Origin of the sequence: Kluyvera sp. CHPC 1.2972 (assembly GCF_036759925.1) — a bacterium.
Taxonomy (GTDB): Bacteria; Pseudomonadota; Gammaproteobacteria; order Enterobacterales; family Enterobacteriaceae; genus Kluyvera.
The window spans coordinates 57,672-114,102 of sequence record NZ_JAPKIB010000002.1 but is presented as its reverse complement, the minus strand read 5'-3'; the positions used below and the strand labels follow the sequence as shown (position 1 = coordinate 114,102).

Annotated in this window: 54 protein-coding genes and 1 pseudogene (2 of these 55 only partly in view); 17 read left to right on the top strand and 38 right to left on the bottom strand. The window is 56.9% G+C overall.

What is annotated here, in order from left to right; translation table 11 throughout:
- Together V6944_RS04055 and galB are read right to left on the bottom strand one after the other, a co-directional pair.
- Window positions 1-622, bottom strand: the 5' portion of a protein-coding gene (locus tag V6944_RS04055) for a 4-carboxy-4-hydroxy-2-oxoadipate aldolase/oxaloacetate decarboxylase (protein ID WP_333497988.1). 92 nt of this gene lie to the left of the window's left edge; only the first 622 of its 714 coding nucleotides appear in the window; it begins with the start codon at window positions 620-622; its stop codon lies off the left edge, out of view.
- Entirely contained in the window at window positions 619-1,359 is a 741-nt protein-coding gene (gene galB, locus V6944_RS04050) for a 4-oxalmesaconate hydratase (protein ID WP_333497987.1), read from the bottom strand. Before galB ends, V6944_RS04055 begins: the two co-directional genes overlap by 4 nt.
- Window positions 1,360-1,489: 130 nt before the next feature.
- Between galB and V6944_RS04045 the strand changes: the two genes are divergently transcribed.
- Window positions 1,490-2,716, top strand: a complete 1,227-nt coding sequence (locus tag V6944_RS04045) for a LysR family transcriptional regulator (protein ID WP_333497986.1) — start codon at window positions 1,490-1,492, stop codon at window positions 2,714-2,716.
- Here V6944_RS04045 and V6944_RS04040 read toward each other — a convergent pair.
- Together V6944_RS04040 and V6944_RS04035 are read right to left on the bottom strand one after the other, a co-directional pair.
- The gene (locus V6944_RS04040) at window positions 2,713-3,984 is read right to left on the bottom strand and encodes a gallate dioxygenase (protein ID WP_333497985.1); all 1,272 of its coding nucleotides are present in this window, start codon (window positions 3,982-3,984) and stop codon (window positions 2,713-2,715) included. The two genes, V6944_RS04045 and V6944_RS04040, sit on opposite strands and share 4 nt — an antisense overlap.
- A gap of 13 nt (window positions 3,985-3,997) precedes the next feature.
- Window positions 3,998-5,374, bottom strand: a complete 1,377-nt coding sequence (locus V6944_RS04035; protein ID WP_333497984.1) for an MFS transporter — start codon at window positions 5,372-5,374, stop codon at window positions 3,998-4,000.
- Between the two features lie 772 nt (window positions 5,375-6,146).
- Here V6944_RS04035 and V6944_RS04030 point away from each other — a divergent pair.
- Together V6944_RS04030 and V6944_RS04025 are read left to right on the top strand one after the other, a co-directional pair.
- Entirely contained in the window at window positions 6,147-6,449 is a 303-nt protein-coding gene (locus V6944_RS04030) for a PTS lactose/cellobiose transporter subunit IIA (protein WP_185668108.1), read from the top strand.
- A 162-nt stretch (window positions 6,450-6,611) separates the two neighbouring features.
- Window positions 6,612-8,000 (top strand): carbohydrate porin, encoded by a 1,389-nt coding sequence (locus V6944_RS04025; RefSeq protein WP_333497983.1) that lies wholly within the window; start codon window positions 6,612-6,614, stop codon window positions 7,998-8,000.
- 141 nt (window positions 8,001-8,141) lie between these two features.
- Here the strand turns inward: V6944_RS04025 and phnV are convergent, their stop codons facing one another.
- The 5 genes from phnV to phnR form a co-directional block, all read right to left on the bottom strand.
- Window positions 8,142-8,939: a 2-aminoethylphosphonate ABC transport system, membrane component PhnV gene (gene phnV, locus V6944_RS04020; protein WP_333497982.1), complete on the bottom strand. Its 798-nt coding sequence runs from the start codon at window positions 8,937-8,939 to the stop codon at window positions 8,142-8,144.
- 2 nt (window positions 8,940-8,941) lie between these two features.
- Window positions 8,942-9,802, bottom strand: a complete 861-nt coding sequence (gene phnU, locus V6944_RS04015; RefSeq protein ID WP_333497981.1) for a 2-aminoethylphosphonate ABC transporter permease subunit — start codon at window positions 9,800-9,802, stop codon at window positions 8,942-8,944.
- Between the two features lie 2 nt (window positions 9,803-9,804).
- The gene (gene phnT / locus V6944_RS04010; RefSeq protein WP_333497980.1) at window positions 9,805-10,914 is read right to left on the bottom strand and encodes a 2-aminoethylphosphonate ABC transport system ATP-binding subunit PhnT; all 1,110 of its coding nucleotides are present in this window, start codon (window positions 10,912-10,914) and stop codon (window positions 9,805-9,807) included.
- Between the two features lie 5 nt (window positions 10,915-10,919).
- The gene (gene phnS / locus V6944_RS04005; RefSeq protein ID WP_333497979.1) at window positions 10,920-11,933 is read right to left on the bottom strand and encodes a 2-aminoethylphosphonate ABC transporter substrate-binding protein; all 1,014 of its coding nucleotides are present in this window, start codon (window positions 11,931-11,933) and stop codon (window positions 10,920-10,922) included.
- A 111-nt stretch (window positions 11,934-12,044) separates the two neighbouring features.
- Window positions 12,045-12,764 carry a phosphonate utilization transcriptional regulator PhnR gene (gene phnR / locus V6944_RS04000; protein ID WP_333497978.1) on the bottom strand — a complete coding sequence of 240 codons (720 nt, stop codon included), beginning with the start codon at window positions 12,762-12,764 and terminating at the stop codon, window positions 12,045-12,047.
- Between the two features lie 141 nt (window positions 12,765-12,905).
- Here phnR and phnW point away from each other — a divergent pair, with 141 nt between their 5' ends.
- Together phnW and phnX are read left to right on the top strand one after the other, a co-directional pair.
- Window positions 12,906-14,009 (top strand): 2-aminoethylphosphonate--pyruvate transaminase, encoded by a 1,104-nt coding sequence (phnW, locus tag V6944_RS03995; RefSeq protein WP_333497977.1) that lies wholly within the window; start codon window positions 12,906-12,908, stop codon window positions 14,007-14,009.
- A 9-nt stretch (window positions 14,010-14,018) separates the two neighbouring features.
- On the top strand, window positions 14,019-14,828 hold the full coding sequence (phnX, locus tag V6944_RS03990; RefSeq protein ID WP_333497976.1) for a phosphonoacetaldehyde hydrolase: 810 nt from the start codon (window positions 14,019-14,021) through the stop codon (window positions 14,826-14,828).
- 70 nt (window positions 14,829-14,898) lie between these two features.
- On the opposite strand, the gene nepI is transcribed toward phnX, so the two are convergent.
- The gene (gene nepI / locus V6944_RS03985) at window positions 14,899-16,083 is read right to left on the bottom strand and encodes a purine ribonucleoside efflux pump NepI (RefSeq protein ID WP_333497975.1); all 1,185 of its coding nucleotides are present in this window, start codon (window positions 16,081-16,083) and stop codon (window positions 14,899-14,901) included.
- A 217-nt stretch (window positions 16,084-16,300) separates the two neighbouring features.
- On the opposite strand from nepI, the gene V6944_RS03980 reads away from it, so the two are divergent.
- Both V6944_RS03980 and V6944_RS03975 read left to right on the top strand, forming a co-directional pair.
- Window positions 16,301-16,660, top strand: a complete 360-nt coding sequence (locus V6944_RS03980; protein ID WP_123650993.1) for a type II toxin-antitoxin system RelE/ParE family toxin — start codon at window positions 16,301-16,303, stop codon at window positions 16,658-16,660.
- Window positions 16,644-16,967, top strand: a complete 324-nt coding sequence (locus V6944_RS03975) for a helix-turn-helix domain-containing protein (protein ID WP_333497974.1) — start codon at window positions 16,644-16,646, stop codon at window positions 16,965-16,967. Before V6944_RS03980 ends, V6944_RS03975 begins: the two co-directional genes overlap by 17 nt.
- 45 nt (window positions 16,968-17,012) lie before the next feature.
- Here the strand turns inward: V6944_RS03975 and V6944_RS03970 are convergent, their stop codons facing one another.
- Both V6944_RS03970 and V6944_RS03965 read right to left on the bottom strand, forming a co-directional pair.
- A complete protein-coding gene (locus tag V6944_RS03970) occupies window positions 17,013-17,525 on the bottom strand; it encodes an SRPBCC domain-containing protein (RefSeq protein ID WP_333498243.1) in 513 nt (170 codons plus the stop codon).
- Window positions 17,526-17,639: 114 nt separating this feature from the next.
- Window positions 17,640-18,092, bottom strand: a complete 453-nt coding sequence (locus V6944_RS03965; RefSeq protein ID WP_185668119.1) for a DUF1198 family protein — start codon at window positions 18,090-18,092, stop codon at window positions 17,640-17,642.
- A gap of 105 nt (window positions 18,093-18,197) precedes the next feature.
- Between V6944_RS03965 and V6944_RS03960 the strand changes: the two genes are divergently transcribed.
- The gene (locus V6944_RS03960; RefSeq protein ID WP_333497973.1) at window positions 18,198-19,100 is read left to right on the top strand and encodes a LysR family transcriptional regulator; all 903 of its coding nucleotides are present in this window, start codon (window positions 18,198-18,200) and stop codon (window positions 19,098-19,100) included.
- 43 nt (window positions 19,101-19,143) lie between these two features.
- Here V6944_RS03960 and uhpT read toward each other — a convergent pair whose 3' ends face one another.
- The 7 genes from uhpT to ivbL form a co-directional block, all read right to left on the bottom strand.
- On the bottom strand, window positions 19,144-20,535 hold the full coding sequence (gene uhpT / locus V6944_RS03955; protein WP_333497972.1) for a hexose-6-phosphate:phosphate antiporter: 1,392 nt from the start codon (window positions 20,533-20,535) through the stop codon (window positions 19,144-19,146).
- A gap of 143 nt (window positions 20,536-20,678) precedes the next feature.
- Window positions 20,679-21,998 (bottom strand): MFS transporter, encoded by a 1,320-nt coding sequence (locus V6944_RS03950; RefSeq protein ID WP_106924829.1) that lies wholly within the window; start codon window positions 21,996-21,998, stop codon window positions 20,679-20,681.
- Window positions 21,999-22,007: 9 nt separating this feature from the next.
- Complete coding sequence (gene uhpB / locus V6944_RS03945) at window positions 22,008-23,510, bottom strand: signal transduction histidine-protein kinase/phosphatase UhpB (RefSeq protein WP_333497971.1); 1,503 nt, start codon at window positions 23,508-23,510, stop codon at window positions 22,008-22,010.
- Window positions 23,510-24,100, bottom strand: coding sequence for a transcriptional regulator UhpA (uhpA, locus tag V6944_RS03940; RefSeq protein WP_185668124.1), 591 nt, complete (start codon window positions 24,098-24,100; stop codon window positions 23,510-23,512). Before uhpA ends, uhpB begins: the two co-directional genes overlap by 1 nt.
- 75 nt (window positions 24,101-24,175) lie before the next feature.
- On the bottom strand, window positions 24,176-24,466 hold the full coding sequence (gene ilvN / locus V6944_RS03935; RefSeq protein WP_333497970.1) for an acetolactate synthase small subunit: 291 nt from the start codon (window positions 24,464-24,466) through the stop codon (window positions 24,176-24,178).
- Between the two features lie 3 nt (window positions 24,467-24,469).
- Complete coding sequence (gene ilvB, locus V6944_RS03930; RefSeq protein ID WP_333497969.1) at window positions 24,470-26,158, bottom strand: acetolactate synthase large subunit; 1,689 nt, start codon at window positions 26,156-26,158, stop codon at window positions 24,470-24,472.
- A gap of 105 nt (window positions 26,159-26,263) precedes the next feature.
- Complete coding sequence (gene ivbL / locus V6944_RS03925; RefSeq protein ID WP_072011409.1) at window positions 26,264-26,362, bottom strand: ilvB operon leader peptide IvbL; 99 nt, start codon at window positions 26,360-26,362, stop codon at window positions 26,264-26,266.
- Between the two features lie 220 nt (window positions 26,363-26,582).
- On the opposite strand from ivbL, the gene V6944_RS03920 reads away from it, so the two are divergent.
- On the top strand, window positions 26,583-27,416 hold the full coding sequence (locus V6944_RS03920) for a DMT family transporter (protein ID WP_333497968.1): 834 nt from the start codon (window positions 26,583-26,585) through the stop codon (window positions 27,414-27,416).
- Window positions 27,417-27,591: 175 nt separating this feature from the next.
- Complete coding sequence (gene emrD, locus V6944_RS03915; protein ID WP_333497967.1) at window positions 27,592-28,776, top strand: multidrug efflux MFS transporter EmrD; 1,185 nt, start codon at window positions 27,592-27,594, stop codon at window positions 28,774-28,776.
- A gap of 107 nt (window positions 28,777-28,883) precedes the next feature.
- Here emrD and dsdC read toward each other — a convergent pair whose 3' ends face one another.
- The gene (gene dsdC / locus V6944_RS03910; protein ID WP_333498242.1) at window positions 28,884-29,810 is read right to left on the bottom strand and encodes a DNA-binding transcriptional regulator DsdC; all 927 of its coding nucleotides are present in this window, start codon (window positions 29,808-29,810) and stop codon (window positions 28,884-28,886) included.
- Between the two features lie 230 nt (window positions 29,811-30,040).
- Between dsdC and dsdX the strand changes: the two genes are divergently transcribed.
- The 4 genes from dsdX to V6944_RS03890 all read left to right on the top strand — a co-directional run bounded on the left by dsdX (window position 30,041) and on the right by V6944_RS03890 (window position 35,485).
- Window positions 30,041-31,378, top strand: a complete 1,338-nt coding sequence (gene dsdX, locus V6944_RS03905; protein ID WP_333497966.1) for a D-serine transporter DsdX — start codon at window positions 30,041-30,043, stop codon at window positions 31,376-31,378.
- Window positions 31,379-31,395: 17 nt separating this feature from the next.
- The gene (dsdA, locus tag V6944_RS03900) at window positions 31,396-32,718 is read left to right on the top strand and encodes a D-serine ammonia-lyase (RefSeq protein WP_333497965.1); all 1,323 of its coding nucleotides are present in this window, start codon (window positions 31,396-31,398) and stop codon (window positions 32,716-32,718) included.
- Between the two features lie 200 nt (window positions 32,719-32,918).
- Complete coding sequence (locus tag V6944_RS03895; RefSeq protein WP_333497964.1) at window positions 32,919-34,190, top strand: MFS transporter; 1,272 nt, start codon at window positions 32,919-32,921, stop codon at window positions 34,188-34,190.
- A complete protein-coding gene (locus V6944_RS03890) occupies window positions 34,190-35,485 on the top strand; it encodes a BNR repeat-containing protein (RefSeq protein WP_333497963.1) in 1,296 nt (431 codons plus the stop codon). The genes V6944_RS03895 and V6944_RS03890 overlap by 1 nt, the downstream gene beginning before the upstream one ends.
- A 14-nt stretch (window positions 35,486-35,499) precedes the next feature.
- Here the strand turns inward: V6944_RS03890 and V6944_RS03885 are convergent, their stop codons facing one another.
- From V6944_RS03885 to V6944_RS03860, 6 genes are all read right to left on the bottom strand, one after another.
- Window positions 35,500-36,312, bottom strand: coding sequence for a helix-turn-helix domain-containing protein (locus tag V6944_RS03885; RefSeq protein ID WP_333497962.1), 813 nt, complete (start codon window positions 36,310-36,312; stop codon window positions 35,500-35,502).
- A gap of 109 nt (window positions 36,313-36,421) precedes the next feature.
- Window positions 36,422-36,982 carry a radical SAM protein gene (locus V6944_RS03880; RefSeq protein WP_333497961.1) on the bottom strand — a complete coding sequence of 187 codons (561 nt, stop codon included), beginning with the start codon at window positions 36,980-36,982 and terminating at the stop codon, window positions 36,422-36,424.
- Window positions 36,979-37,341, bottom strand: a complete 363-nt coding sequence (locus tag V6944_RS03875; RefSeq protein ID WP_333497960.1) for a DUF202 domain-containing protein — start codon at window positions 37,339-37,341, stop codon at window positions 36,979-36,981. Before V6944_RS03875 ends, V6944_RS03880 begins: the two co-directional genes overlap by 4 nt.
- On the bottom strand, window positions 37,331-37,678 hold the full coding sequence (locus tag V6944_RS03870) for a YidH family protein (protein ID WP_123650977.1): 348 nt from the start codon (window positions 37,676-37,678) through the stop codon (window positions 37,331-37,333). The genes V6944_RS03875 and V6944_RS03870 overlap by 11 nt, the downstream gene beginning before the upstream one ends.
- A 159-nt stretch (window positions 37,679-37,837) precedes the next feature.
- Window positions 37,838-39,160 carry a 6-phospho-alpha-glucosidase gene (locus tag V6944_RS03865; protein ID WP_333497959.1) on the bottom strand — a complete coding sequence of 441 codons (1,323 nt, stop codon included), beginning with the start codon at window positions 39,158-39,160 and terminating at the stop codon, window positions 37,838-37,840.
- A complete protein-coding gene (locus V6944_RS03860; RefSeq protein ID WP_333497958.1) occupies window positions 39,157-40,779 on the bottom strand; it encodes an alpha-glucoside-specific PTS transporter subunit IIBC in 1,623 nt (540 codons plus the stop codon). The genes V6944_RS03865 and V6944_RS03860 overlap by 4 nt, the downstream gene beginning before the upstream one ends.
- 298 nt (window positions 40,780-41,077) lie before the next feature.
- Here V6944_RS03860 and V6944_RS03855 point away from each other — a divergent pair, with 298 nt between their 5' ends.
- Entirely contained in the window at window positions 41,078-41,827 is a 750-nt protein-coding gene (locus tag V6944_RS03855; RefSeq protein ID WP_333495360.1) for a GntR family transcriptional regulator, read from the top strand.
- On the opposite strand, the gene V6944_RS03850 is transcribed toward V6944_RS03855, so the two are convergent.
- The 4 genes and pseudogenes from V6944_RS03850 to ibpA all read right to left on the bottom strand — a co-directional run bounded on the left by V6944_RS03850 (window position 41,784) and on the right by ibpA (window position 45,085).
- Window positions 41,784-43,445 carry a putative transporter gene (locus tag V6944_RS03850; RefSeq protein WP_333495359.1) on the bottom strand — a complete coding sequence of 554 codons (1,662 nt, stop codon included), beginning with the start codon at window positions 43,443-43,445 and terminating at the stop codon, window positions 41,784-41,786. The genes V6944_RS03855 and V6944_RS03850 overlap by 44 nt on opposite strands.
- 100 nt (window positions 43,446-43,545) lie before the next feature.
- A pseudogene (locus tag V6944_RS03845) lies at window positions 43,546-44,031 on the bottom strand (DNA damage-inducible protein D); the annotation flags it as partial.
- 110 nt (window positions 44,032-44,141) lie between these two features.
- Window positions 44,142-44,570 carry a small heat shock chaperone IbpB gene (gene ibpB, locus V6944_RS03840; protein ID WP_185668145.1) on the bottom strand — a complete coding sequence of 143 codons (429 nt, stop codon included), beginning with the start codon at window positions 44,568-44,570 and terminating at the stop codon, window positions 44,142-44,144.
- 101 nt (window positions 44,571-44,671) lie between these two features.
- On the bottom strand, window positions 44,672-45,085 hold the full coding sequence (ibpA, locus tag V6944_RS03835; RefSeq protein WP_035896433.1) for a small heat shock chaperone IbpA: 414 nt from the start codon (window positions 45,083-45,085) through the stop codon (window positions 44,672-44,674).
- A 311-nt stretch (window positions 45,086-45,396) separates the two neighbouring features.
- Between ibpA and V6944_RS03830 the strand changes: the two genes are divergently transcribed.
- Window positions 45,397-45,714 carry a YceK/YidQ family lipoprotein gene (locus V6944_RS03830; protein WP_333497957.1) on the top strand — a complete coding sequence of 106 codons (318 nt, stop codon included), beginning with the start codon at window positions 45,397-45,399 and terminating at the stop codon, window positions 45,712-45,714.
- Window position 45,715: 1 nt separating this feature from the next.
- Here the strand turns inward: V6944_RS03830 and V6944_RS03825 are convergent, their stop codons facing one another.
- Window positions 45,716-46,942 carry a DUF3748 domain-containing protein gene (locus V6944_RS03825; protein WP_333497956.1) on the bottom strand — a complete coding sequence of 409 codons (1,227 nt, stop codon included), beginning with the start codon at window positions 46,940-46,942 and terminating at the stop codon, window positions 45,716-45,718.
- Window positions 46,943-47,043: 101 nt separating this feature from the next.
- Here V6944_RS03825 and V6944_RS03820 point away from each other — a divergent pair, with 101 nt between their 5' ends.
- Window positions 47,044-48,105, top strand: a complete 1,062-nt coding sequence (locus tag V6944_RS03820; protein ID WP_333497955.1) for an FAD-binding protein — start codon at window positions 47,044-47,046, stop codon at window positions 48,103-48,105.
- Window position 48,106: 1 nt separating this feature from the next.
- On the opposite strand, the gene V6944_RS03815 is transcribed toward V6944_RS03820, so the two are convergent.
- From V6944_RS03815 to recF, 7 genes are all read right to left on the bottom strand, one after another.
- Window positions 48,107-49,234 (bottom strand): DUF4056 domain-containing protein, encoded by a 1,128-nt coding sequence (locus V6944_RS03815; RefSeq protein ID WP_442910718.1) that lies wholly within the window; start codon window positions 49,232-49,234, stop codon window positions 48,107-48,109.
- Window positions 49,231-50,361, bottom strand: coding sequence for a BamA/TamA family outer membrane protein (locus V6944_RS03810; RefSeq protein ID WP_442910717.1), 1,131 nt, complete (start codon window positions 50,359-50,361; stop codon window positions 49,231-49,233). Before V6944_RS03810 ends, V6944_RS03815 begins: the two co-directional genes overlap by 4 nt.
- Complete coding sequence (locus V6944_RS03805; protein ID WP_442910716.1) at window positions 50,358-51,389, bottom strand: hypothetical protein; 1,032 nt, start codon at window positions 51,387-51,389, stop codon at window positions 50,358-50,360. The genes V6944_RS03810 and V6944_RS03805 overlap by 4 nt, the downstream gene beginning before the upstream one ends.
- 171 nt (window positions 51,390-51,560) lie before the next feature.
- Entirely contained in the window at window positions 51,561-52,373 is an 813-nt protein-coding gene (gene yidA / locus V6944_RS03800) for a sugar-phosphatase (RefSeq protein ID WP_333497954.1), read from the bottom strand.
- Between the two features lie 121 nt (window positions 52,374-52,494).
- Window positions 52,495-52,896, bottom strand: coding sequence for a YidB family protein (locus V6944_RS03795; RefSeq protein WP_333497953.1), 402 nt, complete (start codon window positions 52,894-52,896; stop codon window positions 52,495-52,497).
- 136 nt (window positions 52,897-53,032) lie between these two features.
- Entirely contained in the window at window positions 53,033-55,447 is a 2,415-nt protein-coding gene (gene gyrB / locus V6944_RS03790) for a DNA topoisomerase (ATP-hydrolyzing) subunit B (protein WP_333497952.1), read from the bottom strand.
- A gap of 28 nt (window positions 55,448-55,475) precedes the next feature.
- Window positions 55,476-56,431 carry the 3' portion of a DNA replication/repair protein RecF gene (gene recF, locus V6944_RS03785; RefSeq protein WP_333497951.1) on the bottom strand. 118 nt of this gene lie beyond the right edge of the window, so 956 of the gene's 1,074 nt are visible here — the last part of the coding sequence; its start codon lies off the right edge, out of view — the gene reads right to left on this strand; it ends in the stop codon at window positions 55,476-55,478.

The following is a 56,431-nucleotide window of genomic DNA, read 5'->3' as shown; positions in this document are numbered from 1 at the left end:
CGTGGCTCATCCGCTCGCGCTTCGCCGTTTCGTTGGCGATACGGCTCTGCGCTTTTGCCAGCACCGTATCGGCAAGGGCGTGAGGTACCACGACCACACCGTCATCGTCCGCCACCACCACGTCGCCCGGCACCACCAGTTGCCCGCCGCAGGTCAGCGGCACGTTAACCGAACCGAGCGTCTCTTTGACGGTGCCCTGGGCGTAAACCTGCCGCGACCACACCGCAAAACCCATTTCACGCAGGGTTTGCGAGTCGCGAATACCAATGTCGCCCACCAGACCAATGACTCCACGGGCCTGCAGCGAGGTGGCCAGCAGGTCGCCGAAGAAGCCATCACCGCAGGGAGAGGTCGGCGCGACCACCAGAATATCCCCCGGCTGGCATAGCTCGACGGCCACGTGGAACATCCAGTTGTCGCCCGGCGTCACCAGCACCGTCACCGCGTTGCCCGCGCGGCTAACGCCTCGCTGAATAGGGCGAATATCTGGATTCATCAGCCCCTGACGGTCATGGGATTCATGGATAGTTGCCACCCCAGCAGCGGCGAACAGCCGCAACGTGTCACCGCCAGAGCGAGGAATATGGCGCACGGCGATGCCTTTTTTGTTGAGTAAATTCATGCCAGATCCCCCGTGACGCGCGGGAAGATGCTCTGGAAACCTTCCGCATGGCTGATATCGCGAGCGGCAGTAATACCGATATTGCGCTTCGCCTGCACGCCGCGCTGCAAGGCCACGCGGGTGTAGTATTCCCACAGGTGCTCCTGCCCTTGCATGCATTGAATGGCGCGGTACTTTTTTTCCCACACGGGGGTGATATCCAGCAGCACATCCGGCTTCCAGTTGCACTGTTCCGGCTGATGCGGCTCAAAGCAGTATACCGGCGGGGCCGCCACAACCGACTCGCCGGGGCGATAGCCTTCGGCCTGGGCAATAATGCGGGCTTCCTGCGCCAGATTGGAGGCCAACGGGTGATCGTAGTTGTACGGGTCGTGCATCGAGTGGGTCAGCACAAAGTGCGGCTGCACGCGGCGATAAACGTCCGCCAGGCGGAATAGCGTCTCTTTGTCGGCCCGCAGCGGATAGTCGCCGATATCAAAAAATTCGACGCTGGCACCGAGGATCTCCGCCGCCGCCTGCGCCTCCTGCTGGCGATGCTGCTTCACCGTCGCTTCGGTCATATTGCCCTTGCGCCACAGTTTGGCAGACTCGCCGCGCTCGCCGTACGACAGGCAGACGATATGCACCTGGTAGCCTTGCTCAACGTGCAGTGCAATAGCGCCGCCCGCGCGCCAGACGAAATCCGCCGAGTGAGCACTGACGACAAGGGCGCTTTTGGGGGTAATCAGAGTAGACATGTGGGCTTCCTTCTTGGTTTTTTTTCAGCTTGTCATGTCCAGCTCACAGCGGGTAATTCGTTAACTTGCGAAGGCTATGATTTTTATTTATGTTGAGTAAAAATCACCCTCCCAAAAGGCGAGTCACGACATGTGGCAGACGAAGCACGAGAAAGGCATCAACATCATGCAGTTGCGATTCTTCTGCCAGGTCGCCAGCCGCGGCAGCGTCTCCCGCGCCGCCGACGACTTATTCCGCACCCAATCCGCCATAACCCGCGCGATTCGCGATCTGGAAGCAGAGCTGGACGTGACGCTGTTTGAGCGTCACTACAGCGGCATGGTGCTGACGGAATACGGTAAGTGTATTTTGCCGCGCGCACTGCGGGCTATTGGGGATTTGCAGGCCATTCCGGCGCTGATGCACAAGCTCAAAGCGCACACGGGGTCGCACAAAGCGACGCCGGATCCCGGCTGGCTGTTCAATACCCGGCGGCTGGAGATTTTTATTCAGCTGTACCACATCAACCATAGCCAGACCGTGGCTAGCCAGCTCGGCGTGACGCAACCGGCGATTAGCGCCGCGCTGAAAATTCTGGAGAAAGGGGCGGGGTCACCGCTGTTTCGCCGCACGCCGGAGGGGGTACGCCCGACTTCTGCCGCCGATATGCTCTATCCGAACATCAGCCGCGCGCTGAACGAACTGGCGCACATCTGGGGTGATTTAGCCGCAATATGCGGCGTTCTGGAGGGCAATGTACGTATTGGTGCACTGCCGCTGAGCCGTACGCAGCTTTTGCCTGCCGCCATTAACGCCTTTCTGACGCAGCATCCGGGTATTCGCGTGGTCACCAACGAAAGCCCGTATGAGTCCCTGGTGTCGGACATGCGGGCCGGAAATATCGATTTTATTATTGGCGCTTTACGCCAGCACGATGATCTGCCGGAGCTCACCTGCCAGCCGTTGTTTGAAGAGGAGATGCTGATTCTGGTGTGCAACGATCACCCGCTGCTGAACCATCCCGACCCGTTAAGTCAGCTCGCCAGCGCCAAGTGGGTGCTGCCGCGCAGCAACGCCCCGGCGCGGCATCTGCTGGATAAAGCGTTTGCCGCCCTCGGCCTGCCGCAGCCACAGCCGGTGGTAGAAACCGGTGATGCTGCGATGGTGCGCGGCCTGCTGCTCGGTTCACCGCTGTTGGCCGCCGTCTCCGCCAGCCAGATGCGCTTTGAAATTGACAACCACCTGCTGACCGTTCTGCCGGTGAAGCTGCCCAATACGCAGCGGCGCATTGGGCTGACTTTCCGCGAAGGCAGCCTGCCCTCACCCGCCACCCAGGCGCTGGTGAACTTTATCCATCAGCAGGTGGCGGCCAGCTAGTTCGCCGGTGTTTTCGTTCCCGCCACCGAATAAGTCACCTGCTGGTTGCGGGTTTTCTGAAACTCGTCGAGCGTCTGCCCGCGCATGGCGGCGTAGATATGCAGGTTCGACACCCCCACCACCGCGCCCATTTTCTCCAGCAGGAAGAAGCTGGCGCCGTACTGAATCAGCCCTCGCCAGTCCCGCGCCGTCAGCAGCGTCTGCTCCTCTTCACTTAACGCCGCCTCGGCAAACAACGCCTGCGGCTCGTTGAGGAAGCGTTCGCGCCACGCGGGCTGCGTCAGTTTGTGCAGAAAAGCGTTCAGCCGCATACCGTTGAGGCTGCGCTCATGGGTGAACGGATAGGTACCGGGCAACTTTTCCACGCCCGCCAGCTGTCGCGCCATATGTTGGCGATGACGGCTGAGGGTGTCGACCGGCGGCAGCCGGGCATTGTTTTCCAGAATCAGCGTCGCAATACCGGTCATCGACGGCAGATAATAGTCGCACCAGGTTTCGCTGACGTTGGCCGACAGCGCGCCGCGCATCACCAGCCACATAATCACTTCCGAACCCTCCATGCCGCCAAGCTCAGCGTATTCCGCCAGCGTCATTTCGGTCAGCTTTTCCGGGTCGTTCACCAGCATATCGATGAACTGCGCATCCCATTCGGTGTTGTTAAACCCGCAGCGCTCGCCATGCACCTGATGCGACAGCCCGCCGGTTGCCACAATGGCGACGTTGATATCTTCCGGGAAGCTCTCTATCGCCCGGCGCAGCGCCTGGCCTAGCTTGTAGCAGCGCCGTGCGCTCGGCACCGGGAACTGCAGCACGCCAATTTGCAGCGGTACCACCCTGGTCGGCCATTCGCCGCTCTGCCACGGCAGCAGCGCCGACAGCGGCGAGAACAGGCCGTGGTCGAGCTTTTTATTCATAAAGAACGACATATCGAACTCATCGGCCATCAGGCTGCTGCCGATATGCCGCGAGAGTGCGGCGTTGCCTTTGATCGGCGGCAGGCTGCGTGGGCCGCCGCCTTCATCCGCCACGCCGTATTCGTTATCGATGCCCAGCGCGAAGGTTGAGTAGTGGTCGAAGAAAAAGGCGGTCACGTGGTCGTTGAAGATATAGACCAACGCATCCGGTTTTTTCTCGTCAAGCCAGCGTTGCAGCGGCTCGAAGCTTTCGAAAATCGGTGCCCACGCCGCATCATGCTGTTTATGATGATCGACCGCAAAGCCGATGGTCGGGGTATGGGAGACGGCAATACCGCCAATAATTCTTGCCATAACAGAACTCCACTTATCGATGATGGGCGGCGTTTGGTAGCGCCACGTCGCCCGCCGCACGCCCGCTCTGCGCGGCGTTACGCTGGTTCATACGGTGCAGCAGAATACAGGCCGCCGCGAGGCAGGCCGGCAGCGCCAGCACCAGGAAAATCGACGAATGCCCCGGCACCGCCAGCATGATCACCCCGCCCAGCGTCGAGCTTAAAATCGCCCCAATACGCCCGATGCCGTGCATCCAGCTCACGCCGGTGGCGCGAATTTCGGTTTGATAGAAGGCCGGTGAGTAGGCCTGTAGGCCGTTTTGCGCGCCGTTGATGCACATCCCGCTCACAAAAATCAGCACCGACAGCGCCGCCGAACCGAAGTCCATCAGCCCCTGCGACAGCAGGCACAGACAGCCAATGAAATAGGTTGCGGCAATGACCACTTTCGCCGAGGTGCGGTCCATCAAATAGCCAACCAGAATGCCACCCAGCGGGCCACCAAGCTGGAACAGGCCGGTGATAATCGCCGCCTGCTGCAGCGACAGACCGCCAGAGCGCAGAATGGTCGGCAGCCAGCCGTTCAGCAGGTAAATCACAAACAGGCCCATAAAATAGGTCAGCCACAGCGCCACCGTACCGCGCGCATAGCCACCGCGGAACAGCTGAATCACTTTCGCGTGGCGGGAGATTTCCGGCGTGCCAAGGGTGAATAACGTATTAGCGGCAAACTGGCCGCCCAGGCGGTTCAGCACGCGGGCAATTTCAGCCCCCGGCACGCGTCGCGCCACCATATTCATCGCCGATTCCGGCAACATCACCAGCATAAACGGCAGCACGATCAGCGGCAGTACGCCGCCGAAGATCAGCGCTGAGTGCCAGCTGTAATGCGACAGTAGCGCCGCGGCGATAAATCCGCCGAGCCCGGAACCGACGTTAAACCCGCTGTACATTAGCGTAATCATCAGCCCTTTACGCCGCTCAGGCATGTATTCCGCCACCAGGGTCACACAGTTTGGCATCACCGCGCCAAGGCCAAGCCCGGTGAGAAAACGCAGCAGCGCCAACTGAGTGGGCGTTTGCGCCATCGCTGCCGCCAGGCTAAAGACGCCGAACAGCGCCACCGAGGCCAACAGAATGCGCTTGCGGCCATAGCGGTCGGCGAGCGGCCCGGCAATCAGCGCACCCAGCGCGACGCCAAACATCGCCGCCCCGAGAATCGGCCCCAGCGCCGCACGGCTGATGCCCCAGTCTTCGAGCAGCGCCGGGGCGATAAAGCCCATCACCGCTGCGTCATAGCCGTCGAGCATGATAATCACGAAGCAGAGAAACAGAATTTTCCACTGAAAACGCGAGATTGGTCGGGCATCAATCCACGCTTTTACATCTACACCGGTAGAGAGGCTCATAGGGTCACGTCCTTAAAGAGGGGGTATGAATGTTCTGGTTTGTGTTATTGGATGAACGTTGATGCCACGTTAAGGCAGTCGCCCGATGCTGTCCGGTTCAAAAATCCGGGGTAAGGTATGAGTTATTTTTATATTGTGAGCGGAGTTGCAAAACAATGAGGCTGAAACAGGCGCCTACTATCAGATCGTATTGGGGCGCCAGAACGCGCTGCTGGACGTCAATCCTGTTTCATTTTTTGCCGCGCAATCACTTGTGCAATGGGTGTCCATTTCACCCCCAAACGACAATTTTCTGTGAGCCAGGACGAAATAATTAGTCTCATAAGCATGAGAAATTGATGGGGGTCACACTTCTTGATTTTATGAATAGAAACCGGTTTCAGTTTCATATCAAATCACAATCGCAATAACTTTTTACATTTAGAGGATGGGCATCAATGAACAAAATTATGCTCTGCCGCTGATTTATTCAGCGCGCGAAAAAGATGTTTAAATGAACTCTCGTTATCACTCGTGGTTTCGCGAACCATTATTTCTGGACGCTAAACACGGTGGTCATGTGCGTTATTTATATGCTGACCTCTGCGGCCATGTATTGACTATTGCTGTACCCCGAAAGTCGTTCATTAATGAGAAACAAAGTGCAGACGTTAAAATCAACTGCGCCATAACCTGGAACCGTTAGTTAAGTCAGATAAATTTAACAGTAAGCATTGATATATTATTTCCGACCTCTTTTTATCATAACTTTAAATAGTTAGAGGATATTATTATGGTTAGGTTAGAGGACGCGGTAATGGAAATAATCATTAACGCGGGCCAGTCCAGATCGCTGTGCTTTGAGGCGCTACACGCCGCACGCCAGGGTGAAATGGAGGAAGCCAGAAATCTCCTGCGGGAAGCTGATGGCTATGCCCGCCAGGCGCACCATATGCAAACCCGGCTTATTGAGCAGGATGCAGGTGACGCGCGTCAGCCCATGACCCTAATTATGGTACACGCGCAGGATCATTTGATGAATTCGTTACTTGCTCGTGAACTTTCGGAAGAAATTATTCATCTTTATCAACGTTAATATTAAATTTCATTTAACTTCGGAGACATTAATTACGCTAACGATTTAACGGTACCCTACGAGAGAATAAATAAAATCAGCTTGTTTTGGTGGCGATGATAGTTATCCACCCGAACGGGATGGTTATTGTCTGAAAATATAATTAATTAATTTGAGATAACCATGAAAACTGTAAAAAAACTTCCATTAGCTATGGCGGTTATTGCCGCACTTTGCCCGCTTTCCTCTGTAATGGCACAAGAATTTACTCAGGAACAAATCGACGCCATTGTGGCCAAGGCCGTCGATAAAGCCCTGGCCGACCGCCAGGCCAAAATGGATGCCGCCCAGGCCAAAAAGGTGGATCTGGAAACCAACCCGCAAAGCGCCGCACAAACGCCAGATATGGCCGTGCCGTTCGGCCTGAAGTTCAGTGGCTACGCGCGCTACGGCGCACACTTCCAGGCTGGCGACCAGAAATACGTCGGCGTGGACGGTTCCTATAACGGTGCCTCGGCAATCGGCCGTCTGGGTAACGAAGGAAACGGCGGTGAATTCCAGTTAACCAAAGCCTTTAAGAGCAGCAAAGGCGCTATCTGGGATATCAACGTCATGTTCGACCACTGGAGTGACGAAGTTAACCTGAAAAAAGCCTACGTTGGCGTCACCAACGTGCTGGAATCTAACCCTAACGCCTATATCTGGGCGGGCCGCGACTTCCACCAGCGTCCACAACAGGGTATCAACGACTACTTCTGGATGAACCACGACGGCCAGGGTGCCGGGGTGAAAAACTTTGACGTTGGCGGCGTGCAGTTCGACGTCGCTACCGTTTCGCAGGTGAAATCCTGTAGCCCGGAAGTGATGGCCGATGAGTCTAGCCCATCGCGCATCACCTGTACCGGTAGCTCAGATACCGGTGATAGCGGCCACTACGCGCTGACCACCAAAACCCACAACATCAAAGCGGGCCCGATTGACGTTGAGGTTTACGCTAACTACGGCTTCGACTCTAAAGCGGTGGATAACGACAAGCAGCTTGATGCCTGGCAGGGTGGTCTGCTGTTAAGCCACACCAACAGCGACGACAGCGGCGTGAACAAGGTTATCCTGCGCTACTCCGATAACTCGGATAACAGCGTATTCAACAAAACTGACGGGCTGACCGCGATTTACGCCAGCTTCGAAGGTAACTATAAGTTCACCCAGCAGGCGCAGGTGGAATACCTGTTGGCCTTCCACGACTACGACAACAGCAAAGACAACACCGACAACCGTAAAAACTATGGCGCGATCGTTCGTCCAATGTACTTCTGGAACGACGTGCACTCCACCTGGCTGGAAGCGGGTTACCAGCGCGTAGATTACGACCAGGGCGGTGACAACCACGGTTGGAAGCTGACCCTGTCGCAGAACATCGCAATTGGTATGGGCCCGGAATTCCGCCCAATGCTGCGCTTCTACGTGACCGGCGGTCAGGTGGATAACAAGCGTACGGCGAAAGTTAACGGAACGCAGGACGAGCAGCTGGATTCGCTGAACTTCGGCGGGATGTTTGAAGCCTGGTTCTAAGTTCGTGTGATAAACCCTCTTTTCCCCCTCACCCTGACCCTCTCCCCAAAGGGGCGAGGGGACTGATTGGTGCAGGGTTTTCCTGCCGAGCTAATCAGCGGCACCGATGTGCTCCCTCTCCCTTTTTAAGGGAGAGGTTTTTTATTTCTGCCCTAACCGTTTCGCCACGCGCTCCAGCTTCATCATCAGCAGCAGCGTCATCGCCACCAGCACAATAGTCAGCGCCGCGCCGTCGGCAATATTACCGCGATCGGTCAGGCTAAAGATGGCCACCGGCAGCGTCGTCCAGCCCGGCGGGTAGATCATCATCGTCGCCCCCAATTCCCCCATCGATAGCGAAAGGCTCAACGCCAGCGCCGACACCATCCACGGCATCAGCAGCGGCAGCGTGACGTGGCGCAGGCGATACCACGGCGAGGCACCAAGGCTTGAAGCGACGTTTTCAATATCGGCAGACACCCGCGCCAGCCCGGTGGAAACGTTGCTGAAGGTGAACGCAGAGATCAGCACAAAGTGCGCCACCAGCACAATCCACAGCGTGCCGTTCATCTGCAGCGGCCCCTGGCTGAAGGCCACCAGAATACCAAGCCCGACGGAAACCGAAGGAATGGCACTGGGTAAATAGAACAGCATACTCAGCCCCTTCTGCACCTTGCCGCCGTACTGGCGCAGCGCCAGCGCCGCCCAGACGCCACACAGCAGCGCAAACAGACTGGCGCAAAAACCAATCATCAGGCTGGCGAGCAGCGCATCCCACGCCGCGCCGCGAAAGGCATTCACAAAGTGGTTCAGCGTGAAGCCGCTGGGCAGAATGCCGTTCCACTGCTGGCTCAGGCTGGACATTAAAATCACCGCCAGCGGCAGGAAAAAGAAGACGCTGGCAAGCGCGGTGGCAACCACGCCCGCCGCAACGCGCCCTTTGCGCGACCAAATCAACATGGTTAGCCCCTTACGCCAGTACGCGCGGCCGCCAGGCGGTAGAGCGAGAATAGCCCCAGCGACAGCACAATGTTAATCAACGCAATCATGCAGGCGACGCTGTAGTCAGACTCCAGAATCGCCTTGCTGTAGACCATCATCGGCAGCGTGTTCACTCCTTTCGCGCCGATAAACAGCACGATGCCGAATTCGTTGGTGGTCAGCAGCAGACACAGGCTGCCGCCCGCCATCAGCGCCGGTAGCGCCGCCGGGAAAATCACCTGTGCAATCACCCGCAGCGGGTGTGCGCCAAGAATACTGGCTGCCTCCAGCTGGCTTTTATCAATCTGGCGCAGCGCCGCCATCAGCGGGCGCATCACCAGCGGGGTGAAGACGGTGATCTCCGCCAGAATCACCCCCTGCATCGAATAGAGGAAATCCACCGGCGGCAGCTCGAAGGCGAACAGATGCATCAGCGTGCCGTTGAGCAGCCCCGCCGAGCCATAAATAAAGGTGAAGGCCAGGGTTATCAGGAAAGTGGGCAGCGCGATAAAGGTATCCACCACCCGGCCAATCAGTTCGCTGCCGGGAAACGGGATAAACACCAGAATCAACGACAGCACGCTGCCCAGCAGCAGGCAGCCGGCGGTGGCGGTCAGTGCAATTTGCAGGGTATTCATCAGCGCGCTGACAAAGCGCCGGGATTCAATCACCTGCCAGAAGGTGTCCAGCTCGACGCTGCCGTTGGCGTCGCGCAGCGCCTGCTCGACGATCAGCGACAGCGGCCAGAAGAACAGCGTGGTCAGCACCAACAGCGGCAACAACAGCCACAGCAGCGGGCGCAGGTTGGGCAGCGGTTTGGTCTGGGTCAGAGAGAGCGACATCGTTATACCTCAATCAAAACCGCATCATCGGGTTCGAACCATAGCGCCAGCTTGTCGCCGGGTTTCGGCAGCGGGTCCACGTGCGTCAGGACAATACGCACCGCTTCACCAGCCACATCGCACAGCAGATGGGTGAGATCCCCCTGCCAGTGCACCGATTGCAACGTGGCGTTAAAGCGGTTGCTGACGGCCGAACGCGGCGCCAGGCTCAGATGCTGCGGACGAATGCACAGCAGCTTGTTGTAACCGTGATGGCTGCCCTGGCTGAAGGCGCGGATCACCGTGCCGCCACAGCTCACGTCCACCAGTCCCGGCGCATCCGTGATGCCCAGCGCGGTAGCGGAAAGAATATTGGCGCGTCCTAAAAACTCGGCGGCAAAACGGTTCGGCGGATGACGGTACAGCGCCCGGGTTTCACCGTGGGCGATCATCGAGCCGTCCTTCATGATGCCGATTTTATCCGCCAGGGTGAGCGCTTCGGTCTGGTCGTGGGTGACGTAGAGAATGGTGAGCTCCGGCAGTTCGCGGTGCAGGCGGGCTATCTCTTCCACCATGTTGTGGCGAATCTGCGCGTCCAGCGCCGAGAGCGGCTCGTCCAGCAGCAGCACCCGCGGGCGCACGGCAATGGCGCGGGCAATCGCCACGCGCTGCTGCTGGCCGCCGGAAAGCTGGTGCGGATAACGGGTGGCATAGTCGCTCATGCCGACCGTTTTCAGCGCCTGAGTCACGCGTTCATTAATCAGCGCCTTTGGCTGCTTTTGCGCGCGTAGGCCAAAGGCGACGTTATCTTCTACCTTCATATGCGGGAACAGCGCGTAGTTCTGCACCACCATTGCCAGCCCGCGTTTATAAGGCGGCAACTGAGTTACGTCCGTATCGCCGATGAGAATGCGACCACCCGCAGGCTGGACAAAGCCCGCTACCGCGCGCAGCACCGTGGTTTTTCCCGAGCCGGAAGGGCCAATCAGCGCCAGCACTTCGCCGGGTTCAATCGTCAAAGAGAGTGGTTTAAGCACCACGTTGCCGTGGTACGCCACGCGCAGCGAGTCGAGGACAATCCCCGAGGTCCCCTGCATTGCAGGGGCAGGAACGGCGGTCGTTTTCATCAGCATCAGGCTTACTCGCTATCGGTCACTTTATGCCAGCGGGAGATGTCTGCCGACAGCGAGACGGCAACGTCATCCCAGTTTGGCTGCCAGCTCTGCACGCCCGCCATCGCGGCGGTTGCCGCTTTATAGTGATCGTCACTTGGGGTCACGTCGCTACGCACCGGCATCCCCCAGGAGAGCGCGCTGACGCTGGTTTGCGCCTCTTTGCTCAGCAGGAAGTTAATCAGCTTTTTGCCGTTTTCACTCTCCGGCGCGCCCTGGACTAAGCCAATCACGTACGGGATAACCAGCGCACTACGCTCGCCTTTGTCGTTGGCGGGCCAGAAGATTTTCACGTTCGGGTTACGTTCCATCTGCGCGAGGTTCATCTGCAGGTCGCCGTTCGCCACATACAGCTCGCCCTTATTGACCAGCGCGGTCAGCTTGCCGGTAGAGGCAGATGGCCCGACGTTGTTGGCCTGCAGTTTGCCGAGATAGTCAAAACCAGCCTCTTTGCTGCCAAAGCTATGGAAGGCTTGCAGCATCACCGCCGTGCCGTCAGCGGCCTGGCCTGGGGTAGAGTACTGCAGTTTGTTTTTGAACTGGCCGTCGAGCAGGCTTTGCCAGGTGGCCGGGGCGGTTTTCAGCACCTTGCCGTTGTAGATAAAGCTCAGGTAGTTCTTCACCAGCGGCGAGTAGAGGTCATTGGCATCCGGAATGGCGGTGGCAGCGTCGGTTTTAAAGCTCGCCAGCAGTTTTTCAGACGCGGCGCGCTGAATGAACGGCGGTGCGGTCACCAGCACGTCGGCCTGCGGGTTGGTGCGCTCTTTCGCCAGGCGCTCGACCACCACGCCGCCGCCGCCTTCAACGTAGCGTACGGTAATGCCGGTCGCTTTGGTGAACGCGTCGAACTGCGCCTGATACCAGCTATTGTCGCCATCGTGCAGCCCGTCGATGGAGTAAACCGTAACCACCGATTCCGCCCATGACGGGGCGCTGGCGAGGGCAAAAACAGACAGCAGAGCAAGTCGGGAAAGTTTCATCGTAATAGCCTCATAGCGTGCGTTTTATGTTTCTGGCCTATACCAGATTTGCTTTTTACGCTAAACGGCTTTTGTGACAATACGATGAAGGATTTGTTGAATGCCGGATGGCTAGTGGGTATCCACCTCAATACGCAGGCTATCGTGACGCCAGTATTCGATATCCAGATCGAGCACCCGTCCGTGCTGATCGTAGTTGAGGCGGCGCAGCAGCAGCGCCGGGCGCCCTTCCATCACCCCCAGCGCTTGCGCGGCCTGCGCTGGCATGGCGGTCGGGTAAAACGACATGTGCATGCTGGTATAGACAAGGTTGTAGTGCGCCTCATATACCTCGGTCAGGCTACCGTTGAGATCGTACTGCAACAGCTCCGGCACGCGGGCGGGCAGACAGTGGTTTTCGCTGTAGCAGACAGCGCGGCCATCGGCGTAGCGCAGACGGGTCAGCAGGTAGATCTGGTCAAACGGCTGCAGCTGTAACGGCTCCATCGCCTCCACCGGCACGGTGGTCAGCACGCCGCTCAGCAGCGCGGTTTTTGGCTCCCGGCCCTGCTCGCGGCACAGCTTGTGGAAATTGGTGTTCTGGGTCGGGTCCAACCACAGGCGTTCCGGCGTGACAAACCAGCCGCGACGGTCGGCGCGCCAGATAAGCCCGCTGGCCTCAAGCTGCGCCAGGCTTTCGCGAATGGTGATACGCGTGGTGTTGAAGATCGCGCACAGTTCGCGCTCAGACGGCAGCTTATCACCGCTTTTCAACGCACCGCTCTGGATGCGCGCCTGCAGCTGCGCCTTGATCAACAGGTACTGTGGGATATCGCCCGGAATCGCTTTCATAGTCACTCGCTGTCACTTTTCTCTGCCGCCATTATACAGACGCAGATGAATTTTTTGTTGCAGAGCCATTTTCCCTTTGACCCTATGCCGAAAAGATCGTCATGATAAATGCAAATCTGGTATAGACCAAAGGTAAATAACATGACTTCGCGTAACTATCTGCTGCTGACCCCCGGCCCACTGACCACCTCACGCACCGTGAAAGAAGCGATGCTGTTCGATAGCTGCACCTGGGACGATGATTACAATATCGGCGTGGTGGAATCTATCCGCCAGCAGCTGACCGCGCTGGCAACAGCTTCTGAAGGCTACACCTCTGTACTCTTGCAGGGCAGCGGCAGCTACGCCGTGGAAGCGGTGCTGGGCAGCGCGCTCGGCAAACAGGATAAGGTGCTGATTGTCAGCAACGGTGCCTACGGCGCTCGCATGGTGGAGATGGCGGGAATGATGGATATCGCCCATCACGCCTATGACTGCGGCGAAGTATCCCGCCCGGACGTGCAGGCGATCGAGCTGATCCTCAAAACCGACCCGACGATCTCCCATATCGCGATGGTGCACAGCGAAACCACCACCGGGATGCTCAACCCGATTGACGAGGTCGGCGTGCTGGCCCGTCAGTATGGCAAAACCTATATCGTAGACGCGATGAGCAGCTTCGGCGGTATTCCAATGGATATTGCCGAGCTGAATATCGATTTCCTGATTAGCTCCGCCAACAAATGTATTCAGGGCGTGCCGGGCTTTGCCTTCGTAATTGCCCGCGCGGACAAACTCGCCGCGTGCAAAGGCCGCTCCCGCTCGCTGTCGCTGGATCTCTACGCCCAGTGGCGCTGCATGGAAGATAACCACGGTAAATGGCGCTTCACCTCGCCAACCCATACCGTGCTGGCGTTTGCTCAGGCGCTGAAGGAGCTGGCGGAAGAAGGCGGCGTGGCGGCGCGCTATCAGCGCTATCAGCAGAACCAGCGCAGCCTGGTGGCCGGAATGCGGGAACTGGGCTTTACCACCCTGTTGGACGATGCGCTGCATTCACCGATCATCACCGCGTTCTATTCACCTGAAAACCCGCAGTACCGCTTTAAAGCGTTTTATAGCCGCCTGAAAGATCAGGGGTTTGTTATCTATCCGGGCAAGGTGTCGCAGAGCGACTGCTTCCGTATTGGCAACATCGGCGAAGTGTATGAAGCCGATATCACCGCCCTGCTTACCGCCGTTCGCCATGCGATGTACTGGACAAAATAAGGAGACATCATGAACCGTATTAACGCCGTTATTCTCGATTGGGCAGGTACTACCGTTGATTTCGGCTCCTTTGCGCCGACGCAGATTTTTGTCGAAGCCTTCCGCCGGGCGTTTGGCGTGGAGATAACCCTCGCCGAAGCGCGTGTGCCGATGGGGCTTGGCAAGTGGCAACATATTGAAGCGCTGGGCAAACTGCCGTCCGTGGATGCCCGCTGGCAGGCGAAGTTTGGCCGCGCGATGAATGCGGCAGATATCGATGAGATTTACGCCACCTTTATGCCGCTGCAAATTGCCAAAGTTGTCGATTTTTCCGCGCCGATCGCCGGAGTTGTCGACACCATTGCGGCATTGCGTAACGCCGGTATTAAAATTGGCTCCTGCTCCGGCTACCCGCGTGCGGTAATGGAACGCCTGGTGCCTGCCGCCGCCGAGCACGGCTATGCGCCGGATTGCTGGGTTGCCACCGACGATCTCGCGGCGGGCGGCCGTCCGGGGCCGTGGATGGCGCTGCAAAACGTGATTACGCTGGGTATCGATTCGGTCGGCCACTGCGTGAAGGTGGACGATGCCGCGCCGGGCATTACCGAGGGGCTGAATGCCGGGATGTGGACCGTAGGGCTTGCGGTGTCGGGCAATGAGTTCGGGGCGACGTGGGAGGAGTATCAGGAGATGGGCGTTGCAGAGATGGCTACCCGCCGCGAGCACGCCGCCAGCAAGCTGTATGCTGCCGGGGCGCATTACGTGGTGGATTCGCTGGCGGATTTACCAGGGGTGATTGCCGAGATTAATGCGCGTCTGGCGAAAGGCGAACGCCCGTAAAGAGGTGACATCGGCGCCGTTCCCGGCGGCGCTTCGCTTGGCCGGGCTACACGATTATTCAACCGCGCGGTTATTTAATCCGTACCTTCGCCGTCACCAGCAGCGCGGTCAGCAGCATCAACGTCCCGGAGAGCATCAGCGGTGACGTCAGCCCCAGACGGTCCAGCGCTAAACCGCCAATCGCCGCCCCGCAGGTATTCGCCAGTTGGATAACCGCTACCTGAATCGACCCGGCTTTCTCCGCCTGATCGGCCAGCGAGCGGGTGATCCACGTTGACCAGCCTACCGGTACCAGCGCGAACGCCAGCCCCCAGATAATGGCAATACCTGCCGCTACGGTCTTTTCGCTTCCCCACAGCGCCAGTACCAGCGCACTTATCGCCAGAATCAACGGTGCACCGGCCAGCGCCAGTTTGACCGAACGCTTCAGGATAACCGCCGAGAACGACGTGCCAACAAAGCTGGCAATACCGAAGCTCAACAGCACTAAGGTCAGGCCGTCGACGTCAAAGCCCGCCAGGTTCATATAGATTGGGCGAATATAGGTGAAGAAGGCGAACTGCCCGGCAAAGGACATAAAGATGGCAATCATCCCCGCCATCACGCCGGGACGCTGCAGCAGGCTAAACATATTCTGCTTGTGGTGCGCCGGTTCCCCCGGCAGCGACGGCAGCGCTTTCACCACCCAAAAGATGCACACCACGCCCATCACCGCCGCCGCGTTGAACACGTTGCGCCAACCAATAATGCCGCCCAGGAAGCTGCCGAGCGGCGCGGCAATCACCAGCGCGATAGAGACCGCACCAAAGATAACCGACAGCGCTTTCGGCACCGTTCGTGCCGGTACCAGGCGCATCGTCAGCGAGGCCGACATCGCCCAGAAGCCGCCCAGCGCCAGCCCCAGACAGGCGCGACCCAACAGCAGCAGCGTAAACGAATTGGCAAACGAGACCAGCAGGCAGGAGAGCGTCAACAGAACGGAAAATAGAATCACCACGTAGCGACGATCGAGGCTACCGATAATCTGCGTGACAAACAGGCTGGAGAACATGGCGACGAACGCAGTTACGGTGACCGACTGACCGGCCACGCCTTCAGAAATCCCCAGATCTTCCGCCATCGGCGTTAGCAGGCTGACGGGTAAAAATTCCACGGTAATCAGGCAGGCCACACAAAACGCCACGGCAAAAACCGCCGACCAGTTCGGCCGCAGAACGCCCTCTGTGCGGGGCTTTGCTTCACTATGCTCACTCATTTTTTTGTTACCTGCGCGGTGTTTTTGCGGAAAGGATGCGCAGTGTAACATCTTAAGTGTGATGGATTTAACGTTTTGGCAACCAACATCGTTGCATGACATTTTGCGAAGCGACTCGAGCATTGAGAAAGATCGCTTTATTCCCGCGTGCAAAAATAACGATTCACACATAGTGTGGCACCAAGTGCTATACTTTTAATGACAGGACGTCAAACCGATGCGAATCTTCAAAACCAAGTGGTTCAACAGGGAAGCGAAATCCCACGCGATAAAAGACGATGAGTTAAGCGAAGCGATTAAAGCCGTGCTCCAGGGAAAAGCGGATAATCTCGGCGGGGGAGTTTATAAAAAACGTCTCAATCAGAACCGGGATCGTGCAATCGTTCTGGCGAAAGGCGGAGAACACTGGTTTTACACATTCCTGTATGCCAAGCAGGATATGGCAAATATCAGCTATCGAGAATTGGCGGGGTTTCGTGAGCTGGCAAAACACTACGCTTGCCTCACCGCTCCTCAAATTACCGCATTAATTCACAGCAAAGAACTGGTCGAGGTACTCCATGACAGCAAAAACTAAATTCAAAAGCCCTGCCTTCGAAGCCATTCATAGCGCGGCTTCTGGGTTATTTAGCGTGGATGCCATCCCTCAGGAAACCATGCGCAGCTTTGATGCGGCCTGTTTGAGCCGCGTAGAAAGCCTACAACCTATTGAAATAAAAGCATTAAGGGAAGAACTTAACGTCAGCCAACCCGTTTTTGCCCGTTACCTGAATACCAGCGTATCCACCGTGCAAAAATGGGAAACCGGCGCTAAGCGCCCAAGCGGGATGTCACTGAAGCTGCTGAGCGTTGTGCAAAAACACGGCTTGAAAGTATTGATGTAGTGAGCGTGCCGGATGGCGGCTTCGCCTTATCCGGCACCCACAAACTCACTCCCCGCGCGCCGATTTCACCAGCCCGGTAATCCACTCCTGATGACCGTTAATCATCGGGTTCGGCACGGTGCGCGCCAGCTCCTGCGCCGGGACGCCAATCTGTGATTCCTGCGTCAGGATGCGTACGCGGTTACCCGGCAGGTCTTCGAACAGCCAGGCGTGGATCACGTCCAGCCGGGTGGTGGCATCACCTTCCGCCCAGCCGTGCCAGGCAATGCGCGCCGCTTCGCCGTCGACCGGTGGGACGTATTCGGTGATTTGCGCTTCAATCGGGAAGCCGAAGGTAGAGAAACGGAAGCGGGCGTTAGCGCTCAGCATCGGGCCGCTGCCGTCGTGGAAATGAATATCCGCTACGTTGCTGTAGTAGGTTGGCCACAGCGTGGTGTCATCAAGCTGCGCCCAAATCTGTTTGGCGGTCAGGCCGCTGACGATAATTTCGTTAGAAGCAAAGTTGTCGGTGGTGCCCGGCAGATAACCTTCCGGCCAGACGATAGCGCTTTGCTGCATTGACTGTTTCATGATGAACCTCGTGAGTAATGATGTTGACGAGGTAAATCATGCGCGCAGAAGTGATATAAATATAATCATCAATGTTGATAAACAACATCACACAACATGATATCAATGCAGCCAGTGCACACCGTTTTCATCATGGAACAGCGCGTTATAGCGGTACTGGAAAGCGTTCAGTTCGCTGATTTCCGGCTCCAGCTCGCGCAGGAAGCTCAGCGCCAGACGTATCTGGGCGTCGGTAATCGGCGCCGCCAGGCGGGCTTTTTGCAGCCGCCGGTGCCAGCTCAGCATATTCACTTCACTGCCGTCGACAATGCACACCTGCCAGATCAGCAGCATCTGCGCCGCATTCTGCAAATGCGCTTCGTTCGGCCGCTCCAGATAGCGTAAATATTCTTCGCCCTGCGCTTTCCCAAGCTGGTCTACCATCGACTCTACCGGCTCCGGGGTAATACCGAGCCGCTCACTAAGACGGCGAATCGCCCGTCGGGAACTTGAGGTCAGGATCCGAAATCCTACAACAAACACCACCACCAGAGTGGCCAGAATCAACCAGATCATGCACGCTCTCACCTTAGCTAAACCCCGACATGATAATGGGATTTTGCGCCCTGTCGATAATCGAACATGCCATAATGTGCGTTACCTCCCTGAAGGAAGCCACCGATGAAACCGGATCTCAGAACCCTCGACCTCAACCTGCTGAAAACGCTGGATGCGCTGCTCGATGAACGCAGCGTGACGCGAGCGGCCGCGCGGCTGTCGCTGACCCAGCCCGCCGTCAGCGGAATGTTGACCCGGCTGCGGGACAATTTTGGCGATCCGCTGTTTATCCGCGCTCCGCACGGCATGGTGCCGACGCTGCGCGCCCAGCAGCTGGCGCCGGTAGTCAAACAGATCCTGAACGATATCAACACGCTGCTACAGCCCGCGCAGTTCGACCCGCTCACCGCCGACTTCACTTTCACCCTCGCTGCGACTGACTATGCGCTCAAAGCCGTAGTGGTGCCGTTTATCGCCGCCCTGAAGGTGCGCGCACCGATGATTCGCGTCCGGGTGATCCCCGTCGAACCGGAGCGACTAACCACGCAGTTTGAGCAGGGGAAAATCGACCTCGCGCTGCTGACCCCCAGCACCACGCCTGGCGACTTGCACAGCCGCACGCTGTATGAGGAGCGCTACGTCTGCATGCTGCGCGCCGACCATCCCGACGCCCGAGCGCCGCTCAGCCTCGACCGCTTCTGCGCGCTGGAGCATATTCTGGTCTCTTACGAGGGAGAAAGTTTCTGGGGAGTGACCGATGACGCGCTGGCAAAGGTGGGCCGCAAGCGCCGGGTAGGGCTGTCGGTGAGCAGCTTCCTGGTGCTGCCGGAAGTGCTGGCCATCAGCGACATGATTGCCGTGGTACCGAGCCGCCTTGCCAGCGCACGCGCGTCAATCTGCGTGCAGGAGCCGCCGGTGGCGATTCACGGTTTTACCAAAAATATGTCCTGGCACGAGCGTAATCATCGCGACCCGGCGCAGCAGTGGCTGCGTGAATTGCTGCATGAGACCAGCCAGCAGGCATAAAAAAGCCCGGTGCAGAACCGGGCAAAGAAGTTACCAAACACACTTACGCCATTTTTAACTGCTGAATCTTCTTCTCACGGCGAATTTTACGTTCTTCAAACACCGCGACGATGGCCATCAGGCAGATACAGCCGATAGCGGCAGTATCCAGCGCGGCGAAGGTACCCGCCCAGCCGGTGAGGCCGAAGATTGGCGTGCCGTCAGCAATCATCCCCAGACCCAGCTTGGCGAAGCTGTCGCCAATCAGATAGGCGAAGGTGCCTTTGATACCATCGGCGGCGCCGATCGCTTTTTTCGGTACGAAGCCAACTGCCGCCACGCCAATCAACAGCTGCGGGCCAAAGACCAGGAAGCCGAGGGCAAACAGCGAGGCCAGATAGACGTACTGGTTGCTGGCATGCTGGTAAACGCCCAGCGTCGCGATGATTAAGGCCAGCGCCACGCACGCCACCAGCGCACGACGGCCGTTGGCGAGGTCAGAGAGCCAGCCCCACAGCAGGGTGCCCACCAGCGCGCCGACTTCAAACAGGGTAAAGCCCTGAATCGCCACCTCTTTAGAGAGCTTCAACTCCTGGAAGGCGTAGACCGTAGACCACTGGTCGATACCGATACGCACCACATACAGGAAGATGTTGGAGAAGCACAGCAGCCAGATCACTTTGTTTTTCAGCACGTACTCCACAAAGATCTGCCACTTGGTCATGTCGTTATCTTCGGTCTCTTTGTCCTCTTCGCTGATCTCTTCACCGAACAGCTCTTCCGCTTTACCGAGGCCATAAGATTCCGGGGAGTCGCTACCAAAACGCAGGCCGATAACGCCCACAATCAGCGCGATGATCGACGGGAAGATAAACATGCCGATCACGTGACCGTCGAACAGGACGTTAGCCCCGAACAGCGCCACGCCCGCCGCACCCGCACCGCCCAGGTTGTGGGAGATATTCCACATGCCCAGGTAAGAACCGCGCTTGCGACGAGGCGTCCACTTGGTGATGGTCGAGTAGCTGCACGAGCCGCCGGTACTCTGGAAGAAACCGCTCAGGCCGTAGAACGCGATCATCAGGAACAGGCTGATTGAGCCCGGCCCCATGCTGGCGCTGAAGCCAAGCATACAGATGGCGGAGAGGATCAGCATCAGCGGCAGGAACTGCTTGGTGTTCTTGCCGTCGGCATAGTAGGAGACCAGCGTTTTACCCACGCCGTAGGTGATCGAGAAGCCGAGGCCAATCATCCCGAGCTGGGTCATGCTCAGCCCGTAGGTGGAGATCATGTCGTTCTGCGCGATGTTAAAGTTCTTACGAATCAGATACATCGTCAGGTAGCCGATAAAGACCACCAGGTAGGACTGCATGAACGGTTTGAACCACATTTTGCGCCGCACGTCGAGCGGCAGATCCAGGGTCGGCTTGCGCACCTGGTTTAGAAAGGCCAGCATAGGACACTCCCGAGCTAATTTTTGGTACCTGCGAATGGCAGACATTGTAAAAATCAGCCGGGAAGCACGCCTGAGACAGCGTCCAGGTGAAACCGGGAAAATTTCCTAGTTTTAGGTCATTCGTCTTAGAAAGGTGAGGCGGGTCACGCTTCTCGCGGCGCCTGGGCGTTTAAGAACGGCAGCAGCAGCAGCGCGGAGATGCCCGCCGCGATGGCAATCACCACGAAAAAGCCCGTCCAGTGCCACACTTCCATCACCTTCGCCAGCGGCCAGCCGGAAAGCGACGCGCCGAGGTAGGCAAACAACCCAACGAAGCCGGTAGCCGCGCCCGCCGCCTCTTTGTGCGAGCACTCCGCCGCCGCCATGCCGATAAGCATCTGCGGGCCGAAAACGAAGAATCCGGTGGTGAAAAAGCACGCCGCCTGCATCACGTAGCTGGCGAACGGCATCAGCCACAGCGAGCCCACCGAGAGTAAAATCCCGGCGGCGAAAATCAGGTTCATCGGCCCACGGTTGCCGTTAAACAGTTTGTCCGAGCCCCAGCCCGCCACCAGCGCACCGATAAACCCGCCTAGCTCAAACATCGTGACCGCCGTATTCGCCGTCACCAGATCGACGCCCAGCGTTTCGGACATGTACAGATTGCCCCAGTCGTTGATCGCCGCGCGCACCACATACACCAGCACATAGCACAACGACAGCAGCCAGATGTAGGGGTTGAGCAGCACATAACGGGTGAAGATCTCTTTGCGCGTCAGCCCGGCACCTTCCTGCTGCTGAGCAATCTCCAGCTCGTCGTGCCGCCAGTCGCCAATCGGCGGCAGCCCAATGGCCTGCGGACGGTCGCGCAGCCGCCAGCAGAGAAACAGGCCGACCACAATCGCCATGGTTCCCGCGATGGTCATCCCCGCACGCCAGCCGTAATGCAGCGCCGCAGCGCCCATCACGATAGGGATCAGCGCCCCGCCGACGTTATGCGCGGTATTCCAGATAGCCCACCAGCCGCCGCGCTCGTTGCGCGAGTACCAGGCGGTAAGTAAGCGGGCGCAGACCGGCGCACCCCAGCCCTGGAAGAAGGCGTTCAGCGCCCACAGCAGAGCAAAGGCCCACAGCGAAGTCGAGAAGCCAAACAGAATATTGACGACTCCGGTGGCAATCAGCCCGATGCCCATAAAATAGCGGGCGTTGGAGCGGTCGCTGACGATACCGGAGATAAACTTCGACAGCCCGTAGGTGATGTAAAACAGCGTCGCCAGCAGGCCAATATCGCTGCGGGTCAGCACGCCAGTGGTGAGAATCTCCGGCACCGCGGCGTTGAAACTTTTGCGGGTGAAGTAAAACAGCGCGTAGCCAAGCCAGATGGTCAGCAGAATATGCCGCCGCCAGTAGCGATATTGCGCATCCACTTCCTGCTTATCGGTGATGCGCGGTGCGTTAGCCGGAGCCTTGAGAAATTGAAACATCGCCGTTCCTTACACGTAGCGCAGAGGCAAAGAGACGCTGACCCGCGTGCCGTGCATGCAGGAGATAGTGAGCGAGCCGCCGAGTGCGGTCACGCGCTCACGCATGCCGGTGAGGCCAAAACCCTGTTGATTCGAGCCCGGCGGCAGGCCGCTGCCGTCGTCTTCCATCACCAGCATCAGCCGTTCATCCTGTTGCCAGCCCTGCAACGTGACCGCGCTGGCGTTGGCGTGTTTCACAATGTTGTTGAGCCCTTCCTGGCAGACGCGGAACAGCGTCACCCGCTGGCTTTCGCTCAGCGTTGATTCATCAATTCGCCAGTCGAGGTGGCTGACAATACCCCGGCTTTCCAGTTCCATTTCGCGCATCAGCGAGCGAATAGCCTGTTCCAGCGTGAGGTCGTCAAGCTGGCGTGGGCGCAGCCGACCCAGCAGGCGGCGCACGGCATCGTAAACGCCCAGCGAAAGCTGCTCGATATGCGCCCCGCTCTGCTTCACGCCCGCGTTCTCCGGGGCCAGACGCTGCACAATGCCCGCCTGAGTACGAATGGCGGTGATGGTCTGGCCGATATCGTCATGCAGCTCGCGCGCTACATCGCGGCGCACGCTCTCTTCGGTCTCCAGCAGGCGCTCCGCCAGCCGATGGTTGCGCGCCAGTTCGTTTTGCAGCGACTGGTTAAGCTCGCGCAGCCGCTGAATACCCGCGCCAAGCAGCAGCCCGGTCAGGCTTTGAGCCAGCAGCGAGAGCAGTAAATCAACGGGGTGATCGTGCCAGGTCTGGCTGGCAATCAGGGCGATGGCGTTCATCAGGGTCGCAATCAAGGCCCCCTGCCAGCCGTAGTGCCAGGCCAGCGCGATGATCGGTAACGCGAGACAGAATGGGGTAAAGCGCGAGAATTCTGCGGGTAAACCGAGCTGCAGCCACAGGCTGACGGTAAACAGCAGCAGATACCAGACCAGATGCCGCCCGCGCCAGTTCACCGGCTGCGACACCAGCGCCGGGCCAAGCGGCAGCCAGGTGGTGCTGGTGAGATAGTGCCAGAACACGAGGCAGATAGGGGCCAGCGTCAGCCCGCCGGTTAAGGTCAACAGTAGGGCGTTAAGCGCCGCTTCCCCTTGGCACAGCCAGGGCAACGATTGCAGCAGCGCCGCCGCAGTCAGCGCCGCGCCCTGGAGCAGCAGCGTGCGCCAGTCGCGCTGATGGCGATAGCGGGAAGTCAGCGCCACCGGCAGCAGCGTCAGCGCGCTTCCGGTCATCAATAATAACGCGTGATCCAGCGCCACTTCCTGCGCCAGCCAGTAAATCAGCAGCCACTCTGCGCCCACCAGCACCGGCCAGTAGCCGCGCGGGCATTGCAGCATCAGCCCCAGACGCAGGCCAAACGGGAACAGCAGCACCGCCAGCGCCGGGCGCTCCACAAGGTGCAGGCTGATGCTCCACAGGCAGAACCACGCGGCGGAGAAGATAAAGAAACAGGCGACAACGGTAATGCACCGCGAAAAGAGGGTATTCATCACCAGCCGTCAAACATGCGGCGCGCCAGCTCGACGTCGTTGCTGACGCCCAGCTTTTCCATCAGGTTAGCGCGATGAACGTGCACCGTTTTCGGCGACAAACCCAGCTCGGCGGCGATCTCTTTTACCGCCATCCCCTGCGCCAGCTTCTCCGCCACCTGGCGTTCGCGCTTGGTCAGCGGATCCTGACGGCCTGCCGCCAGCTTGACGGCGATATCCGGCGTTAAGTAGCAGCCACCGGTCGCCACGGTGTGCACCGCGGCAATCAGTTCGTCCGGGCTACAGCGTTTGGAGAGAAACCCGCGCGCGCCCGCGTTCAGCGCCTGTTCGACCAGCGCCGGGCTGTCGTGAACGGAGAGCATGATAATGGCCATGCCTTTCGGCAGCTGGCTGAGCAGCTCAAGGCCGGAGATATCCGGCATCGAGATATCGCAGATACAGACCTGCACGCCGCGCCCCGGTAGCCCCGCCAGCGCCTCACGCCCGGAGCCAAACTCGCCAACCACCTGCAAATCAGGTTCAAGGCCGAGCAGTTGGGCAAAGCCGGAGCGGACGATAGTGTGGTCGTCGATAAGGGCAACGGTGATCATGGATTCCATCCTGGCGGGTAAAAAAAACGCGCCTACCTTAACGATAAGCGCGCGGCTGTTCAAGTCTTGAGCGGATTACTCGAAGAAGACGCTTATCTTGTTGAACATCGACGGGTCGGACTGGTTGCGGGTAACCTTCACCACGTCTTCCAGCTTGTCTATCTGGCTAATCATCTGCTCTAGTCGCTGATCGTCGTTAACCAATAGCCAAATGCGGCTCTTATCGCTGTCATGAATCGGTAGACAGAGAATACCTTCCACGTTGAAGGCGCGACGGGCAAAAAGCCCGCAGACGTGGGTCATTACGCCCGGGTGGTTGCGCACGGTGAGTTCCAGAATAACGTTGTCATGTGTTTGTTGTTGCATGGCTTATTCCCCCACCATTTCGGTATTTGCCGCACCCGGCGGCACCATCGGATACACTTTTTCTTCGGCGTCGATGCGCACGTGAATCAACGCCGGGCCCGGACGATTGATAATCGCCTGCAGCGCCGCCTGCGGGTCAGCTTCATTGTTCAAATCGCAGGTTTCCAGACCGAAACCGGCGGCAATCTGCATAAAGTTAATCATGCCTGGGTAGGTGGCGGCAAATACACCCTGTTTGTAGAACAGGCTTTGCTGCTGATGCACCAGCCCCAGCGCTTCGTTGTTCATCAGGATGATTTTCACATCCAGCTGGTTTTCTGCCGCCGTCGCCATCTCCTGAATATTCATCATCAGGCTGCCGTCGCCGGAGAAGCACAGCACTTTTTTATCCGGGTTCGCCAGCGCCGCACCGATAGCCGCAGGCAGGCCAAAGCCCATGGTGCCGAGGCCGCCGGAGGTCAGCCACTGGCGAGGACGGTTCAGCGGGTAAGCCTGCGCCGTCCACATCTGGTGCTGACCAACGTCGGTGGTGATAATCGCACTGTCATCCACACAGGCGGCAACGGCGTTGATCAGGCCATAATGGCTGAGCGGGTCGCCCGACGGCGGAATCGCACCGGGGAATTCCTGCTGCAGTTCCGCTACTTTACTGCGCCACGCATCGCGCGGCTGCGCGTCAATCTGCGGCAGCAGCTGGGCCAGCACGTCGTCCACATCCGCCTGAATCGCCACGTGAGCCTGTTTGATTTTACCCAGCTCGGCGCGGTCGATATCAACGTGGATAATCTTCGCGTTCGGGCAGAACTCCGCCACTTTACCGGTTGCCCGGTCATCAAAACGCGCCCCTAAAACTACCAGTAAATCAGACTGTTGCAAAATGAAGTTGGTGCTGCGCGCGCCGTGCATCCCCAGCATACCTAATGACAGCGGGTGCGCTTTTGGCAGCATGCCCAGCGCCATCAGGGTCATGGTGGTCGGCAGGTTAGCTTTTTCCGCCAGCTCGCGCACGCGATCCGGGGCATTGATCACGCCGCCGCCCAGATAGAGCACCGGGCGCTGCGCCGCGTTGATCATCGCCGCCGCTTCGCTCACGCTCTCAGCGCTAAATTCTGGCGTTGCCGCACGGCCACCGGGTTCCGGCAGCTCACTGATGTCGATTTCCGCCGTCTGAACGTCCTTAGGAATGTCTATCCACACCGGGCCTGGGCGGCCAGACTGGGCAATCCGGAAAGCATCAGCAATAACCTGAGGTAATTCATTGATGTTACGGACTAAATAGTTGTGCTTAGTGATGGGGATAGAGATACCGTAGGTGTCGACTTCCTGGAACGCGTCGGTGCCGATTAACGAGGAGGCTACCTGGCCGGTGATACACACCAGCGGAATAGAGTCGAGGCGCGCGTCGGCAATGGCGGTCACCAGGTTGGTCGCGCCCGGCCCGCTACAGGCCATGCACACCGCCGGTTTGCCATGGGTACGCGCCATGCCCTGAGCGATAAAGCCCGCGCCCTGCTCGTGTCGCGCCAGAATATGGCGGATCTGCGTGCTCTGGCTTAAGGCGTCATACAGCGGAAGCACCGTGCCGCCGGGGATGCCGGTGACCATGGTGATACCCTGACGTTCCAGTAAATGAACGATTAATTGCGCGCCGGTAAAACGCGTGGTCTGTGATGTTGTGCCCGAACTTGCCATGCTCCAGTCCTTCTTATTCTGGGCCGACTATCCGGAGGGGGCTAGAAACTAAAAACCCCGCCCGGTTTGCGCCGGCGGGGTTTGGAATCGTGTGTGTTCCTGACCCTACGGCGCATTGCCGACGACCACCACCACACGCACGACGACCACCGCGGCTGGTAGCGCGGTTTTTAGTAGGGTCGAAGTCAGCATTGATGGGGTCATTAAGGGTCTTCTCTCAATTCGTTTAGTGAATTTATACAAACACAGCTTTTTTCGGCTGACAATGGAAATATTTTCATCCGCACAAAAATGCAGCAAAGATCACATTATTGCATTCAGGGAAATTATCCAGACTGTCCCATTCTTCCCCTATTTCTGGCCTTGGTCACCGCCCGTCGGCTGTGTTAAATTTTGGTGAAATCTCCCTGAGCAACGCATTATCATGACGCTTTCTGTTTTCTGTATTTTGCTGTTTGCCGCACTTTTACACGCCAGCTGGAACGCCATCGTTAAGGCGGGAAACGACAAGCTCTATTCGGCTATCGGCGTCACCGGCTCCGCCGCGCTCATCGCACTACTGCTTTTGCCCTTTGCCCCTGCCCCCTCAGCAGCCAGCGTGCCGTTTATGGTCGCCTCCACCGTCTTGCAGGTGATTTACACCGTACTGGTGGCGAAGACCTATCAGATTTCCGATATGAGCCAGACCTACCCGCTGATGCGCGGTACCGCGCCATTGCTGGTCGCCATCATCAGCGTGCTGTTTCTTGGCGATCATCTTTCAACGCTGGCCTGGGGTGGCATTGCGGTCATCTGTACGGCGATCCTGGCGATGGCATTTAACAGCCGCTCCAGCTCGCAGCGTGGCGTGGTGCTGGCGTTGATGAACGCCGTGGTGATTGCCGGTTACACCCTGATCGACGGTACCGGCGTGCGCCTCTCAGAGACCGCGCTGGGCTATACGCTGTGGTCGTTTTTCCTTAACGGCTCCAGCCTGCTGTGCTGGGCGATGATCGCTCGCCGCCGCGAAGCGTCACGCTATCTGGTGCAGCACTGGAAGAAAGGCCTGCTGGGCGGCATGGGGACGATGGGCTCCTACGGCCTGGCGCTATGGGCGATGACCCAGGCACCGCTGGCGGTGGTCGCCGCGCTGCGCGAAAGCTCGATTCTGTTCGGTGCGCTAATTGCCTGGCTGCTGCTCAAAGAGCGGGTGGCTGGGCTGCGGCTGGTGGCCGCTGGCGGCATCGCTGCGGGTGCCATACTGCTGCGCCTCTCCTGACTAAACTGGCAACTATTGTTGCCGTTTACGTGTATAAATCCTGCCTGCATCACACATTTCATTTACATGGCATGTGATTAAATCGCCACCTCATTGTGGTAGATTCCTCTCGCTTTTAGCGCAATTCCTGGACATTTATTCTTATAAACCCAATTTTTATAAAGTTATCAGCGAAATGAAAAGAGATAGAAACGTCAATATCCTGGTGATGCTGGTGTTGCTCGTCGCCGTCGGTCAGATGGCGCAGACCATTTATATTCCTGCAATTGCGCAGATGGCGAACGACCTCAACGTCCGCGAAGGGGCGGTGCAGAGCGTCATGGCGGCCTATCTGCTGACCTATGGCGTTTCGCAGCTGTTCTACGGCCCGCTCTCTGACCGCGTAGGGCGCCGCCCGGTGATCCTGGTCGGGATGTCGATTTTTATGCTGGCGACGCTGGTTGCCATCACCACGCACAGCCTGACGGTGCTGATTGTTGCTAGCGCCATGCAGGGGATGGGCACCGGCGTGGGCGGCGTGATGGCGCGTACGCTACCGCGTGACCTGTATGAGGGCAGCCAGCTTCGTCATGCCAACAGCCTGTTAAACATGGGGATTCTGGTCAGCCCGCTGCTGGCGCCGCTGATTGGCGGCGTGCTGGAGACGCTGATCAACTGGCGCGCCTGTTACGGCTTCCTGCTGGTGCTCTGCGCCGGTGTTACCTTCAGCATGGCGCGCTGGATGCCGGAAACGCGCCCAACCGGCGCACCGAAAACCCGGCTTATCAGCAACTACAAAACGCTGTTCGGCAACAGCGGCTTTAACTGCTACCTGATGATGCTGATTGGCGGCCTGGCGGGTATCGCGGTATTTGAAGCCAGCTCCGGCGTGCTGATGGGCGGCGTGCTGGGCTTAAGCAGCCTGATGGTCAGTATCCTGTTTATCCTGCCGATTCCGGCGGCGTTCTTTGGCGCCTGGTTTGCCGGGCGGCCGAAAAAACGCTTCCCGACGCTGATGTGGCAGTCGGTGGTGTGCTGTCTGGCAGCGGGCGTGATGATGTGGATCCCAGGCCTGTTCGGGGTGATGAATATCTGGACGCTGCTGGTGCCCGCGGCGCTGTTTTTCTTCGGCGCGGGGATGCTGTTCCCGCTGGCGACCAGCGGTGCGATGGAGCCCTTCCCATTTCTTGCCGGTACCGCGGGGGCGCTGGTGGGCGGCTTGCAGAATATCGGCTCCGGCGTGCTCGCCTGGCTGTCGGCAATGATGCCGCAAACCGGACAGGCCAGCATCGGGCTGCTGATGACGCTGATGGGGCTGCTGATTTTCCTCTGCTGGCTGCCGCTGGCATCGCGCTTTGCGCAGCAAGGCCAGGCGGTGTAATACCGTCACACTGCCTGATGGCGCTTCGCTTATCAGGCCTACAAAGGCCGTGAGTAGGCCGGGTAAGGCGGAGCCGCCACCCGGCATAAACGCGAATCTATATCCGCTTATTTAACCTGTTCCTGAAGCCAACCAATAAACGCCTCGATTTTCGGCCACTGCCTGCCGGGCAGCGTGGTGACGTAATAATGCTGATGACATTTCAGCGCTTTATCACCAAACGGAGCCACCAGCTCGCCGCTGTCGAGACGTTTTTGCACCAGCCGCTTTCGGCCCATCGCCACGCCGATATGGTTCATCGCCGCAATCACCGCTAAATCAGAACGATCGAAACCAATGCCAGACGATGTCGGCAAATTTACCGCATATTGCTGCGCCCAGCTGTGCCATTCATCGGTCCCTGAATCATTACTCCATGCCTGTCTGTCGTGCAGCAGCGTACAGTGCGGCAAGTTCACCAATGTGCCCATCAGATCATTGCGACGGGCGTATTCCGGGCTGCATACCGGTAAAATTTCTTCATCCATCAGGAAATGGTGCGTGAGCTGCGCGGACGGCGCATCGTCAAAATAGAGCGCCAGATCGACCCCGGCACGCTGCAGGTTGACGTTGTCATTTCCGGTCAGGATGGTCAGTGAAATGGACGGGTAGCGACGGGTAAAGTCACCGAGTGCCGGAACCAGCCAGCACTGGGCGATAGAGGGCCGCGAGTAGACGGTGAGCGTCCCCGAGAGCTCCTGATTTTTGATATCAAGAATCTCCTGGTTGAGCGTATCCAGCGACGATTTCAGCGCCCAAAACACCCGTTTGCCTTCGTGGGTAAGCTCCACCTTGCGGTGCGAACGGACAAACAGCTGAATGCCTAACTCCTCTTCCAGCTGGTTAATCCGGTGGCTAACGGCGCTGGGGCTTAATGACAGCTCATCCGCCGCCAGTGCAAATGACTGGTGCCGGGCCGCCACTTCAAAGGTATACAGCTTCGACAGCTGCCAGCCGTTAAGCAGCCGATTTCTGACCTCGCGCAGGGGATCCATACTCACCTTTTTCATCCTGATTTATCTTCGCCGAAGTGTAAAAAATCCCGCGCTAAAAATCAGCTTAAAGGTGACGCAGAGTGAATCATATCGCATAAAGGCAGCGTAATTAGACGTAAATCACCCATTTGATGCAATCTGGCTCATGTGAAGGGGGATTTATATCGTTTGTCAGACCGTGCCCTATTTTTGTCCAATAACCCCAGGTTAATCACAGGGCAAGGTGAGTTATGCACTCTCAAATCTGGGTTGTGAGCACGCTGCTGATAAGCATCGTGTTAATCGTTTTGACCATCGTGAAGTTTAAATTTCACCCGTTTCTGGCGCTGCTGTTAGCCAGCTTCTTTGTGGGAACGATGATGGGCATGGGGCCGCTGGATATGGTCAATGCCATTGAGAGCGGTATCGGCGGTACGCTGGGCTTCCTTGCCGCGGTTATCGGCCTCGGGACCATTCTGGGCAAAATGATGGAAGTATCCGGCGCGGCCGAACGCATCGGCCTGACGCTGCAACGCTGCCGCTGGCTTTCCGCCGACGTCATTATGGTGCTGGTCGGTCTGATTTGCGGGATCACGCTGTTTGTGGAAGTGGGCGTGGTGCTGTTGATTCCGCTGGCATTCTCTATCGCCAAAAAGACCCATACTTCACTGCTGAAGCTGGCTATCCCGCTGTGTACGGCGCTGATGGCGGTGCACTGCGTGGTACCACCGCATCCGGCGGCGCTGTTTGTGGCCAACAAGCTGGGGGCGGATATTGGCACCGTGATTGTCTACGGTTTACTGGTGGGCTTAATGGCATCGCTTATCGGCGGGCCGCTGTACCTGAAACTCCTCGGTAACCGTCTGCCGTTTAAGCCCGTACCGGCTGAGTTTTCCGACCTGAAAGTGCGCGATGAAAGTACGCTACCGTCGCTAGGCGCAACGCTGTTTACCATACTGCTACCGATTGGCCTGATGCTGGTGAAAACCGTCGCAGAGCTGAACATGGCGAAAGGCAGCACGGTGTATACGCTGCTGGAGTTTATTGGTAACCCAATCACCGCGATGTTTATCGCCGTTTTCGTAGCCTATTACATTCTCGGCCTGCGTCAGCACATCGGCATGGGTGCGCTGTTGACCCACACCGAAAACGGTTTTGGCTCCATTGCGAACATTTTGCTGATTATCGGCGCAGGTGGCGCGTTCAACGCTATCCTCAAGAGCAGCGGTCTGGCGGATACGCTCGCGCTCATCCTCTCGAACATGCATATGCACCCGATTCTGCTGGCCTGGCTGGTGGCGTTAATCCTGCATGCCGCGGTGGGTTCCGCGACGGTGGCGATGATGGGGGCGACGGCAATCGTGGCACCGATGCTGCCGCTCTACCCTAACGTTAGCCCGGAGATCATCGCTATTGCCATCGGTTCCGGCGCCATTGGCTGCACGATCGTGACCGACTCCCTCTTCTGGCTGGTGAAGCAGTACTGCGGCGCCACCCTGAATGAGACGTTCAAATACTATACGACCGCGACATTTATCGCGTCCGTTATTGCACTGGCGTGCACATTCCTGCTTTCCTTTATTATTTAAGCGCAAAGAGACTGACTATGGAAAACATTCAAACACTTATCGCCCAGCATCCTGTAGTGGAAGACTTGGTCGCTCTCAAGGAAACGGCCTGGTTTAACCCTGGCACCACCTCTCTTGCGGAAGGTTTACCGTATGTTGGCCTGACCGAGCACGATGTTCAGGACGCCCACGCCCGCCTGACGCGCTTCGCGCCGTATCTGGCGCAGGCGTTCCCGGAAACCGCTGCCACCGGCGGTATTATTGAATCCGAGCTGGCCGCCATTCCATTGATGCAAAAGCGGCTGGAAAAAGAGTACGGGCAGCCTATCCGCGGCGAAATGCTGCTGAAGAAAGACAGCCATCTGCCGATTTCCGGCTCAATTAAAGCGCGTGGCGGCATTTATGAAGTGCTGACCCATGCGGAAAAACTGGCGCTGGAAGCCGGTCTGCTGACCACCGAAGACGATTACCGCGTGTTGCTTTCACCCGAGTTTAAACAGTTCTTCAGCCAGTACAGCATCGCTGTCGGCTCCACCGGCAACCTGGGAATGTCGATTGGCATCATGAGCGCCCGTATCGGCTTTAACGTCACAGTGCACATGTCCGCTGATGCCCGCGCGTGGAAAAAAGCCAAACTGCGCAGCCACGGCGTGACGGTGGTCGAATACGAGGAAGATTACGGCGTGGCGGTTGAACAGGGGCGCAAAGCGGCGGAATCCGATCCGAACTGTTTCTTTATCGATGATGAAAACTCCCGCACGCTGTTCTTAGGCTATGCGGTGGCCGGGCAGCGCCTGAAGGCACAGTTTGCCCAACAGGGACGCGCGGTGGATGCCGATCATCCACTGTTTGTTTACCTGCCATGCGGCGTCGGCGGCGGCCCTGGCGGCGTGGCGTTTGGTCTGAAGCTGGCATTTGGCGATAACGTCCACTGCTTCTTCGCCGAGCCAACCCATTCACCGTGCATGCTGCTGGGGATTTATACCGGGCTGCACGATACCATTTCCGTGCAAGATATTGGCATCGACAACCTGACGGCGGCGGATGGGCTGGCGGTGGGCCGCGCCTCGGGCTTTGTCGGCCGGGCGATGGAACGTCTGCTCGACGGCCTGTACACCCTCGATGACCAGACGATGTACGACATGCTGGGCTGGCTGGCGCAGGAAGAAGGCATTCGCCTTGAGCCATCGGCGCTGGCCGGCATGGCGGGCCCTCAGCACGTTTGTGCCTCCACGGATTACCAGCAGATGCACAGCTTCAGCGCCGAGCAGCTCAATCACGCCACCCATCTGGTGTGGGCGACCGGCGGCGGTATGGTGCCGGAAGCCGAAATGGCGCAGTACCTGGCAAAAGGGCGCTAACCTGCGCTGAACTCAAGCAGCATCGCCGCCGTGGCGCGATGCTGCTGCATCACAATCGTGCCACTTCTCCCGCCAATGTGGCATCTCAGGTCAAAGCGTATTGCCGCACATCACACTCCTCATCCCTGCCGCCAGCGTTAAAGAACGGCGTCGATATACTCCGGGCTATCTCGTATCCCTACGATAAACCGGAGAACACAATGCAACAGGCTGAAAAATCGGTCGGCCGCGGCGGTTTTACCCTGCTCATCTGGGTACTGCTTCTGCTTCTCGGCTGCGTGCTGTTTTTCTTTTCGCTCGACCGGCAAATTGTTTCTATCCTCAAAACCACGCTGATGCAGGAATTGGGGCTGGATAACAGCGATTACTCGGTGCTGATCAGCGCCTTTATGATCCCCTACACCTTCATGTATTTCTTCGTCGGCGGCATCGTCGACCGCTTCGGCAGCCGCTACGTGCTGTGCGCGCTAATGGTATTGATGTCGATTGCCACGCTGATCACCGGCCTGTCGCATTCGATGACCGGGCTTATCGTCGGGCGCGTCATGCTAGGTCTGGCGGAGTCCGGGATTGTGCCGGCGCTGACGCTGGCAGTCTTTACCTGGTTTCGCGCCGAGCAGCGTGCCTTTGCCTTCCAGCTCACCAATATTATTCAGTCGCTGGGGCTGATCCTGGCGCCGCCGTTTGTGGCCTGGGTGACCATTTCTACCGGCTGGCGCTGGGCATTCTTTATCCCAGCAATGGCGGGCGTGGTGGTCGGAGTGATGTGGTATCTCTCCAGCCGTAAAACGCCGCCTGCCGCCGACGACACGGTGCAGGTTAGCGCTGTCAGCGTGCCGCTGGTTGAACGCTACAAGATGGTGCTGACCTCAAAACCTATCTGGGCGCTGCTGATTGCTCGCCTGCTCACCGACCCGTTCTGGTTCTTCTATCAGTACTGGCAGGTCGGCTTTATGCAGGAAAAAATCGGCCTGACGCTGGCAGAAGTTGGCAAGCTGATGTGGCTGCCGCCGCTGGTTGCCGTCTTTGGCGTATTGGCGGTGTGCTGGGCCTCTGACCGTCTGGTGGCGCGCGGCATGGACGCCACCCGTGCTCGCTTAACCATTATCTGGTCCGTCACCTGTCTGGCACCGCTGGTGTTCCTGCTGCCGTCCATCAGTAACGCCTACGCGGCGGTGGCTATCATGACGGTGATTAACTTTATGTGCACCGCCTGGCTCAGCATGGCCACCATCATGATGGGCGGGCTGGCACCACGCGTGGCCATCGCTACCACTATCGGTGTGATGAGCGCGCTGGGCGGCGTGACCTCCATTATCTTTAACGGCTTTGTCGGCACCATCATCGACCACTTCGGTTACTCGATGCCGATATACGCTGGCGCGACGCTGCATCCGATCGGTGCGCTGGTGCTGGCCGCCTTCTTCCTGCGTCGTAAAAAATCTTTTGTTGCCCGTCCGGAGACCGTCTGATGACCGATATCGTTGTTGCGCCCGTGGCCCACGCCTGCGCAGATTTCACCGTGCTTTACTGTCTGATTAATCATGACAACCACCAGTTTGCCGCCTGGTATGATGCAGAACACCGCATCACCGTGGGCCAGCGTGAGCTGCCCGACGGCCCGTGGCAGACCTTTCAGCCGCAGGGGCTCTGGCTACCGGAGCGCGAACGCGACTCGCATATCACCGAGTTTGATTCACACAATTATCTGACGATGGCGGTAGATAGCGCCGGATACCTGCATCTTTCCGGCAATATGCACGTTGATCCGCTCATTTACTTCCGCAGCCGCACACCGCTCGACGTCACCACTCTGCAGTGCGTTGCCGCGATGACCGGCGAACGTGAAGCGCGGGCCACCTACCCGGTGTTCTTTAAAGACGTACAGGGCCGCCTGCTGTTCCGCTATCGCGATGGCTGCAGCGGCAACGGCGATGACCTGTACAACATTTTCGACGCCGAGCGTCAGCAGTGGTCACGCCTGCTGGAGACGCCGCTGCTCAACGGCGAAGGGGCGCGCAACGGCTACGCACGCCAGCCGCTGCTGGGGCCGGACGGCTACTGGCACATGGTGTGGATGTGGCGCGAAACGCCGCACTGCGAGACCAACAACAACCTCTCGTACGTACGCAGCCGTGACCTTCAGCACTGGGGAAAATCAGACGGCACGCCGCTCACGCTACCCATTGCCCGCCATCAGGGCGAGATTGTCGACGACGCGGGCATCGGCGGCGGGCTGATTAATATGGTGCAGGAAGTGGGCTTTGATAATCAGGCGCGCCCGGTGCTGATTTACCATCGTTATGATGACCGGGGGTTGTCGCAGGCGTATCTGGCACGCCCGGACGGCAAGGGCCGCTGGCAAAAAACGCAGATCAGCCAGTGGGATTTTCGCTGGGATTTTAACGGCGGTGGGTCGATTCCTCCGGACGTGACGCTCAGCGCACCGCGCGCGATTGGCAACGGTCAACTCGAGGTGGAATGGACCTCAACCTGGGCTGGAAGCGGGGTCTGGATTATTGATGACCGGAAGCTAACGGTGGTGGGTTCGCGACCGCTGGTTTCACCGCTTCCGGAGGCGCTGCGGCAGCCACGGCAAGGTATTGCGCCGCAGGCACAAGTGCAGTTGATCCCCGCGCAAAACAGCGATTACCGCCCGCAAAGCCGCTACTGGTTACGCTGGGAGGCACTACCGATTTTCCGCGACGTAGCGCACGGTGAGAAAACAGGATCGACGCTGTTAGAAGTCGTGGAGATCCTGTTGTAGACCAGATAAGGCGGTTAGCGGCATTGGTTCGGGGACACGCCAAACTGGCGACGAAAAGCGCGAGAAAAGTAGCTAACGTCGCCAAATCCGCAACGAACCGCAATATCGTTCACCGAATCATCAGTAAAACGCAGCTGATAGTGGGACTGAAGTAACCGCACACGCGCGAGATACTGCTGGGGAGAGACGCCGGTATAGTCGCTGAAACCGCGCTGAAGCGTGCGCCTGGAAAGGCTAAACTCGTGGCACAGCGCGTCAAGATCAAGCGGCTGCTGCCACTGGCCGTTGAGGCGAATCAGCACCTGGCTGATGCGATCTTCGCTGGAGTGGAAATCCTGGGTTTTGTAGCGCCACAGATTCAGAGTGTGCAACACCTCGAGAAAAATCATCTCTTTATGGCTTTCCGCCAGCAGCTTATCGCTGAACTCCGCTTCGTTGTGGCTGGCGAGGCGGTCAAACACCCGCTGCATAATACCCACGTCGACCTGCCAGACATTGCTCTCGCCTTCCTGCGGCAGGAGATAGTCGATCTGTTTGATAAAGTTAAAGTTATCGCGCCCCAGATAGAGCAGGTTCACCTGCTGTAAATCCTTCATCTCTTCAAACAGGTGATAGTCCTGCCGGTTCAGGTAGCAGAGCGTTCCGCTGCTCAGCAGCCAGGGCTTTTCATTAATGACGTGGATGCCGCTACCGTGCCCGACCAGAAACAGCTCGCAGTATTCATGGGTATGTTCATGGCTGATATTTTTTTCCGGGTGCCAGAAATGAAACACCACGCTTTCCAGCGGATGGTGAAAGTGGGTTTCCCGGGGCAGCACGAGCGGCATAGACACTCCAGATCCGTCATCACAATGAAGAGATAGTGATACCAGAATCAGCAGCGGAGACCTTGACCTGTTTGCCATCCGGCAGACCCGCCTGGCAAACAGAGAAAGCTTATTCAGCCTGGCTTAACATCACCATCAATTCCATCGGTGAGCGGCGCTGTTTAAGGAGATCGCGCATCGCTTTCATGTGTGGTTCGCTGTAGGTGAAGAAGCGGTGATATCCCTCGCAGAGCGCATTCTTACCCTCAGAAAATGAGGGTTCAGGGCAGGTACCGTGGCAGAAGCGCAACACAGAACATTCACCGCATGGGTTATCTGCATTGCTGGCTATCTGAGGGGAATAACCGCGCCAGATGGCGAGCGTGGATTCAAAAAGCTGAATCTGGATGGTGCTGATATCTTCCCGCACCCAGAGATCAAAAACGGCGCAGAGGAACGCGCCCCACTCTTCCGGCTGCACCGATCCCTCGCTGAGTTTACCTGACGCATCCCTTTCTATCTGCGGAATTAACTGCACTGAAGTCATTCCCGTTTGGCGAAGCTCGCGATACCAGTGCTGCGGTTGCAGGCAGTTTTGGCGGCTCACCATGCTGCGCAGTGACCCCTCTGGCATCATCGTGCCATTGGGACTACAGCACGCGATGGCGGCTTCAATGTGACGTCCTGTCATGCAAAATCCTTTATAAAAATAACAAGCTGATGAATATGGGTAACAGCAAACAACAATGCGAGTGATAACACCGCGAGGGAGATCAAAAATTTATCACGTACCGCACGCGGCTGAGTAAAATCGCTCTGGGTGATGTCCATGACGTTCCGATTACGGGTGTATTGCCAGAGGATGATAGCGACAATAACCAGTACGCCAATTGACACCCAGAACAGCCCACCGGCCTGATGCCAGTTATGCTTTAGCGCCAGCGCCATCAGCGCGCCATAGCCAAGCAGTGTGCGAAACCAGGCAAGCGAAGTGCGTTCCGGCTGCAGGCCGGGATCGGCCTCGCGGCGGGCTTTGCGGTTATCCGGCATAGAACACCAGAATCATCACCACCGCAGCGACCAACGCCAATATCAGGCTAATGACCAGTAGACTACGGGTGTAGGGGAGATCCTCTTTCAGGCGCATCGCTTTTTCATTGCGTAGCCAGCGAAGATAGCCATAAATCGCCAGCCCTCCCGCGAACAGACACAGCATCAGCGCCAGCGCTTCGCGGATCACCGGGGTCGCAAAATCCGGGGCCAATTGATCGAGCCCAACGCCCGCCGCCAGAAAGCCTAGCGAGGTACGGATCCATGCCAGAAACGTACGTTCGTTGGCCAGAGAGAAGCGATAGTCTGGTGCTTCTCCCACGCGGGAAATTTTCATGACGGCTCCTTGTGCCCAGCGAAAGTGAGTAAGTTACCTCAATAGCTTACGTGTTCTCGCTGCTTTTTACATCAGCGTGCACCGTCTCACATCCCAACACCTGAAAACTAAAATGCCCACCGAACAACGTTCGGTGGGCATGACGCGCTAAATCGGTACTTAGTTTAACGGTGGCCAGTAGTCTTTATTGGCCTCAATCAAATCATCCAGAATCGCTTTTGCCACGGAAGCGCTCGGCACCGTTTTCGACAGCGTAATCGCCTGCCACAGCTTGTGGTATGAACGATGTTCCCAGGCATCGACGACCAGTTTTTCAACCGCAACCTGCTGGCCCATCATTCCTTTCTGGAAGTTTGGAATATCACCCACCGTCAGTGGTTCCGGGCCGTTATGGCCGACGAGACATGGAATTTCGACCATCGCGTCAGCATCAAAGTTATGGATTGCACCATTGTTCGGCACTATGAGCAGCATTCTTTCCTGAGTGTTAAAGGCAATGGCGGTAGCAAGGTCGACGATGTAAGAAGCATGTTCGTCAATTTCCAGGTCGCCAGCCGAGGATTTACCCGCGGCAACAATCGCCCGGCATGCGCTGAACACATTCTTTTCACGATGATCCATCACTTCGTTGGCGCGGGTACGTTCCGGATTTGAATGCGCCACAACATAATCAGGGAACAGATAATATTTCAGGTAAGTATTCGGCATCGTGTCCGGATCCAGCGCCTGCACATCTTTCGCTTTGGCAAAAGTATCGTTCCAGCTGGCTTCCGTATGTGGGTCGTTTGATGGCGGAACATAGCCATATTTCGCGACATATTCGCGTAATTTAGGCATTAAATCGTTCCCCTGAAGGTCTTCAATAGATGTCCACCAGCCAAAGTGGTTCAGCCCATAGTAGCGAACGCGCATCTGCTTGCGGTCTTTCAGACCGACAATCTGCGCCATCCGTCCCTCAATACCGATAGGCATGTCGCAGATATTGAGGATTTTGGCCTCCGGACGCAGGCGACGAGTCGCTTCCGCCACAATCGCTGCCGGGTTGGAGTAGTTGAGCATCCAGGCATTTGGCGAGTATTTTTGCATGTAATCCACCAGCTCCAGCACGCCGCCAATGGAGCGCATGCCGTACGCAATACCGCCAGGCCCACAGGTTTCCTGACCCAACACACCGTGGCGCAGCGGGATCTTCTCATCCTTTTCACGCATCGGGTATTTCCCTACGCGAATATGCGCCATCACGAAATCAACGTCGGTAAAAGCGGCCTGTGGATCGGTGGTGTAGCTAAATTCAATATCCGGTGCCTGCTCTTTAAGAATCACCTTACAGGCTTCTGCAATCGTCTCCTGACGCGCACCGTCGTTGTCGTAAAATTTCAGCGCTCGCAGCGGAAAACGATCCTGATTTGCCAGCAACATCAACACGATACCTGGGGTAAAAGTACTGCCGCCGCCTGCGATAACAACTGAGAATTTTTTCATGATACTGCCTCCGTCATGGTGGTTTGTTCGGTCTGTAGAGAATCTTTCATCAGGGTTTCAAGCTGGTCGCGGACCTGTGGAACATGCAGGCCAACGATGACCTGAATGCCGTTTCCACGGCGCACCACGCCGTGTGCGCCCAGCGCTTTGAATACGTCATCACTTTGCGTTTTAGCCATATCGGTTAGCGCAATACGTAATCGGGTTGCACAGTTGTTGATGCTTTCAATATTGGCGGCTCCGCCCAGCGCCTGGAGGATGCCTGCCGCCTGGCCTAATTTCGTGTCACTCGCGTCAGCCGCTGAGGTTTTGCCACGCGCGGCCTGGTAGTCTGCTTTGCTGTAGAGTTTGATTTCACTGTCTTCACGGCCCGGTGTTTTCAGATTGAAGCGCAGAATTAAGGCCCGGAAGACGACGAAGTAGAGGGCGGTAAAGCACACGCCGATGCCTATCTGGGTAAACATTACCGACGCATGGTTATGGAACATCGGGATCCAGTTTTGCGGGATAAACTGGTCAAGAAGGCCACCGCCAAAGTTCCCCACCACGCCGCACATATACATCACCGTTGACATGGTGGCCGCCAGCACGGCGTGAATGGCGAATAGCAACGGAGAGATAAACAGGAAGGTGAACTCCAGCGGTTCCGTGATCCCTACCAGCATGGCGGTCAGCGTGGCAGGAATGAGCAACCCCGCGACTTTTATGCGGTTTTCAGGCGCAGCGGTGTAGTAAAGCGCCAACGCAATCCCGACTGAGCCAAACACTTTTGAGTTACCGTGCAGCGCGAAGCCGCCTTCCGGGAACAGCGCTTTGAGCGATTCGGTACTTTGGCTGAATTCCTGGAGATGCTGAGCCCAATAAACCTGAATTCCACCTTCAACCGCCGCCGGGCCAAAAATAAAGGGACCATAGACGAAGTGATGAAGGCCTGTTGGAATAAGAATGCGCTCAAGGAAGGTATAAACCCAGACACCCAAGGCCCCAGCACTGCGTAAAAATGCCTGCAGCGATTCAATGCCCATCTGGACTTTTGGCCAGCCTAAAAGTGTTAACCACGCGCAGGGAATCATGGCAAGGAAAGCCACAATCACAACAAACGATGAGCCCTGGAAAATACCGAGGAACACCGGCAGGGGTTTATCAAAATAACGGTTATGCAGTGCGGTTACGACACCCGAAATGACAATAGCGCCGATGATGCTGGTATCCAGCGTCTTAATCCCGGCAATCATCGTCAAGCCGCTTCCCGCGACGGGGTCAGCGGAGAAGTCGACGCCAAAAAAGTGGCCCCAGGTCATTCCCATGGCATTAATGAAGTAGTTCCAGGTCAGGAAACTAACCAGTACAGCCAAACAGGCTCGCCCTTGCGCCTGTTTAGCAAGTCCAATAGGTAAACCAACGGCAAAAATGAGCGGCATGTTTCTGAATACCGTCCAACCGCCCTCTTCAATAATGTGAACAATCTGAGCAAATAAGCTATCAGGTGCGGTGAGTGCTTCACCCACAAACAGCGGATTACGCAACATAATGGCGATACCCACCACAATCCCCGCGAAGGGAAATAATAAAACCGGGGTAAACATGGCGCCGCCAAAGCGTTGTATTTGACTGAGCATTTAGCAATCCTCATTTAACAACTCGTAGGGTAAGTGGCCTTATTAAGGTTGATTTCCGGCCTGCTACGAGAATAGGAATTACCCCGTCAGACAACATGCGGTGAGCGTGCGATTCGTGATCGCTTTCATGGTTTTAATTCACGCTATGTTGTCTAATTTTTAAGATAAAAATAGACATGTCATATGGCCTAATTCTATGCCGTTATGAACAATCTGATTATTTGCCTGTAATTGATTACTTTTTAATAAGAAACAGCGGTTCAATAACCCTGCGGGGATGGGGAATAGAGGTCTATAAGTGATCTATAAATCTATTGCTGAAAGACTGCGATTGCGGCTGAATTCATCCGACTTCAACATTGGCAGCCCAATTCCAGGCGAGAAAGCGTTAGCGCAGGAATTTGGCGTTGCGCGGATGACCATTCGAAAAGCGGTCGATCTGCTGGTCGAATGGGGTCTGGTGGTTCGCCGGCAGGGCAGCGGTACTTATGTTGCTCATAAAGACATCCACCACGAAACCTCTAACCTGACCGGGCTGGCCGAGATATTGCGCAAGCAGGGTAAAGAGGTCATAAGCCACGTCCTGGTTTTCGAGGTGATGCCCGCTCCACCCGCTATTGCCAGCCAGCTTCGCATTCAAATCAATGAGCGGATCTACTTTTCCCGAAGGGTACGCTACGTTGATGGAAAGCCCCTGATGCTTGAAGACAGCTATATGCCGGTTAAGCTTTTTCGTAACCTGTCGCTGGTGCATCTGGAAGGGTCAAAGTTTGATTACATCGAGAAAGAGTGTGGCATAACGATAAGCGGTAACTATGAAAGCCTGGCGCCGGTGCTGGCTGATAAGCAGTTGGCCCAGTCGATGAACGTACCCGAACAAACACCGCTGCTGCGTATTACCTCCCTTTCGTACAGCGACAGCGGTGAGTTTCTTAATTATTCAGTGATGTTTCGTAACGCCAGCGAATACCAGGTGGATTATCACCTCAGGCGCATCCAAAACCCTAGCTCATCCCCCAGAACAGCACCGCCAGAAGCTGAGGCGTGATAATGCGTAGGAACATCACCAGCGGGTAGACCGTTGCATAAGAGAGCGCCGCCGCACCGCTGGTCGCATGCAGGTTGTTGGCAAATGCCAGCGCCGGAGGGTCGGTCATTGAACCGGCCAGCATGCCGCACAGGGTCAGGTAGTTCATTTTCGCCAGCACCCGAGCCAGTATCCCCACGGTGAGCAGCGGAATGCCGGTAATCAGGATGCCGTAGCCAATCCAGCTAAGCCCTTCACCGTGTACCAGCGTTTCCACAAAACCTCCGCCGGATTTAAGCCCCACCACGGAAAGGAACAGCACAATTCCCAGCTCACGCAGCGCCAGGTTCGCACTGGGTGGCATAAACCAGTAGAGCTTGCCGATGCTGCCGATACGGCCAAGGATCAGCGCCATAATCAGCGGTCCGCCTGCCAGACCGAGCTTTAACGCCACCGGGAAGCCGGGGATGAACAGCGGGATAGAGCCGAGCAGCACGCCAAGACCAATGCCGATAAACACCGGCAGCATCTGCACCTGCTGCAATTTCTGCTGGGCATTGCCGAGATCGGAGGCCACGGCATCAATGGCCGCTGGACGCCCCACGAGGTTGAGGATATCGCCAAACTGCAGGCTGGCATTGCTGCTGGCGACCAGTTCAACCCCCGCACGGTTTAAGCGTGAGATCACTACGTCATAGCGCTGTTTATAGTGCAGATCGCGGATTTTCTTCCCTAATACCTTCTCGTTGGTGACGACCACCCTTTCTACTTTCAGGTCTGTACCTCGGGTGGAAAGCGATGTTTCAACCTCTTTGCCAATCACCAGCTGCGCGCTGCGCAGATCCGCTGGTTCGCCTACCAGATGCAGCAGGTCGCCACTCTCAATAATGGTTGTCGGTGACGGCACCATCAATGTTTCACCCCGTTTAAGGCGCGAGCAGATAATTTTATCGCTGTTGATCACCGGCACATCCTGAATCGCCATATGGTTCAGGTTAGGGTTCTCAACGCGGATATTGATGGTCTGAAGATGGGAGTGACTGGAACCCGTCTGCTCATCGAAGCGCTGGGCCTCTTTGTCGACGTTAATGCGAAAGAACAGGCGTACCAGCCACATGGTAAGCAGAATGCCGCAGATACCGAATGGGTAGGCCATCGCGTAGCTCATGCCCATCTGGTCCACGACGCTAAACGGTTCGCCAAGATCGCGCAGAATTTGCTGCCCGGCACCCAGCGCGGGCGTATTGGTTACCGCGCCGGAAAAAATGCCCAGCACGACAGGAAGCGGAATCGCGAAGATTTTATGCAGCAGCGTGGTGACCAGGCCACCAAGAACCACAATCAGAATGGCAAACAGATTCAGCCGCAGGCCCGAGACGCGCAGCGAGGCAAAAAAACCTGGCCCCACCTGAATACCAATGGTGTAGACGAACAGAATCAGGCCGAATTCCTGGATAAAATGCAGCATCGGGCTGCTTAGCGTGATGCCCGCCTGATCGACAAAGTGGCCGACGATAATCCCACCGAACAGCACGCCGCCAATGCCAAAGCCGATCCCCCGGATTTTGACGTTGCCAATCCACAGCCCGACCACCGCCACCAGCGCCAGAACGCTTACCGTCAATGCTATATCACTCATCGTATTTTCCCTGTGAATAACATTATTAACAGTATGGATTATGTCTGAGTCGGAGGGAGCTTGTATGTAGTACGGCGCACATTAATCGACTGAGAAAGCCTCACGAGTCAGGCGTGTCTTTGCCCTTAGCGGCAATTTCCAACTGTTGAATACTTTTATCAGGGGAAGGGAGTGATTCTGGCATCGTACCGCCAAGGTCCTTGATGGTCTGACGCACCTTTTGACCCACTTCGTAGTGCGTCTGATTGGCTAGTTGCTTTGTGCTGACTTCATCACGGCGCAGCTTTTCTTCGGTTTGCGTGGCGCGAAATAAATTGGCCGCAAGTTCGGTTGAGCCCATATGATCGAGGATTTTCTGGCTTTTCTTTAGCCCCTTTCGTTCGTGAATCGCCTTCTGATCGAGGCCGCCGTACAGGCCTTTGTAGCCATGATTCTGGAAGATTGCAAAATCGAGAGCAGTCTCAACGCCCGACTGCTGGGCCGTCTCAACCAGATAGCAGGCGTAGCGGGAAAGCCTGATATCTTCAAGCTGTCGATTAGCACCAGACCCCACTTCAACCATTTTGTTGGACTCAATAAAATGGTCATTTTTATTGATCATTTTTTAAACTTAAACACCCGTTGCAGCAAGGGGGCAAAACATGCCCTTACTCGCAAAAAAAGCCCCGATTTCTCGGGGCTAATTGGGCAATTCTGTTAACTATTCAGCGCTGGGCGCTCGCTAATGGCGATGCGCTGTGGCGCGATGGCTTCCGGCTCGTTGCGGGTAAGGTCGATATGCAGCAGGCCGTTGGTAAAGGTCGCACCGGCGACTTCCATATTTTCTGCCAGAGTGAAGCTCAGGCTAAAGGCCTGGGTAACCAGCCCCTGATGCAGCCATTTGGTCTCTTTTTCCTGCGGCTCTGGCGTGCCTTTTACGGTCAGGCGCGTGCCTTCGAGCTGAATATCCAGATCTTCCTGACGGAACCCGGCTAACGCTAAGGTAATGCGATAGTGGTTATCGTCGCTTTTTTCGATGTTGTACGGTGGGAAGGTCTGGCCTTCACTGGTGCTTTGCAGCGCGTTCGCCAGTTTGTCAAAACCGATCCATTGACGCAGCAGTGGGGATAAATCGTAGTTACGCATTGTGTTTCTCCTTCTAAGAAGCGAGTAAGTACTTTCCGGCTCCCTGACGGCAAGCCGATTGAGTGTTTAGCTAACGGGGCCGCACGGGCGGCCCAGCAAAATTAATTAATTTCGATACGGCGCGGTTTATCCGCGTCTGGAATAACGCGTTCCAGTTCGATATACAGCAGGCCGTTCACCAGGTTTGCGCCACGCACGTGGATGTGCTCCGCAAGCTGGAATTTGCGCTCAAAGTTACGCTCGGCGATGCCTTGATAGAGATAGGTACGTTCTTTTTGCTCTGCGGCGTGCGCGCCTTTTACCACCAGCATGTTGTCCTGCGCGGTGATTTCCAGCTCGCTTTCCGCAAAACCGGCCACGGCAATCGCGATGCGATAGTGGTTTTCATCAACCAGTTCAACGTTGTACGGAGGGTAGCCGCCGTTGCTTTGCGTTTGATTGTTTTCTAACAGGTTGAACAGACGATCAAAACCAATGGCTGAACGGTATAGCGGGGATAAGTCAAAGTTACGCATAGTTAAATAGCTCCTGAAAATCAGCGAGAAATTAATCACCTTCCATCATGGACAGGTTGTTGAAGCCTAAACACCCCGAAGGCGTGTTCCTCTTGGCTACACCTATAAAGTGTGGCGAAAAGAACCATTTTCAAGTCCTCATGTCTTACTTTTTTTGCACTTTCCCCCAGAGCGCTTAGACTGGGTTATGGCACAAAAGGCCAAAGTGCGACAACCGCCACAGAGCGGCAAACTGGTACTTCCTATTTTGGCAATGGGTCGATATAACCCGAAGAAGGGCTGTTTTATGCCCGTGACTAGAAGAACTCACTATGAAAAATGTTCTGCTTAAAACCGTGCTGGTTGGGGGGATCTTCTTATCAGGAGGGTGTTCCAGCATGATGTCACATACCGGCGGTAAAGAGGGAACCTACCCGGGTACCCGAGCGAGTGCCGCGATGCTGGGCGACGATGACAGCGGCTGGGTCGCCAAATCGCTGGTCGCCATCGATATGCCGTTTACCGCGGTCATGGACACAGTGCTGCTGCCATGGGACTTCTTCCGTAAGGACAGCTCCGTTCGCTCCCGCGTGGAAAAGAGCGAGCAGGAGACGCTGGCGACCAATTCGGTCATTCCACCCGCCCCCTGACTCAGCGGTGGGTTTCGGTTATCCATAGCTGGCGGAAGCCAGCCACCTCTTCCATCCAGGCAATATACTGGCCGTCAGGCGAGAAGACCACCGCGTCCGCCGACGGTGGGTTTGCGTGATCCGCCGTTAAAAAGGTCACCGCGCCAGACGCGACATCGCACATCGCGATACGCCCTTCCAGCACGAAGCCCAGCTCGTTTCCCGACGGATGCCAATTGAACGCCGACTGGATATCCGACGCATTGCGTGTCAGCTGGCGCGGTTCGCCGCCTTCTGGCGAAATAAGCCATAGCTGCACTACGCCGCGATCATCGCGCATCAGAAATGCAATTTGCGTCCCCTGCGGATGACTTCGCACCCAGTGACGCGGCACGTTCACCAGCCCAGGATAAGCACGTTGATGGGTAAAGGTCAGCCGCTGCTGGCGAACGCCTGCGGGCGGCGCAGGCAGTGTTGTCGCCGTTCCGGATAGCGGCGCGCTACCCGCCTGTTTCCATCCAGCTTCATCGCACGGTAGCGTAACCAGAAACAGCTCCGGCACTTTTTCACCGGTAAGCGAAACGGTATCGCCGATAAAAGCCAGCGCGGAAGAGCCAACCCAGCCCTCTTCATAGGCCCGATTGATCTCATCGCTGCCGGGCTGCGGTTGCGCCGTCGTCTGGCTCACCAGCACGCACCAGTGACTGCCGCCGTATTCACGCGGATGCTGGCCATTCGGAGTTACCGGGCCATAGGGCGCCGCCACGCCCACGTTGCGCTGATCCAACGCCGGGTGGTATTCGTGCATCACGTGATCGTTGTAGGTAAAACTGACGTACTGCCCGCAAGGGCTGTAGACGTGAACGTGGCTGCCGCCGCGTAGCGCGCCTGGGGTATAGGGAGAGGTGATATCCATCGCATCCAGGTTTTGGGTTTTCCCCAGCGAGGTGACCACGCCGCGGCGATGGTGAAAATCGTACTGCCACTGGGCATCCGGGTTTTCTGGGCCGTGGATAAACACGTATCGCGCTTCAGACGGGTGCACCGTGACCACGCCGACGTGCGCGCCTTCACTCGCACGATAAATCACCTCAACATCACCGCTATGTACGTTCACGCGTTCAATGGTTTCACCGGTAAACGAGGCGCCAGATGGGCGAACGTCGAAGACCAGCCACTGGCTGTCCGGCGTCCAGGTTCGAGTATTGGTAAGCTGATGATGACGTGGCGCAGAGGTGATTTGTTTCATAGGGGCAATCTCGTCAAGAACGGTGACCACAATCATACTTCACAAGGACTTCACTGACAGGTTTTAACGTATCGCCATCTCACTTATTACAGGCGATAAAAATGGAACATTTTGATGTAGCAATTATCGGACTCGGTCCCGCAGGAGCCACGCTGGCCAGGCGATTAAGCGGGAAAATGCGGATCATCGCGCTGGATAAAAAACATCAGGATGGAAACGAGGGCTTCACTAAACCCTGCGGCGGACTATTGGCCCCTGATGCTCAGCGTTCGTTCATTCGCGATGGCATGACGCTCCCCATCGATATCATTGCCAACCCGCAAATCTTTAGCGTCAAAACGATAGAGGCCAATGCTAATCTGCAGAGAAATTACCAGCGCAGCTACGTAAACATTAATCGGCATGCTTTTGATTTATGGATGAAATCGCTCATTCCTGATGATGTTCAGGTTTATCACGACAGCCTGTGCCGGAAAATCTGGCGCGATGAGGGGAAATGGTACGTGATATTCCACGCCAATGGAGAAGAACAGCAAATTACCGCCCGCTATCTGGTTGGTGCCGACGGTGCAAATTCACTGGTGCGCCGCTATCTGTATCCGCAACACCGAATTCGCAAATATGTCGCCATCCAGCAGTGGTTTACCGAAAAACATGCGTCGCCATTCTACTCATGCATTTTTGATAATAAAGTCACAGACTGCTACTCGTGGAGCATCAGCAAAGATGGTTATTTTATCTTTGGCGGCGCCTACCCAATGAAAGATGGGCAGGCACGCTTTGAGGCGCTGAAAGCAAAAATGACCACATTTGATTTTCAGTTCGGCGAACCGCTGAAAAGTGAGAAGTGTACGGTGCTATTCCCTTCACGCTGGAAGGATTTTGTGTGCGGTCACGGGAATGCTTTTCTGATTGGTGAAGCGGCGGGGTTTATCAGCGCCAGTTCACTTGAGGGCATTAGCTATGCACTCGACAGCGCTGACTTACTGTCTCACGTACTACTACAGTCAACCTCAGCGCCGAACGCCCATTATCAGCGCGCAACACGTCATTTGCGAAGGAAGCTGTATGGCAAAATACTCAAGAGTCGATTATTAACCACACCTTTGCTTCGCGTTGGCTTAATGAAAAGTGGCGTTTCCCACATCCATGAAGCCAGGTAAGTTAGTGCTTCTGGACGCTGTTATCTGCCTGCTGCGCGCTGGCCGCCAGCGTCGGAAAATCCTCCGCAGTGTAATAACGCGCCGGTGGCGGAAGCTGCTTCATAGACACGCCCGGCCATAGCTGCAATTGCCCAAGGTCGGCCAGGTTGACGCCCTGCCAACGATGCGGCAGCGTGAGACGCTGCGGCGCGCTCTGCTCACCCGGTACACGCGTTGGCAGGCGATTGTCGCCCATCTGGAAGTTACGATGCAGCACCAGATATTTCTCCGGGACACGACGCTGGCTGTTCCACCAGCGGCCGTCCAGCATATCGAAATGGAAGCGGGTCATCGCGGGGGGTTGAGCGCCCAGATGCATGAGCGCCTGGCTGAGCGCCGTGCCCATCGCCGCATTGTAGACGCCCTGGGAAACGGTCTGCCCGTCGAGGATCAGCGAGACGGCTAAGCGCGCGCCGAGCAGGTTTGAGTAGAGATCTTCCGGCGAAAAGGCAGAAACCCCCTCCGAAAAACCGGGAACGGATTCAAAACCGTACCACTGCGCAATTTCGTGCCACTCCGCGACCTGATAGGCCAGATGCGCCGCAAGCCAGGCGGCCAGCGTGTAACGCTCAGCGGGATCGGTGGGAGGAGTAAAAGCCGTAAAGGCCAGTCGGCGCTGCGCCAGCTCGCTCTCCAGATCGAGCGTAAACGCCTGCCCCAGCCGCGGCAGAAGCTGGCTAAAAATATAGACCGTCATGTCCGCCGTATCACGGACATGGGCGGTATCAATAAAGCCGCCACGGGTCGTGTAGAGAATGCCGTTATTCTCGCTGCTCAAGCCCGTCAGATTCTCCAGACCCGCCAGCATCTTATCGTTGTACTGATGCTGCCCAAGATGGCTGGCATAGGCCACGTTATCCAACTGGTAAAACGGTACCGGCATGCCCAGCAGCTCTGCGTGCAGGTTGTAGCCAAAAGCGCAGCACGGACGGAGCCCTTTGGGCAGCGGCTGCGGCGGCATGGCGGGCCAGGCGCTGCTGGCCTTTGAAGTGGCCTGAGTGCCTAAATCCAGCGCCACCGGCAGCGCGGCGTGGACCTGCGTCGCGGCGCACAGCGCCAGCAGCGTTATTGTTTTCACCCACTGCTTCAAAATGCTTCTCCTACCTGAAAGTAAAAACCACTACTACCTTTGCCAATACCGTAATCCAGACGGACATTCACCCGGGGCTTGAACTCAAAACGATAGCCAACACCCGCCGAGGGTAGCCAGCGTCCATCGTCCAGCGCGTGGAACGATGGCCCCATGGTCCCCGCCCCCAACCAGCCCACAACGCCATGCCGCCAATCGAGCTTGCGGCGATACTCCAGTTGACCGCTGACGGCGTTTTTATCCCGGTAGCGGCCTTCATAGTAGCCGCGCATCCGCTGATTGCTGCCGAGCAGCGGCATCATCGTCCAGGGAACGTCGCCCTGGGTAAACGCGCCATCCATCTCCCACGCCAGCACATTGTTGTCGTCCAGCGAGTGGTAGCGGCTGTAGTGCAATTGGTATTCATCAAAGCGAGTGTCGCTGCCGACATCTGGCGTAAAGCGGGTGTAGCGGAGATCGGCGTACTGCCCTTTGCGCGGGTTAGGGACAAAGTCGCGGTCGTCCCAGCTGAGATCAACGCTGCTGCCGGAGCTCAACACCGACGCGCCCTGGGCGGTTTCGTTAATTTTTGGCGGATCGTTATCGTCTATTTGCGTCGCATGCTGGGCATTCAGCGACCAGCCGATCCCCAGATAGACGTTCGGCGCCAGCCGGTGGAACAGCGTCGGGCGAAGGTCGAGAGCCTGGGCCGTGTACTGCTCTTTCTGACTGTCTTTATCGCCTGCGCTGAAGCCCTGTCCCCAGTAGTAGGTCGGGGTATCCGTCAGAGAGCCATCCAGAAAGAAACGCCAGCGATCGTCGGCGAAAAAGGCATAATTCTGCATCGTAATGCCAAATGCACCCGTCGAGCTAAAGTAGCCGCTGAGCGTCAGCGTTGAGTTTTGACTGACCGTATCGTTGGGGTCAGGACGATACATCCCCACCACCGCCGTGCCCACGCCAAGCCCCAGTTCAGGGGTATAAAATGGCCCCGGCATCACGCCCCAATCAATGCCTTTGCTGGCATCAAAGTTATCGCTAGCCCCGAGCGTTTTCAGCCAGCCGTCAACCTGCTCGCGGGTCGGCAACGCCGACTGAACTTGTCCGGCAAACAGGCAAAAAGACAGGAGCAGCGCGAGGCGTATCAAAAGCGATACTCTCCTGCCACAAAGAAGCTGTTGCGGTCGGCAAAACCAATTTCGGTGGTGACGTTGAAGTTGCGGGTCAGTTCATACTGTGCGCCTACCAGCACGTTCCAGGGGGACTGCAGATGCTGTTTGACGTCGAAGCGGCCTTTACCATCATGGTTTGCAGCAGTCACCATTTTCTGAAGCGCCGCAGACGGCATAGTGAGATCGCTCAGGCTGCCTTTAAATTCCTGCTGCACATCCTGGTACATACTGCCCACCCACAGGTTCAACTTGCCGGAAGGCAGATGCAGGGTATCGATGCCCGGCGTGTTAAAACGATAGCCAATACGCGGAGAAATAGTGAACGCGTTGATGCTGCCATCCAGAATATCGAACTGCGTCTGGGTATAGTTGGCGTCGAAGGCGGTAAACCAGTTGCCGACGCCGCCGACCAGCGTGGTGCCGATGCCGTAGGTGGTACCTTTAAAATCGAGCTGGAAGGCCAGGTTCTGCAGCTGGTTTTTATACTTTGGCAACAGTGGAATTGAGTGTCCATTTGGTCCAAGCACATCAACACCAATCTGCGAAACGGAATGCCCGTCGGTATACCCTACCAGGCCATACACGTTCATAAACGGCAGCAGCCAGGCATCCAGCTTTACCGTTTCGGTTTTGCTTCTTTCGCGGGTATTGCCCACGTTGATTTTAAAGGCGTTATCTAGCGAATGGCCTTTCAGAGACAGTCCGTTAAAATTGATACTATCTACATCAATATTCTGCCGGATATTCATGTAGTTAATATTCACGCCAAACGGTAATGGCAGCGCATAACCACGCTTACGCGCTTCGTCGCCTAAGAAGGGTAAAACGGAGTGACTTTCTTCCGGCGCAGCAGCCGTAGGTTGCGCAGGCAAAGGGGTGGCCTGACTATCATCCTGATAGCCATAAAGCGGTGTCAACGTCGAGTCAGAATCCGTCGCAGCCCAGGCCTGAAAAACCGTACAGGATGACATCATCAGCACCAGACGGATGCGTTTTTTGATCATAAATGAAGCGTATGTGCAGGCAGGTTTGCCCGGAGATAAAAGAGGGGGGAGAGTAAATAAATTACGTATTCATTGCGGGGACTTCCGTGCGGTTTCACACCTGATAATACAATAACAAGTTTGCAAACAATCTTAAGGTTAGTGCCCGGACGATGCCGGGCAACGGGAAAATCAGGACAGGACGTATTTTTCAATCGCCCAGGCAACGCCGTCTTCCAGGTTTGATTTAGTGACGAAGTTCGCCGCCTCTTTCACCGCCGGAATCGCGTTATCCATCGCCACGCCAACACCCGCGTATTCAATCATCGCAATGTCGTTTTCCTGGTCACCGATAGCCATCACCTCTTCCGCCTTGATGCCCAGCACATCGGCCAGCGACTTCACGCCGGTACCTTTGTTCACGCGCTTATCGAGGATTTCGAGGAAGTACGGCGAGCTTTTCAGCACGGTGTATTTCTCTTTGACTTCTGGCGGGATACGGGCAATCGCTTTATCCAGAATAGCGGGTTCATCGATCATCATCACCTTGAGGAATTCAGTTGCCGGATCCATTTTTTCGGCTTCGCAGAAGACCAGCGGGATGGTGGCGATAAAGGATTCGTGCACGGTGTAGTAGCTGATATCGCGGTTCGCGGTGTACAGCGTGTTGCGGTCCAGCGCATGGAAGTGAGAGCCGACTTTACGCGACAGTTCTTCCAGGAAGCGGTAGTCATCGTAGTTCAGTGCGGTCTGCGCCACGGTGCTGCCATCACCCGCTTTCTGCACCAGCGCGCCGTTGTAGGTAATGCAGTAATCTCCCGGCTCGTTCATCCCCAGCTCTTTCAGGTAGCTGTGCACACCGGCGTACGGACGCCCGGTGGTCAGGACCACGTTAACCCCTTTTGCACGTGCTGCAGCCAGCGCGCTTTTTACCGCAGGAGAAATAGTGTGGTCCGGTAACAGCAATGTTCCGTCCATGTCGATTGCAATAAGTTTAATAGCCATGAGATCCCCAGGTTAGATGAGTCTGTTCTCATGCTAACGCGATTGAGCTCAAAAAACAGTAACCCGCCGCGCTTAAAACGGGGATACAACGCAAGAAGCGTGCTCCCCTTTTGCCGAGTCGTTAGCCGAAGAGCTTGCCGCCTTTTAGCAGATCCATCCCTGCTGACAGCAAATCGTTATGTGCCTGCGGGTCCACTTCGCCTTTTGGCGACAGTGCATCGACGATTTTCGGCAGGTATTCCGCCAGCATCGCTGAGGCAGAGCTGGCATCGGTGCCCAGCTTTTCCCCCAGATCCGACACGGCGGGCGCGCCGAGCGCCGAGACCACCTGGTCACTGCTAATCGATTGATTACTTTGCTGATTGCTTATCCAGGATGAAACGATGTCACCGAGTCCGCCGCTTTGCAGCTTCTCCAGCAGCGCCTGAATACCGCCCTGCTCGTTTACCCAGCTCAGGATAGCCTGATATTTACCCGCATCGCCGCTGAGCAGCGAGCCTACGACATCATCAAAAAGCCCCATATTTCCACCTCAGAATGACGGTTAAGTGAAGACGTAGAGAAGTATAGTCCGTGGGTGGCGGGCATAAAAAAACGCCTGAAAAAATTCAGGCGTTTTTGGCGTTGGTTTCCCGACGTCGGCCGGGCGACGACACGGATTAGATATCGATGTTCGCCGCTTTCAGGGCGTTCTCTTCGATAAAGGCACGACGCGGCTCAACGGCATCACCCATCAGGGTGGTGAACAGCTGGTCAGCGGCAATCGCATCTTTCACGGTCACGCGCAGCATACGGCGGCTGTCTGGGTCCATGGTGGTTTCCCACAGCTGATCCGGGTTCATCTCACCCAGACCTTTATAACGCTGGATAGCCAGACCACGACGGGACTCTTTCACCAGCCAATCCAGCGCCTGCTCGAAGCTGGAAACCGGCTGACGGCGTTCGCCACGTTCGATGAACGCGTCTTCTTCCACCAGACCACGCAGCTTCTCGCCCAGCGTGAAGATACGACGGTATTCGCCACCGTTAACGAACTCGCTGTCCAGCACGTAGTCGGTATCTACGCCGTGGGTACGGACGCGAATAATCGGCTCGAAGTGCTGCTGTTCAACGTTGTGCTGAATATCAAACTTCCACTGGCTGCCGTGCTGTTCTTTTTCGTTCAGTTCGGTCACCAGCGCGTTCACCCAACGCGTCACTTTCTGTTCGTCGGACAGGTCATCTTCCACCAGCGTTGGCTGATAGATAAGCTCTTTCAGCAGCGCTTTAGGGAAGCGACGTTCCATACGGTTGATCATTTTCTGGGTCGCGTTGAACTCGGCAACCAGTTTCTCCAGCGGCTCACCCGCTAACGCTGGTGCGCTGGCGTTGGTGTGCAGGGTTGCGCCATCAAGCGCGATGGAGATCTGGTACTGGTCCATCGCTTCATCATCTTTGATGTACTGTTCCTGCTTGCCTTTCTTCACTTTGTACAGCGGCGGCTGTGCAATGTAGACGTGACCGCGTTCAACGATTTCCGGCATCTGACGATAGAAGAAGGTCAACAGCAGCGTACGAATGTGCGAGCCGTCGACGTCCGCATCGGTCATGATGATGATGCTGTGATAACGCAGTTTGTCCGGGTTGTACTCGTCGCGACCGATGCCGCAGCCCAGCGCGGTAATCAGCGTGGCCACTTCCTGAGAGGAGAGCATCTTGTCGAAGCGCGCTTTCTCCACGTTGAGGATTTTACCCTTCAGCGGCAGAATCGCCTGGTTCTTACGGTTACGCCCCTGCTTCGCAGAGCCGCCCGCGGAGTCCCCTTCCACGAGGTACAGTTCAGACAGCGCCGGGTCGCGTTCCTGGCAGTCGGCCAGTTTGCCCGGCAGGCCTGCTAAGTCGAGCGCGCCTTTACGACGGGTCATTTCACGGGCTTTACGCGCCGCTTCACGCGCACGCGCCGCGTCGATAATTTTGCCGACCACGATTTTCGCGTCGGACGGATTTTCCAGCAGGTATTCGCTCAGCAGTTCGTTCATCTGCTGTTCTACCGCCGATTTCACCTCGGAGGAGACCAGTTTATCTTTGGTCTGAGAGGAGAACTTCGGATCCGGCACCTTCACGGAAACCACCGCAATCAGGCCTTCACGGGCATCATCACCGGTGGCGCTGACTTTGGCTTTTTTGCTGTAGCCTTCTTTGTCCATGTAGGCGTTCAGGGTACGGGTCATCGCCGCACGGAAGCCTGCAAGGTGAGTACCGCCATCACGCTGTGGAATGTTGTTGGTGAAGCAGTAGATGTTTTCCTGGAAACCGTCGTTCCACTGCAGCGCAACTTCAACGCCGATACCGTCTTTTTCGGTGGAGAAATAGAAGATATTCGGGTGAATTGGCGTTTTGTTCTTGTTGAGATACTCAACGAACGCCTTAATGCCACCTTCGTAGTGGAAATGGTCTTCTTTACCGTCACGCTTATCGCGCAGACGAATAGAGACGCCGGAGTTCAGGAACGACAGCTCGCGCAGGCGTTTTGCCAGAATCTCGTATTCAAACTCGGTGACGTTGGTGAAGGTTTCGTAGCTCGGCCAGAAACGCACCATGGTACCGGTTTTTTCGGTATCGCCGGTCACGGCCAGCGGTGCCTGCGGCACGCCGTGCGCGTAAATCTGACGGTGAATTTTGTTATCACGCTGGATAACCAGTTCCAGTTTCTGGGACAGAGCGTTAACCACGGAAACGCCCACGCCGTGCAGACCGCCGGAGACTTTATAGGAGTTATCGTCGAACTTACCGCCAGCGTGCAGAACGGTCATGATGACTTCCGCAGCAGAAACGCCCTCTTCCGGGTGAATACCGGTTGGGATACCGCGACCATCATCCTGTACGGAGACGGAGTTGTCGCTGTGGATGGTGACGATGATATCTTTGCAGTAACCAGCGAGCGCTTCGTCGATAGCGTTATCCACAACCTCGAATACCATGTGGTGCAGACCGGTGCCGTCATCCGTGTCGCCGATATACATACCCGGGCGCTTACGCACCGCATCCAGCCCTTTCAGGACTTTGATACTGGAGGAGTCATAAGAATTCGACATCAACGTTTCTCGCTCATTTAAACTTGGGTTAATCCGTTATTTTACCCTTTTCCACGGTAAACATCTTCGAATTTTCGTCCGACATGTCCAGAACGTGTTCAGCGCTAATGGCGCTGACGAAAACCTGAGACTGCGTGGCTTTTAAACGGCTGGCCAGCAGGCCGCGCCGCGCGTCATCAAGTTCCGAGGCAAAATCATCTATCAGGTACAGGCAGCGTCTGCCGCTTTCGCGCGTCAGAAACTCGCCCTGTGCCAGGCGTAGCGCGCACATCAGCAGCTTAAGCTGCCCGCGCGATAAGGTGTCTTCCACCGGCGCGCCGTCGGCGCGAATGCGGAAGTCCGCCTTGTGCGGGCCGTGTGCCGTGTAGGTCAGCATACGGTCGCGTTCGAAGTTTCTCTCCAGCACTTCGGCATAGTCAGTTTCTTTTTCCCAGCCGCGCTGGAAGGAGAAGGTCAGAGAGAACTCCGGGAGAAATTGTTTGCAGGTATCCGCCATGTCTTCGGCAATACCGGCGCTGTATTCCGCGCGCCAGCGGCTGATTTGCTCGGCCAATGGGATAAGTTCCATATCCCACGGACGCAGCTGCGCGTAGCGGCTCACCTGACGCAGCGCGGCGTTGCGCTGCTTGAGCAACCGCTTCAGGTTGCTCCAGGCGTTGAAGAATCCGGCTTCGTTGTGGAAGCATCCCCAATCAAGGAACGCTCTTCTATATTTGGGGCCGCCGTTGAGTAAAGTAAACCCCTCGGGCGTAATCAGCTGCATCGGCATCAGCAGCGCCAGTTCGGCCACTTTATGGCCGTCGGTGCCATCGATGCGCACCTTGCTGTCGCCCAGCTTGTCTTTGGTCAGGCCGATGGACGTTTCACGCTCTGCCCCCTGAAGGCGACCGTGCAGGACAAATGATTCCTGCTCGTGGCGGATAACGCGGCCAATCTGCAAACTGCGAAACGCCCGGCCATGGCCGAGCGTATAGATGGCTTCCA

Excerpts from the sequence above, each read along its gene's own strand:
- galB (WP_333497987.1), bottom strand. The coding sequence starts at position 1,359 with ATGTCTACTCTGATTACCCCCAAAAGCGCCCTTGTCGTCAGTGCTCAC.
- V6944_RS04045 (WP_333497986.1), top strand. The coding sequence starts at position 1,490 with ATGTGGCAGACGAAGCACGAGAAAGGCATCAACATCATGCAGTTGCGA.
- V6944_RS04040 (WP_333497985.1), bottom strand. The coding sequence starts at position 3,984 with ATGGCAAGAATTATTGGCGGTATTGCCGTCTCCCATACCCCGACCATC.
- V6944_RS04035 (WP_333497984.1), bottom strand. The coding sequence starts at position 5,374 with ATGAGCCTCTCTACCGGTGTAGATGTAAAAGCGTGGATTGATGCCCGA.
- V6944_RS04030 (WP_185668108.1), top strand. The coding sequence starts at position 6,147 with ATGGTTAGGTTAGAGGACGCGGTAATGGAAATAATCATTAACGCGGGC.
- V6944_RS04025 (WP_333497983.1), top strand. The coding sequence starts at position 6,612 with ATGAAAACTGTAAAAAAACTTCCATTAGCTATGGCGGTTATTGCCGCA.
- phnV (WP_333497982.1), bottom strand. The coding sequence starts at position 8,939 with ATGTTGATTTGGTCGCGCAAAGGGCGCGTTGCGGCGGGCGTGGTTGCC.
- phnU (WP_333497981.1), bottom strand. The coding sequence starts at position 9,802 with ATGTCGCTCTCTCTGACCCAGACCAAACCGCTGCCCAACCTGCGCCCG.
- phnT (WP_333497980.1), bottom strand. The coding sequence starts at position 10,914 with ATGCTGATGAAAACGACCGCCGTTCCTGCCCCTGCAATGCAGGGGACC.
- phnS (WP_333497979.1), bottom strand. The coding sequence starts at position 11,933 with ATGAAACTTTCCCGACTTGCTCTGCTGTCTGTTTTTGCCCTCGCCAGC.
- phnR (WP_333497978.1), bottom strand. The coding sequence starts at position 12,764 with ATGAAAGCGATTCCGGGCGATATCCCACAGTACCTGTTGATCAAGGCG.
- phnW (WP_333497977.1), top strand. The coding sequence starts at position 12,906 with ATGACTTCGCGTAACTATCTGCTGCTGACCCCCGGCCCACTGACCACC.
- phnX (WP_333497976.1), top strand. The coding sequence starts at position 14,019 with ATGAACCGTATTAACGCCGTTATTCTCGATTGGGCAGGTACTACCGTT.
- nepI (WP_333497975.1), bottom strand. The coding sequence starts at position 16,083 with ATGAGTGAGCATAGTGAAGCAAAGCCCCGCACAGAGGGCGTTCTGCGG.
- V6944_RS03980 (WP_123650993.1), top strand. The coding sequence starts at position 16,301 with ATGCGAATCTTCAAAACCAAGTGGTTCAACAGGGAAGCGAAATCCCAC.
- V6944_RS03975 (WP_333497974.1), top strand. The coding sequence starts at position 16,644 with ATGACAGCAAAAACTAAATTCAAAAGCCCTGCCTTCGAAGCCATTCAT.
- V6944_RS03970 (WP_333498243.1), bottom strand. The coding sequence starts at position 17,525 with ATGCAGCAAAGCGCTATCGTCTGGCCGGAAGGTTATCTGCCGGGCACC.
- V6944_RS03965 (WP_185668119.1), bottom strand. The coding sequence starts at position 18,092 with ATGATCTGGTTGATTCTGGCCACTCTGGTGGTGGTGTTTGTTGTAGGA.
- V6944_RS03960 (WP_333497973.1), top strand. The coding sequence starts at position 18,198 with ATGAAACCGGATCTCAGAACCCTCGACCTCAACCTGCTGAAAACGCTG.
- uhpT (WP_333497972.1), bottom strand. The coding sequence starts at position 20,535 with ATGCTGGCCTTTCTAAACCAGGTGCGCAAGCCGACCCTGGATCTGCCG.
- V6944_RS03950 (WP_106924829.1), bottom strand. The coding sequence starts at position 21,998 with ATGTTTCAATTTCTCAAGGCTCCGGCTAACGCACCGCGCATCACCGAT.
- uhpB (WP_333497971.1), bottom strand. The coding sequence starts at position 23,510 with ATGAATACCCTCTTTTCGCGGTGCATTACCGTTGTCGCCTGTTTCTTT.
- uhpA (WP_185668124.1), bottom strand. The coding sequence starts at position 24,100 with ATGATCACCGTTGCCCTTATCGACGACCACACTATCGTCCGCTCCGGC.
- ilvN (WP_333497970.1), bottom strand. The coding sequence starts at position 24,466 with ATGCAACAACAAACACATGACAACGTTATTCTGGAACTCACCGTGCGC.
- ilvB (WP_333497969.1), bottom strand. The coding sequence starts at position 26,158 with ATGGCAAGTTCGGGCACAACATCACAGACCACGCGTTTTACCGGCGCG.
- ivbL (WP_072011409.1), bottom strand. The coding sequence starts at position 26,362 with ATGACCCCATCAATGCTGACTTCGACCCTACTAAAAACCGCGCTACCA.
- V6944_RS03920 (WP_333497968.1), top strand. The coding sequence starts at position 26,583 with ATGACGCTTTCTGTTTTCTGTATTTTGCTGTTTGCCGCACTTTTACAC.
- emrD (WP_333497967.1), top strand. The coding sequence starts at position 27,592 with ATGAAAAGAGATAGAAACGTCAATATCCTGGTGATGCTGGTGTTGCTC.
- dsdC (WP_333498242.1), bottom strand. The coding sequence starts at position 29,810 with ATGGATCCCCTGCGCGAGGTCAGAAATCGGCTGCTTAACGGCTGGCAG.
- dsdX (WP_333497966.1), top strand. The coding sequence starts at position 30,041 with ATGCACTCTCAAATCTGGGTTGTGAGCACGCTGCTGATAAGCATCGTG.
- dsdA (WP_333497965.1), top strand. The coding sequence starts at position 31,396 with ATGGAAAACATTCAAACACTTATCGCCCAGCATCCTGTAGTGGAAGAC.
- V6944_RS03895 (WP_333497964.1), top strand. The coding sequence starts at position 32,919 with ATGCAACAGGCTGAAAAATCGGTCGGCCGCGGCGGTTTTACCCTGCTC.
- V6944_RS03890 (WP_333497963.1), top strand. The coding sequence starts at position 34,190 with ATGACCGATATCGTTGTTGCGCCCGTGGCCCACGCCTGCGCAGATTTC.
- V6944_RS03885 (WP_333497962.1), bottom strand. The coding sequence starts at position 36,312 with ATGCCGCTCGTGCTGCCCCGGGAAACCCACTTTCACCATCCGCTGGAA.
- V6944_RS03880 (WP_333497961.1), bottom strand. The coding sequence starts at position 36,982 with ATGACAGGACGTCACATTGAAGCCGCCATCGCGTGCTGTAGTCCCAAT.
- V6944_RS03875 (WP_333497960.1), bottom strand. The coding sequence starts at position 37,341 with ATGCCGGATAACCGCAAAGCCCGCCGCGAGGCCGATCCCGGCCTGCAG.
- V6944_RS03870 (WP_123650977.1), bottom strand. The coding sequence starts at position 37,678 with ATGAAAATTTCCCGCGTGGGAGAAGCACCAGACTATCGCTTCTCTCTG.
- V6944_RS03865 (WP_333497959.1), bottom strand. The coding sequence starts at position 39,160 with ATGAAAAAATTCTCAGTTGTTATCGCAGGCGGCGGCAGTACTTTTACC.
- V6944_RS03860 (WP_333497958.1), bottom strand. The coding sequence starts at position 40,779 with ATGCTCAGTCAAATACAACGCTTTGGCGGCGCCATGTTTACCCCGGTT.
- V6944_RS03850 (WP_333495359.1), bottom strand. The coding sequence starts at position 43,445 with ATGAGTGATATAGCATTGACGGTAAGCGTTCTGGCGCTGGTGGCGGTG.
- ibpB (WP_185668145.1), bottom strand. The coding sequence starts at position 44,570 with ATGCGTAACTACGATTTATCCCCACTGCTGCGTCAATGGATCGGTTTT.
- ibpA (WP_035896433.1), bottom strand. The coding sequence starts at position 45,085 with ATGCGTAACTTTGACTTATCCCCGCTATACCGTTCAGCCATTGGTTTT.
- V6944_RS03830 (WP_333497957.1), top strand. The coding sequence starts at position 45,397 with ATGAAAAATGTTCTGCTTAAAACCGTGCTGGTTGGGGGGATCTTCTTA.
- V6944_RS03825 (WP_333497956.1), bottom strand. The coding sequence starts at position 46,942 with ATGAAACAAATCACCTCTGCGCCACGTCATCATCAGCTTACCAATACT.
- V6944_RS03820 (WP_333497955.1), top strand. The coding sequence starts at position 47,044 with ATGGAACATTTTGATGTAGCAATTATCGGACTCGGTCCCGCAGGAGCC.
- V6944_RS03805 (WP_442910716.1), bottom strand. The coding sequence starts at position 51,389 with ATGATCAAAAAACGCATCCGTCTGGTGCTGATGATGTCATCCTGTACG.
- yidA (WP_333497954.1), bottom strand. The coding sequence starts at position 52,373 with ATGGCTATTAAACTTATTGCAATCGACATGGACGGAACATTGCTGTTA.
- V6944_RS03795 (WP_333497953.1), bottom strand. The coding sequence starts at position 52,896 with ATGGGGCTTTTTGATGATGTCGTAGGCTCGCTGCTCAGCGGCGATGCG.
- gyrB (WP_333497952.1), bottom strand. The coding sequence starts at position 55,447 with ATGTCGAATTCTTATGACTCCTCCAGTATCAAAGTCCTGAAAGGGCTG.